This is a genomic window from Streptodolium elevatio (genome assembly GCF_053592165.1).
Map to the genome: position 1 here is coordinate 668,358 of NZ_JBSFVE010000002.1, position 57,133 is coordinate 725,490.

The following is a 57,133-nucleotide window of genomic DNA, read 5'->3' on the forward strand; positions in this document are numbered from 1 at the left end:
ACCGCCTCGCGCAGGTCGACCACCTCGCGGTGCAGTTGCAGGCGTCCGGAGTCGATGCGGGAGATGTCGAGCAGCTCGGTGATCAGCCGGGTGACGCGGTCCGCGTCGGCGTCGACGGTCTCCAGCATCAGGCGCTTCTGCTCGTCGGTGAAGCGCTCCCACTTGCGCAGCAGCGTGGCGGTGAAGCCCTTGACGCTGGTCAGCGGCGACCGCAGCTCGTGCGCGACGGTCGCGATCAGTTCGGCGTGGTTGCGCTCGCCGCGGCGGCGCGCGGACGTACAGCGCAACGCGACGACGACGTGTGTCACCGGGGAGTTCGCACCGTTCCTGCGCACGTAGGAGGCGGTGACGAGCACTTCGCGCCCGTTCAGCACGAGGTTGCGCTCCGGCTGGCGGGTGCGGATGCCCAGGCCTCCGTACGGGTCGGTGCAGACCCACCAGCGGCGGCCGTCGATGTCCTCCAACGGCAGCGCGTCGCCCAGGTGTTTGCCGAGCGCGTCCTCGGCCCGGATGCCGGTGATGCGCTGCGCCGCCGCGTTGAAGAGGCACACCGCGCCGGCGGCGTCGGCGATGACCAGGCCGTCGGGCAGCGCGTCCGCGCCGAGCCCCGCCAGCGCGTCCGGTCCGTACGGATCCGCGTCCACGTTCATCGGCCCCCTTCCGACCCACACGGCCGAGGAGTCGCACCATTCCGGGGCCCCCCACGGAATGGCACACCCCTATGAAGCAGATGCTCCGGGCCGGTCACACTACTCCAACGGGCCGCGAGGCTCGACAGTCACGCGGCCACATTTCCTTGCGCGCCCGTGGCGTACGCGGGCGCACGCCCGCGCTACCCGACGTGCTTCGTCCGGCAGCCCGAACTCCCGCGCTGCGCCCGCGCGGACGCATACAGGCACACGGCCGCGGCCGTCGCCAGGTTCAAACTCTCCGCGCGCCCGTGGATCGGGACGCGCACCACCGCGTCGGCGAGGGCGCGGATCTCCTCAGGGAGGCCCCATGCCTCGTTGCCGAAAATCCACGCCGTCGGCCCGTCGAGCCCGCCGGCGTCCAACTCGTCGTCCAGGTCGGCGGCGCCCGCGCCGTCGGCCGCCAGGATGCGCAGCCCGGCCGCGCGCAGCCGCGCGACGGTGTCCTCGACCCGAGCCGCCACGACGACCGGGAGGTGGAACAGGCTCCCCACCGAAGCCCGCACGGTCTTCGGGTTGTACAGGTCCACGGACGCGTCGGTCAGCACGACCGCCTCGGCACCCGCCGCGTCCGCGGCGCGCAGAACCGTTCCGGCGTTGCCGGGGTCGCGTACGTGCGCGAGCACCGCCACCAGGTCGGGCACGTGCGGCTCGGTCAGCTCGGCGAGCGGTACGTCGACGAACCGGCACAGCGCGACCATGCCCTGCGGCGTGACGGTCTGGCTGACGGCCGCGACGACCTCGGCGCTCGCCCGCAGCACGGGGACGCCGGACGCCTCCGCGGCGGCCACGATGTCGGGGTAGCGCTCGGCGGTCTCGGCGGTGGCGTACACCTCGACGGCGGTGCCCGGCCGGGCCACGGCCTCGCGTACGGCCTGCGGGCCCTCCGCGAGGAAACGCCGCTCACCGGCCCGGAACGCCCGCTTGGCGAGCCGCCGGGCCGCCACCACGCGGGGTGAGCGGGTGGAGGTCAGCTCGGGAATCGCCATGGGTGCGACCGTTCCTCCTGCGTTCTGCCAGCGGCGGGCTGTTCCGGCCCCGGATGTACCGATGGGCCTCCGCCGACGCCGCGGCACGTGGCCGCGGCGTCCGGTGCGGAGACCCACCGGGATGCCCGAGAGATCAGGCGGCTTCCTTCGGCGCGTTGACGTCCGCCGGAAGCGCCTTCTGCGCGACCTCGACCAGCGCGGCGAACGCCGTCGGGTCGTTGACCGCGAGCTCGGCCAGCATCTTGCGGTCCACCTCGATGCTGGCGGCCTTCAGACCCTGGATGAAGCGGTTGTAGGTGATGCCGTTCAGGCGGGCAGCGGCGTTGATGCGCTGGATCCACAGCTGACGGAAGTCGCCCTTGCGCTTCTTGCGGTCGTTGTAGTTGTAGACCAGGGAGTGGGTGACCTGCTCCTTGGCCTTGCGGTACAGGCGCGAGCGCTGCCCGCGGTAACCGCTCGCGCGCTCCAGGATGACGCGGCGCTTCTTCTGGGCGTTGACCGACCGCTTGACGCGTGCCACTTGATGAACTCCTTGACTTCAGACCGGGGCGTGGTGACCCCGACCCGGGGTACGACTGGGACCGGCGCCCGCCGCCTCCGCGCCGCCGTCAGGCTCGCGGGGGCAGGCGCACGTGGCTCACTTGCCGAGCAGCTTCTTGATCTTCTTGGCGTCGGCCGGGGCGGCGACGACCGTGCCCGCGAGGCGGCGGGTCAGCGTCGAGGGCTTGTGCTCGAGCAGGTGACGGCGACCGGCGCGCTGGCGGAGCACCTTGCCGGAGCCGGTGATCTTGAAGCGCTTGCTGGCACCACTGTGCGTCTTGTTCTTCGGCATGTCGCCGCTGTCTCCTCGTCGTGCCGTGCCTGCCCGGCATCCCGCCGGGCAGGCACAGATGTGTGTGGAACTTGGGGTCGCGGATCGACCGGGGGTCAGCCCTCGTCCGCGGGGGTCGCAGCAGGTGTCGCGACGGTCTCCTCGACCACGGTCTCCTCGGCCTCGGCGCCGCCCTCGGCCGGGGCCGTGCCCTGCTCGTAGCCACGGCGCGCGTCCTTGCGGGCGGCCTGGGCCTCACGAGCCTCGGCCATGGCCTCGGTCTTCTTCTTGTGCGGACCGAGAACCATGATCATGTTGCGGCCGTCCTGCTTCGGGCTGGACTCGACGAAGCCCAGCTCCTGGACGTCCTCCGAGAGGCGCTTCAGCAGTCGGAAGCCCAGCTCGGGGCGGGACTGCTCGCGACCACGGAACATGATGGTGATCTTGACCTTGTCGCCCTGCTTCAGGAACCGCTCGACGTGACCCTTCTTGGTCTCGTAGTCGTGCGGGTCGATCTTCGGCCGGAGCTTCATCTCCTTGATGACCGTGTGCGCCTGGTTCTTGCGCGCTTCACGGGCCTTCATGGCCGACTCGTACTTGAACTTGCCGTAGTCCATGAGCTTGCACACGGGCGGCCTGGCGTTGGCCGCGACCTCGACGAGGTCGAGGTCGTACTCCTGGGCAAGCTCCAGGGCCTTGGCAAGCGGAACGATCCCGACCTGCTCGCCGCTGGGACCGACGAGTCGCACCTCGGGGACGCGAATCCGGTCGTTGATGCGGGGCTCGGCGCTGATGGGGCCTCCTCGATTCCTGAAGTGGTCGGCGGTTCCGTCCCGCGGCCACGTAACTCCTCACCGTCAACCGTGCGGGTCTCCTTGCACGACGGGCCCGATTCCGAGCCCGACATGCGAAAAGCCCCGCATGGGACGCATGCGAGGCTCCATAACACCGACGACCGGCGTGCTTCTTCCCGAACGGGAAGACCACGCCTCGGACCACCGAGGTGATCCGCGCCGGACCGTGACCCGTCGACCGCCAGGTCGATCAGGTGGGAGACGGAGCCTCCGCTTGCGTGTCGAGCACATCACTTCCGTGCCCGATCGGTCGACGCACCACAATACCACCCGGCAGGGCGAACCGGACACCGGGCGGCGTGTTGCGGAGGACCACTGTACGCGACGACCGGCCCGCACTCCGAATCGGCCCGCATCGACCGGGCCGCGTCCGGCCGGGCGCCCCGCATACCCGACACTGGGTCGCATGACCGACAGCGCACATCCCGCAGACCAGACCCCCGGCACGACGGCGCCGACGGAGTCCGGTGCGGACGACCTGGACACCATGACCCGCGACATCGCCGACGTCTCGGCGATGGAGGTGATCACCACCCTCGCCGTGCACCTGATGAGCGCGTCCGCGGTCAAGCTCGGCCTCGCCGAGGACGGCGACAAGCACAAGGACCTCGACGAGGCCCGCAAGCTCATCACCGCACTGGCCGGCCTGGTCACCGCCGGCGCCCCCGAACTTGGCTCACAACACGCGGGCCCCCTGCGCGACGGCCTCCGCTCCCTGCAACTCGCTTTCCGCGAGGCATCCCTGATCCCCGACGACCCCGGCAAGGGCCCCGGCGAAAAGTTCACCGGCCCGGTCTACCGCTAGCCCCCAACAACGCCGGCCGCACCACCCGCGCAACAACGCGCCCCCAACGTTCCACCCCCGCCCCCAGCCGGCGCCCCACCCCACAGCCAACCGCCCCCCCCCCCGGGGCGGCGGTTCTCCCCGTGTGATCGACGAGCGCAGCGAGGAGAGCGGCCGGAGGCCGCCAGTCAGATTTTCCTGCGCCGGAGCGAGCGAAGCGAGTGGAGGTGCAGGAAAGTCAGCGGTCGGAGTGCACATTTTCGTGACGGAGCGAGGAACGAGCGCAGTCACGAAAATGGGTGCTTCGGCCGCACTCAAACAAAAGCGCCCACCCCCACCAAGGGCCGACCAACTCCGGACCAACGACGGAACAGCCCACCCTGCGCATGCTCAGACGTCCGCGCCCCAACCGCCCGAGTACCGGTTCGCCGACAGGGCCCCGTAACGTCCCCCGCGCATACAGCGGCATCGTCCGTGACGTAACCCGACTCCGCCAACAGAACCAGGCCCCCAGACAACGCACGCCCGCCGAACCCTGGCGTCCCTCCCCCCGCAGCCCCTCACGCCCCCCGCACGTACAACGGCGCACCCGGCGGCGTAACCGACTCCGCCAGCAGAGCCAGGTCCAGCCCCCGGGTAAGCCGTGCGCGCAGCGCCTCAGCTTCCGCCAGCCGCGTGGCGATGCGGCGGGCCGCGGCAGTGATGTCCGCCGGGGAGGCGTTCGACGCGAGCGTCAGCAGGAGATCGGACGTCGCGCCCTCGGTGAGGTACGCGGCGCTGACGGCCGGTTCCTCCGCAGCCGCGGCGCGGACCGCTTCGCGGACCGTGTCGTCGCGGTGCGGCGGCAGGAGTTCGCGGCCCTCGGCGAGCGCACGGAGGGCCGGCCCGGTGATCTCGTACGGGACAGGCCCGGCCAGGTCCAGCAGCAGGGTGTCGGCACCCTCCGCGTACGTGGCCAGCGCCGCGCGACGGGCGTCGACGGGGACCGGGCGCGCGTCCGGGCGCCAGCGGGCGAGGGCGTCCGTCGAGGTGAACGCGGGGAGCGCCTTGCGGCCGGAAGGTCCCGCAATCGTGGGGACCGCCATGTCGCTGGACTTCTCGCGCTTGAGCTCGCCCGGCGCGGTGTCCTCCAGTTCGCCGAGGATCGCGACCACCGGGACCAGCAGGCGGGCTCCCGCGAGGGCGGCGAGGACGTCCTCGGGCCGCGGCGAGGTGTCGGCAAGGGCCGCCGTCAGTGCGGCATCGGCGGTGCCGTCGTCGCCGGAGAAGCCGGGGTCGGGGATGCTCTTGCCGGTGAAGTCCACACCTCGACCCTAGACCGTGCGGAGCGGGCGCCCCGTCCGCAGGGATTCCACAAAGGGGACCGCACAGGGGCACCACACACAGAAGCCACTCAGAGACGCCATTTCACGACGCCCCACCACACCTCAACGCCACGACGCACACCACGACCCCACAACGCCACACGGGGATGCCGCGCGGGGCTTGACCACTGGGCCACGCGCGGCATCCCGTCCGGGGCGGCGGCCTGCGGGGCGGACGACTGGTGCGATCAAGTGTCGTCGGCCGCCTTCGCGGCGCGGGCCGGGCGTGTGGAGCCCGGTCCCCGAACGTGAATCAGGCTAGGCAGCTTGAGAGTTGCCGTGTGCCGATCGGCGGCAACTCACTCGTACGAGTGAGCGCCCGGCACGTACCCGTCCGGCAGGCCGAGCATCCGGTACCGGTCCAGGCGGCGGGCGATCCGCGCGGCGGGGTCCACCCCGCGCAGCGCGGTGAGTTCGTCCTCCAGCGCGGCCGCGACGCGTTGCACGAACGCCTCGGGTTCGGCCGCGGCGTCCGGGAGTTCGGGGACGACCCGGTCGACGATGCCGTTCGCGAGCAGGTCGGCGGAGCGGATGCCCTGCCGGTCGGCGATCTCGGCGGCGCGGTCGGTGGTACGGAACAGCAGCGCGGACGCCCCTTCGGGCGGCAGCGGCGACAGCCAGCCGTGCCGCGCGCACAGCACCCGGTCCGCGGGCAGCAGCGCGAGTGCTCCGCCGCCGGCCCCCTGCCCGAGCAGCAGGCACACCGTCGGTGCGGACAGCATCACGAGTTCCGTGAGGCAGCGGGCGATCTCCCCGGCAAGGCCCCCTTGTTCGGCATCCGCGGACAACGCCGCGCCCGCCGTGTCGATCACGGTCACCAGCGGCAGGCCGAGTTCCGCGGCCAGCCGCATGCCGCGCCGGGCCTGGCGCAGTCCGGCGGGTCCGAAGGGGCCGTACTCGCTCTGCCGCGTACGGTCCTGGCCGAGGACGACGCACGGCGCTCCCGGCGACCCCTGCGCACCGAACCGGGCGAGCGCAAGGCGCAGCGACGGCTCGCTCTCGCCCTCGCCGGTACCCCGCAGCGGCGTGACGCTCCGGGCACCGTGTCGCAGGAGCGTACGCAGCCCCGGGCGCTCCGGGTCGCGGGAGCGGCGCACGCTCTCCCATGCGGAGCTGTCCGGCTGGCCGACCTCGGCCTCAACCTCGACACCGACACCGACACCGACCGCAACAGCAGTACCAGCACCAGCACCAGCACCAGCGCTGACACCGGCACCGGCCTCAGGCACAGCCGCACCGTCGACCGGCCGAGTGTCGAGGACTTCGAGAACGCGTGCGGCCACGTCGCGCAGTTGCTCCGGAGGCACGACGGCGTCGATCAGGCCGTGTTCGTACAGGTTCTCCGACACCTGCACGCCGGACGGGAAGGGCTCGCCGTTCAGCGCCTCGAACACCCGCGGGCCGAGGAACCCGATCAGCGCGCCGGGCTGCGCTGCGGTGACGTGTCCAAGAGACCCCCAGGACGCGAAGACCCCTCCGGTAGTCGGGTGGCGCAGGTAGACGAGGTACGGCAGCCCCGCCGCCTTGTGTGCCGCGACCGCCGCCGAGATCTTCACCATCTGCAGGAAGGCCACGGTGCCCTCCTGCATGCGCGTGCCGCCGGAGGTGGGCGAGGCCACGAGCGGCAGGCGTTCGGCGCTCGCGCGTTCGACGGCGCGGACCAGGCGTTCGGCCGCCGCGACGCCGATCGATCCGGCGAGGAACGCGAACTCGCACGCGACGACGGCGACGCGCCGCCCGTGGATGCGGCCCTCTCCGGTCACCAGGGCCTCGTCCAATCCGGTGCGGTCCCGGGCGGCGCGGAGTTCGTCGGCGTACCCCGCCTCGATGCCGTCCGGCTCGGGCAGTTTCCCGGTCCAGGCCGTGAAGCTGCCCGCGTCCAGGACGCGGTCGATCAGGTCGAGGGCTCGCACGTGCATGGGTCCGCCTTCCGGGCCGGGCCTTGGTTCGCCTCGGGTTGGATGCGGGGCACGGACCCGAGGGCGTCGACCGTCTGTCGATCATGAGCACCCTGTCACGGGCGGGCGACGGCCGCCGCCATGTGCAGGAATCCGGCACTCCGCTTGCGGGCGGCCTTCCCGGCGCCGCGCAGCGCAGCGCGGCCACACTCACTCCCACTCCAACGCCGCAACTTCTTCGCTCCCCCAACCGCTCCGATCACCCTCATCTCTTCTGAGGGGTGCCTGCAAAACCCTGGTCGGACCGCCCTGGTGCCGCAGCTCGGCCTGGGTCGAGCTGCGGCAGGGCCGTCAAGGCCCAAAACGGCAAGCGGCCGCACCCAAGCGGCCGTAAGACAGCGGCCTGGGAGGGCCGTCAAGGCCCAGACCACGCGACCGCCCCGCGGGGCCGGCAGGAGCTCGGAGACGAGACCTCGCGCCCGCACCGTTCTACCGCCCGGTAACCGAATCTGGCAGGCTGCGGGGCATGGCCAGTCTCACCGCCGCGCGCGCCGCCCACCACCCGTCCGACGACCGGGCGCGCTACGACCGCGCCACCGCGGACCTCGACGCGCCCTTCGCGATCGTCGACCTCGACGCGTTCCGGGCGAACGCCGCGGACCTCGTGCGGCGCGCGGGCGGTACGCCGATCCGCGTCGCCAGCAAGTCCGTGCGCTGCCTCCCCCTCCTGCGCGAGGTGCTGGCGGCCGACGGCTTCGCGGGCGTCATGGCCTTCACCCTGCCGGAGGCCCTGTGGCTGGCCGCGGAAGGCGTCGAGGACGTGCTCGTGGCGTACCCGTCGACGGACCGGGAGGCGTACGCGCGCCTCGCCGCCGACCCGGTGGCCGCCGCGCGCGTCACGGTGATGGTCGACGACGTCGCGCAGTTGGACTACATCGACCGCGTGCGCGGCGACGGCACCGAGCGCATCCGCGTGTGTGTCGACATCGACTGCTCGTGGCAGGTGTTCGGCGGGCGCATCCGCGTGGGCGCGCACCGCTCGCCGCTGCACACCCCGGAGCAGGTGGCCGACGTCGCCGAACAGGTCGCCAAGCGCCCGCAGTTCCACCTCGTCGGGCTGATGGCCTACGAGGCCCAGATCGCCGGTGTCGGCGACGCTCCCCACGGCCGTGCGCTGTACGGTCGGGCCATCCGGTTCATGCAGGCCCGCGCCGGGGCCGAACTGGCCGCGCGCCGCGCGGACATCGTGCGGGCCGTACGCGCGGTGGCCGACCTGGAGTTCGTCAACGGCGGCGGCACCGGGAGCGTGGAGCGCACCGCCGCAGAGGCGTGCATCACCGAGGTCGCCGCGGGGTCGGGGCTGTTCCAGCCGCGGCTGTTCGACGACTACACCAGCTTCCGGGGCCGCCCCGCGGCGCTGTTCGCGCTGCCGGTGGTCCGGCGGCCGGGGGTCGGCTGGGTGTCCGTGCTGGGCGGCGGCTACCCCGCCTCGGGCGCCGCGGGGCGGGACCGGCTGCCGCAGCCGTACCTGCCGCCGGGGCTGGCGTACGACCCGCAGGAGGGCGCGGGCGAGGTGCAGACGCCGCTGCGCGGGAGTGCCGCCGACGACCTGCTGATCGGGGACCGCGTGTGGTTCCGGCACGCGAAGGCCGGCGAGTTGTGCGAACGGTTCGACGCGCTGCACCTGGTGGAGGGTGACCGGGTCGTCGGGACGGTGCCGACGTACCGGGGCGAGGGGCACACGTTCCTGTAGCGCCGCACGCACGCCGGGGCGCAGCGCCGGTGCGTTCACGGGCGTACGCACACCCACACACATTCACCCTTTCGGGTGACTGCCGGTAAAGCGATCATCGACTGATCACCCGTCAGCGCGGTTGGTATGCCCGGTTTTTCGGAAACCGATCAGCGTTGAAACCGGCTTTATCCGGCCAAGCCGCCCGCGATCCACCCGGTCCCGCGCAAGACGCGCGCCCGAAAGGGTGCCACGGACGCTCCGGATGCCCCAGAATGCATTCGGCGCCGTGAGGTTCCAATCCCGTCCCGACCACGGAAAGGTCGAGGCCATGGTCGCGCGGCTCGGCATGCTCGGTCAGGAACACCCCGTCACCGGGGTCACAATCTGGCGCGGGTGCGCGGTTGTCCATCTGCACGGCGAGCTCGATCTCCACAACGCTCCGCTGCTGCACCGCACGCTGATCGATCTGATCGACGGCGGGTGCCGCCGCGTGGTCGTCGACGCCACGGCGCTGACGTTTTGTGACTCGGTCGGACTCGGCGTGCTGATCGACGCCTTCAAGGCAATGCACGCGTGCGGGGGCGGACTCCGCCTCGCCGCACCCGACCGGCATGTGCGGGCAACACTGCGCATGACCGGCCTCATCGACATCCTCGGCGTGCGCGACACGTTGCAGGAGGTCTTGGACGAGTTCGCGGTCTGACGCCGCGTCCGGTCCACGGAACGGGTTCGTACGGGGGCGAATTCGTTCGTCGGCATGCCCGCGCGTAAGCCAGAATCAGACATGATCACGGACCACTGGCCGCTGTTCGGACTGCGCGTGACCACCCCGCGCCTGGAGTTGCGGCTCCCCCGCCTCGAGGACTTCGACGCCCTGTTCGCGGCGGTCGCGCGGGGCGTCCACGACCCGGAGTACATGCCCTTCGCCATGCCGTGGTCCACCGTCCCGGAGCCGGACCGCTCGCGCTCGGCGCTGCAACACCACTGGCGGCAGTGGGCGAGTTGGACGCCCGAGGACTGGACGCTCGACCTGGTGGTGTTCCACGAGGGCCTGCCGGTCGGCGCGCAGGATCTGAGCGGCGAACAGTTCGTCACACGGCGCGAGGTCTCGTCGGGTTCGTGGATCGAGCGGGGCCGGCAGGGCCGGGGGTTGGGCGCGGAGATGCGCGCGGCGGTGCTGCACCTGGCGTTCGAGGGCCTCGGCGCGGAGTGGGCGGTGTCGTCGGCGTTCACCGACAACCCGGCGTCGCTGGGGGTGTCGCGCAAGCTGGGGTACGCGGACGACGGCCTCGAGGTCCACGCGGCGGCGGACGGGCGCGCGCGGATGCTGCGGCGCGTACGCATCGACCGCGACGCCTGGGAAGCGCATCGCACGGTACCCGTGGAGGTCCACGGACTCGACGCATGCCTCGGCATGTTCGGCCTGGGCGTGTCCGGCCTCGGCGCAGCCGACGACACCCCCTGATCAGGCGGCCGATCTCCGTGCCGTGACACCGGCGTACGGCACGATGGGGCTCGTGCCTGGACAACTGATGCTTCTCGATACCGCGTCGCTCTACTTCCGCGCCTACTTCGGTGTGCCCGATTCGGTGAAGGCGCCGGACGGCACCCCGGTCAACGCGGTGCGCGGCCTGCTGGACTTCATCTCGCGCCTCGTCTCCGACCACGGCCCCGACGCGCTCGTGGCGTGCTGGGACGACGACTGGCGCCCGCAGTTCCGGGTCGACGCGATCCCCTCCTACAAGGCGCACCGCGTCGCGGAGGTCGTCGAGGGCGACGCGCCCGACGAGGAGGAGGTGCCCGACACCCTGTCCCCGCAGGTGCCCGTCATCGAGGACGTGCTCGCCGCGTTCGGCATCACGCGCGTCGGGTCGCCGGGCTTCGAGGCGGACGACGTGATCGGCACGCTGGCGACCGCGGCGGCGACACCCGTGCAGATCGTCACCGGCGACCGGGACCTCTTCCAGTTGGTCGACGACAAGCGCGCGGTGAGCGTGCTCTACCCCGTCAAAGGGGTGGGCGTCGTGGACGTGATCGACGAGGCGGCGGTGTTGGCGCGGTACGGCGTGCCGGCGTCCAGGTACGCCGACTTCGCCACCCTGCGCGGCGACGCGAGCGACGGGCTGCCCGGCGTGAAGGGCATCGGCGAGAAGACCGCCGCCCAGCTGATCGGCGAGTTCGGCGACCTGGCGGGCGTACGGCGGGCCGCCGAGGACCCCGCCTCGTCGCTCACCCCCGCGCGCCGCCGCAACCTGGTCGCCGCCGCCGACTACCTGGACGTCGCCCCCGGGGTCGTGCAGGTAGTCCGCGATGTTCCGCTTCCGGACGATCTGCCCGTCGCGCTCCCCCGCGCGCCCCGGGACCCCGACGCGCTGCGCGCGCTCGCCGACCGCTGGGGCCTCGGCGGCTCGGTGCAGCGCCTTGTGGCGGTGCTGGCGGAGCGCCGCTGAGGGCGGTCACGGCAAGGTAAAAGCGCTACCCGAAAGGGTCACCTGGCTGCGCGCCCGGCGCGCGGCCCGTATGTGATCCAGGTCACACCAAATATTACTCGGAAGTCGCGTCACTTCTCCGAGGGACCCCGGTCTCCCTTGGCATGGGTACCGAGTGTGACATCGCATCGACCGCCGACCCCGACTGGCTGCGGGGCGAGTGGCACCGTGTGACGCGAAGGGCCGGCTGGCCCTCCCGCGTCGAATGGCACAGCGCCGCAGTGGAGCTGTGCATCGAGTCGTTCGTGACGACCGGACATGTGCGTTCGGCCTGCATCGCGCTGGGCCGCGACCGGGCCGCCGCCGAGATCCCGCTGGACGTGGCGCTCGCCGAGCTGGACGCGCTGTTCCTGTGCGCGCTGGCGTACCCGGCGCCCGCGCCGGTGGTGCAGGCGTACGTCGGCGCCCGCGCGCGATCCACCGCGCCCGGGACGCTGCCGCCCGGCACCGATCCGCTCACCGAACTCCCGTCCGCCGCGCTCCTGCAGCGGCGACTCCAGGACCGCATCGGCGCCGGTGAGCACACGCGCCTCGTCGTCGTGCAGCTGGAAGTCGCCGAATCCCGGTTCTGGTCGCACCTGCGGCACCTCCTGCTGACCGCGCGCCACATGGAGCGGGCGCTGCAGGAAGACGTGCACGCCGTCCCCGCGGGCCGCCTGATGGCCCTGGTCGACGGCGACGAACCCGCGCTCGAGGACCGCCTCGACCGGCTCTGCCGCGCCCCCGTCGACCCTCTGTCCGGGGTGCACGGCGCCCCTGGAACCGTCCCGGCAGTCCCACGCCCGCACGTCCGGCTCGCCGTCGAGCCCGGTACGCCCCAGGGGAGTTGAACGTGTTCAGCACGACCCGCACCACCTGTTCCGCCTGCACTGCCCGTGCCACCCGTGCCACCCGCACCGACCGCAAGGCCCTCTCCCCCATGCGCACCTCCCCCTCTGCCGCCTTCCGCTCCCCCTCCCCCGCCCTCCCCTCCTCCCGCGCCGCCCGCATCGCTCCCACCGGTTCGGCTCCCTCCCGTTCGCCCCGCCCGACCACCACAGTTCCCCCGTCGCCGGGCCGCCCCCGCACCCGCCGCCCCGCGCGCCCCATGGGGTCTGCGACGCACCCCATGACGCAGCGTCACGGCCTTGGTGCCGCCAAAACCGGGGCGGGCGCGGGTGATTCGTCCCCGCGCCCCCTCTGCACCACGCGCGCCGGAGTGCACCACCCCCACTGCGTACGCCCCCTGACGATCTGGACAGATGCCGCCGAGATCGCCACGATGCTGACGACAGAGGCGAAGAGCACCGCTCAAGGGGGTCACGGGTGTCACGCGAGGACGACCCTTCGGCCTCCGGTCCCGACCGGCAGCCATCGGACCCGCCGACCGACCCCGCACCAGTGGACCCCGCCGCGGCCGCACCCGGCGGCGACGGCCCGTGGGTCCCGGGACAGGGCCGCAACGCCGGACCGCCGCAGGGCCCCGTCCTCCCCGGACAACGCACCGCGCTGCACCGCCGAGGCCCGTTCCCGGCTCCGCGGGGGCACGAGCCGCCCCGAGCCGGCGCGCCCGGTGCCGGGACGCCCGACGCCGCAGCGTCCGGTCCCGTCCCGGCCGCCGTCGGGCCGACTGGCCCGCCGAACCCCGCAGGCTCCCCCGGCACGCCCGCACCCCGCGGCCCCCTGGGCGCGCCGCTGGCCGGCCCCGAGCCGACCGGCCCGGCGCGCCCCGGCCCCGGCGACGGCGGCGCGGGAGGCGACCACCAGGGCGCGGACGGACGCGGCGACGACGGCCCGTCCGACGCCTACCTGGCCGACCGCGTACGCGAGGGCGACGACGCCGCGTACGAAGTCCTCTACCAGCGCCACGTGGACGCGGTACGCAGGCTCGCCCGGCTGTGCACCCGCACCCGAGAGAACGCCGAGGACCTCGTCGGCGAGACCTTCACCCGCACGCTGCACGCCCTGCGCTCCGGCCACGGACCGCGCGAGGCATGCCGCCCCTACCTCCTCACGACCGTGAGGCGCGTGGCGGGCGACTGGGCCCGCAACGAGAGGCGCGTCCTGCTCACCGACGACGTGGCGGCCTACGAAGCCGGCCCCAGCGGCGAGCCCGAAGACCCCGCGGTCGCCGCGACCGACCGCAACCTGGCCGCCAAGGCGTTCCAGGAACTCCCGGAACGCTGGCAGGCGGTGCTCTGGTACACCGAGGTCGAGCGGGAGCCGCGCGACCGCGTGGCCCCGCTGCTCGGCGTCAGCCCGAACGCGCTCTCCAAGCTGAAGGAGCGGGCGCGGGACGGTCTGCGCGAGGCGTACCTCAAGGTGTACGTCGAGAACGGACTCCCCAAGGAGTGCCGCCCGTTCGCGAAGAACTACGGCGCGTACGTCCGCAACAGCCTCGGCGACCGCGCCGAGAACAACGTGCGCGCACACCTCGACGAGTGCGACCGCTGCCGCGCGGCGTGCCTCGAACTCGCCAGTGTCAGTACGTGCATGCGCGTCGCCGCCGAGGGCCTGTTGGGTGCCGCGGCGCTGGCGTACCTCGCGACGGCCGCCGCCGCGGCGGCGGCCGTGGGCGCGGCCGTCGCGGGCGGCACCGTCGCCGCCGGCGGCGCGGCAGCCGGCAGCGGCTCGGTCGGCGAGGCCGCGGGAGCGGGAGCTGCCGGCAGCGGGGGTTCGTCGGGCGGCGCCGGCGCGGGAGCGGGCGAGGGCAGCAAGACCATGGTCAAGGCCTCGCTGATCGCCGGTGCGGCGGTCGCCGCGGCCGCGGCGCTGGCCTGGGCCCTCACCCACCAGCCGGAGGCCGGCAAGAAGCCGGTCGCCGCGCCCGCCGTCCCCGCCCCGGCGGCGGCGACCCTGGCGCCGCCGAAGCCTGTGCCCCCGCCGCCACCACCGCCACCGCCCGTACAGCCGACGCCGGTTCCGCCGACGCCCCCTCCGCCGCCGAAGCCGCAGCCTCCCAAGGCCCCGCCGCCCAAGCCCACGCCGACGCCTCCGCAGCCGAGCCCGACGCCGCCTCCTCCCGCGGCACCGGCGCCGCCCCCCAAGGCGACTCCGCCGCCGAAGCCGCCCAAGCCCACGCCGCCGAAGACGCCGCGGCCGAGGCCGACGATCATCGTCGAGCCGACGCGCATCGTGGTGGACAACGGCGTCGTGCGCGTCGAGTGCTCCGGGCAGCCGGCCGGACGCGTCGGGGTCCCCCGCTGCGAGAACGTGACGCTCACCCTGCCGTCGCGGCCGCCGGCGCCCAACCGCCCGACCCCCGCGCCGACTTGCCGACAGTTCGGCCCGACCGGAGCCCCGAACCTCACCATCTGCCGCAAATAGCAGGTGGCCCGCGCCCCCGCCGCGGGGCGTGCCGGGGTCCGGGGCCGGCAGATCCCCCTGATCATTTTTCGTCGACCTGTCACGTCCGCCTGCCCGCCTGCGTCAGTGCTTCGAGAACACACCGAACACCACGCGAGGAGAGCACCATGGAAGCCCGCATCAACTACTACGGAAACCCCGTCGCCTCGAAGTTCGCTCGGTACATCAACTCGGCGGGCAAGGTCCTCTCCGACTCCACGCTGCCGATGGCCACGCAGGAACTGGTGAAGCTCCGGGCCAGCCAGATCAACGGCTGCGGCATGTGCACCGACATGCACGCCAAGGACGCCGCGCACGCCGGCGAGTCCTGGCCGCGCCTGAACCTCGTGGCCGCCTGGCGCGAGGCCACGGTCTTCACCGACGCGGAGCGGGCCGCACTGGAGCTGACCGAGCAGGGCACCCGCACCGCGGACGCCGCGGGCGGCGTCACCGACGAGGCCTGGGGGAACGCCGCCAAGCACTACGACGAGGACCAACTCGCCGCCCTGGTCTCGCTGATCGCGCTGATCAACGCCTACAACCGCATGAACCTGATCACCCGTCAGCCTGCGGGGGCCTACCAGCCCGGCCAGTGGTAGGGAGCCGCCGGTGCCGGAGTCGATCCCTCCCGAGGACGCGCGGGCGGTGCGGTGGATCGTCGGTGTCCCGGCGGCGCTGCTGCAACTGTTCGCAGCAGCCTGCCTGTACACGGCATTCGCCGTCCGCCCGGCCGGTCCCTGGGACGACGGCGCGTACGCGGGCATCGGCGCGGCCTGCGTGTGCACGATCGCGGCGAGCGCCCTGTCGGCGGTCATCGTGGCGTGGCCCGGCCACCGCAGGTTGCCGACCGCATGGTGGCTGGTCCCGCCGCTCGCCATGAGCGTCACCGCAGCCGTCCTGGCGGCAGCCTCCGGCTAGCGGACGGTGGCCCCGGCTGCCGGCAACGTCACCCGACCCGGAACCCGTCGGCAGGAGCCAAGAATTGCCGCACCACGCGATCGACCGTAACTAGGTTCGACGCATGGCGGATGACGCAGCAGACGGGCGGGTCGCACCCTTCGCGGGGCGGGTTGTCGCGGTCGAAGCGGGGTGGGACGGCGACACTGTCCACGACTGGTTCGTCGTCCTGCTCGCCGTCCTCGACGACCCGTCCGAGGAGCGCGGCTTGGCGATCGTTTACCAGCGCCGGGACGTGCCCTCGCCCGCCGGCCCCGCCGCCGAGGCCGGCCGGGCGCCGGCCGACCATCTGGGTGTGCCCTTCCACTTCGCGTCCCCGGGGGTCCCCGACGACCACGCCCCGCGGTGGCGTGACGTCGGCGCTGCGGTGGCGCCTCGGCTGTCGCGCTGGGGGCGTCAGTTCACGGACGAGTAGGCGACGACGCCGCGGCGTACCGCTTCGACTGCCTTGCGGGCGGTGGTGCGGACGCCGCTGTTCTCGGGTGCGGCATCCGCGATCTGGCCCAGGACATCGACAAGTTGCTTCATCCACCGTACGAAGTCGCCCGCCGGCATGTCGGATTCGCCGAGTACCGCGTCCAGCCGCCGCCCCGAGGCCCAGTTGTAAGCGGTCCAGGCGAAGCCGAGGTCCGGCTCGCGCAGGAAGTCGAGGTGGTGGCGCTCCTCCAGGGCGTCGAGGTGTCCCCACAGCCGCACCATTTCGGCCAGCGCCGACTTCGCCGCACCGCCCGGCAGTTTCGGCGCCAACGCGTCGTCCGGCATACGTGCCTCGAAGACCAGGGCCGAGGCGCACGCCGCCAGTTCGGCGGGCGTGAGGTCGTTCCACAGGCCCTCGCGCAGGCATTCCGCGGTGAGCAGGTCGAGTTCGGCGTAGATGCGGGCGAGCCTGCGGCCGTCGTCGGTCACCGTGTCACCGGACAGGTAGCCGAGGTCGGTCAGCATCGCGCAGACCCGGTCGAAGGTACGCGCGATCGTGTGGGTGCGGCCCTTCATGCGCCGCTCCAGCTGCTCGGTGTCGCGCAGCAGCCGGTAGTAGCGCTCCGCCCAGCGCGCGTGGTCCTCGCGGTCGTCGCAGCCGTGGCACGGGTGCTGCCGGATCGCCGCCCGCAGCCGGGTGATCTCCGGGTCGTCGGCGGCCGCCGCGCGCCCCCGCCGCGGCCGCGACGGCTCGATGTGCCCGGCCTTGGTGCGCAGCGCCGACGCCAGGTCACGGCGCGACTGCGGGTTGCGGGCGTTGAACGAGCGCGGGATGCGCATGCGCTCCACCGGCGAGACCGGCGTCGGGAAGTCGATCGACGCGAGGCGCCGCGCCTGCCGGTCCGCGGTCAGCACGAACGGTCGCGGCCCGTCGTGCCCTTCGTCGAGGCCGGGGTCGAGGACCACGGCGAGGCCCGCGTACTTCCCGGTCGGGACCACGATCACGTCGCCGGGCCGCAGCTTCTCCAGCGACGCCGCCGCGGCGGCCCGCCGCTGCTGCGCGCCCTCGCGGGCCAAGTGCGTCTCGCGGTCCTTCAGCGCCCGGCGTAGCGCGCCGTACTCCTCGAAGTCGCCGAGGTGGCACGTCATCGCCTCGCGGTAGCCCGCAAGGCCCTCCTCGTTGCGGTGCACCTGCTTGGCGATGCCGACGACCGAGCGGTCCGCCTGGAACTGCGCGAACGACGTCTCCAGCAGCTCGCGCGACCGGTGCCGCCCGACCTGCCCCACCAGGTTGACCGCCATGTTGTACGACGGCCGGAACGACGACCGCAGCGGATACGTCCGCGTCCCCGCCAGCCCCGCAAGGTGCTTGGGGTCAAAGCCCTGGTGCCACAGCACCACCGCGTGGCCCTCGACGTCGATGCCGCGCCGCCCCGCGCGCCCGGTCAGCTGGGTGTACTCCCCCGCCGTCAGGTCCGCGTGCGTCTCGCCGTTCCACTTGACCAGCTTCTCCAGCACCACGGACCGGGCCGGCATGTTGATGCCCAGGGCCAGTGTCTCGGTGGCGAACACCGCCTTCACCAGGCCGCGTACGAACAGCTCCTCGACGACCTCCTTGAAGGTCGGCAGCATGCCCGCGTGGTGCGCCGCGATGCCGCGCTGCAGCGCCTCCAGCCACTCGAAGTAGCCCAGCACCTGGAGGTCTTCGTCCGGAATGTGCCCGGTGCGCGACTCCACGATCGACTTGACCTGCTGCCGCTCGGCCTGCGTGTTGAGCCGCAGCCCCGCGTGCAGGCACTGCTGCACGGCCGCCGCGCAGCCCGCCCGGCTGAAGATGAACGTGATCGCGGGCAGCAGCCCCTGCGCGTCGAGCTTCTCGATCACGTCGACACGGCTCGGCGTCCACACGCGGCGCGCCCGGGTGTTGTCGTCGCGGCCGCGCGACTTGCGGTAGCGGTCGTACGGCCGCCCGCTGCGCTCGTTCGTCTCCCGCGCGAGCCGCGTCAGGTCCGGGTTCACCTCGTGGTGGTTCTCGTCCGTGAACAGGTCGTAGACCCGGTTCCCGGCCATCACGTGCTGCCACAGCGGCACGGGCCGGTGCTCGGACACCACGACCTCGGTGTCGCCGCGCACGGTGCCGAGCCAGTCGCCGAACTCCTCGGCGTTGGACACCGTCGCGGACAACGACACCAGCGTGACCGACTGCGGCAGGTGGATGATCACTTCCTCCCACACCGCGCCGCGGAAGCGGTCGGACAGGTAGTGCACCTCGTCCATGACCACGTAGCCGAGGCCGTCGAGGGTGCGCGAGGAGGCGTACAGCATGTTGCGCAGCACCTCGGTCGTCATCACGACGACCGGCGCGTCGCCGTTGACCGAGTTGTCGCCGGTCAGCAGACCGACCTTGTCGGCGCCGTAGCGCTTGACCAGGTCGGCGTACTTCTGGTTCGACAGCGCCTTGATGGGCGTCGTGTAGAAGCACTTGCGGCCCCGCTCCAGGGCCAGGTGCACGGCGAACTCGCCGACCACCGTCTTGCCGGAGCCGGTCGGGGCGGCCACCAGGACGCCGCGCCCGGCCTCCAGCGCGCGGCACGCCTCCTCCTGGAACGGGTCGAGCCCGAACTCGTACTCGCCGCGGAAGGCGTGGAGGCTGGTGCGCTCCTCGGCCTGGCGCACGCGGGCGGCCGCGAAGCGCTCGGCCGGCGACGGCTCGGGGGTCTGGTCGGTCATTCGGACCACCCGCTTTTCGGTCGCGCGCTGTTCAGGACTCGGGGATCGCGGCGGTCGCCGCGGGAAGGATCGAGAGGCATCTCATCGAGCAGGTTACCGGGCGGCGTCCTCGGATGTGATCACGTTTATCGCGGCGCGCGGCCACCGCCCGGACACGTCACGCGGCCCGTCGCGCGGCGCGTCACCGCGGCACCTCACGCAGCGCGTCACCGCAGCGCGTCACCGCGGCACGTCGCCGGCGCCGTCCCGCGGGACCAGCAGCCGCAGCGCGCCGGGCACGGTACGCGCGGTCACCGGCAGCGCCGAGATCCGCTCGCCGTCCGCCCACGCGCTCACCCGGGGTGCGGCCAGCGACACGACGGAGGCCTCGTACGTCGTCACCTTCGGGTGCCGCACGTGCCCGCCGCTGTACGCCCGCGGCAGCACCCGCAGCAACTCCAGCCGCCCGCACTCCTCGACCACCGTCACCTGGAACCGGCCGTCGGTCATGTCGGCGCCGGGGCAGATCTTCATCCCGCCGCCGTAGGAGGTGCCGTTGCCCACCGCGACGAGCATCGCCTCGACCTCGAGGGTCTTGCCGTCCAGCTCGATCTCGTACGGAATCGCCCGCAGCGTCGGCAGTTCCGCGACCACCGCCCGGTTGTAGCGCATGCGCCCGCGCGGCCAGCGCATCGCGTTCGCCCGCTCGTTGACGCGCGAGTCGAACCCCGACGCGATCACCGTCCCGAACCAGCGCTCGCCCGCCTTGCCCAGGTCCAGATCCCGGGTGTGCCCGCCGAGGACCACCGCCAGCGCGGCGTCGACATCGCCCACCGGGAGTCCCACCGACCGCGCGAAGTCGTTGCCCGAGCCGATCGCGACGACGCCGAGCGGCACACCGGTGCCGGCGACCGCCTGGAGCGCGAGCGAGAACGTCCCGTCACCGCCCAGCGCCACCACCGCGCCGACGCCGCGCCGCACCTCGGCCCGCAGCCGCTCCAGCGCGTCGGCGGGCGCCGGTACGCGGATCTCCCGAACGGTACGGCCCGCGGCGCGCAGGCGGGCGGCGACCGGAGCGGCGGCGCGCTCGGCACGGCCCAGGCCTGCGGCGGGATTGACGAAGAGTGCGATCTCACGGGACACGCCGGGCACAGTAGTGCAGGGCGTGTCATCCGGGCAGGTCAGGGGCCGGGAGAGCGCGGACCGGTCACGTTATGTCGTCGGCGTGGACCACGGGCTGCTCGCTGCCGTCGCCGTTGCGCGGCGCGGGCGGGGCCTGCTCGATCCGCGACGGCGTCAGGTCCAGCGCGGACGCCTCGTCGTCGTCCACGTCGCCGCCCAGCGTCTCCTTGCGGCTGCGTCCGCGGCGTTTGTCGTTGATCCACGCGAACAGCACCGCGAGCACGTACAACACCGTGATCGGCACCGCCAGCAGACACATCGTCAGCGGGTCGGTGGTCGGCGTCGCCACCGCACCGAAGACGAAGATGCCCATGACGACCCAGCGCCACCACCCGACCAATTGCCGCGCGCTGACCAGCCCGGCGACGTTCATCAGGATGAGTATCAGCGGCAGTTCGCACGCCAGACCGAAGACGATGACCATGCGCAGGACGAAGTCCAGGTACTCGTCCAACTGGATCTGGTTGTTCGCGTCGCTGATCGTGAAGCCCAGCAGCGCGTCGAGCGCGTGCGGCAGGATCGTGTACGAGAACCAGGCGCCCGCCGCGAACAGCGGAGCGCCGATCGCCACGAACGAGATCGCGTAGCGCTTCTCGTGCTTGTGCAGGCCCGGCGCGAGGAACGCCCAAAGCTGGTACAGCCAGACGGGCGCGGCCACGACCACGCCGGTGGTGAGCGACACCTTCAGCATGATCGAGAACGGGCTGAGCACACCCGACTGCACGAGCACGCCTTCGCCGCACTGCTGGTTGTTGCCGACACCGCTGACGTTGTCCAGGTCACAGACCGGATCCACGAGGAACTTGGCGACGTCCTTGTAGTAGAACGCCGCCACGATGGTGACCAGCATGACGGCCAGCAGCGCCTTGACCAGCCTGTTGCGCAGTTCGCGCAGGTGGTCCATGAGGGGCATACGCCCCTCGTCGTTCTTGGGTGGGCGGGCAGGCTTGCGCCAGAGCCCTCTGCGTTCGCTCACCTTGAGGGGCCGACTCCGGGGGGCAGGGGGTCAGCGACGGTTCGCGTCGGGCTCGCCCACGGGGCGGGACTGCGACACGTCGCCGGGAGCGGCCTGGATGGTGCGCGGCGCCTCGGGGGCGTTCGACTTCGCGGCGGCCTCCGCCTCGGCGTCGTCGGTCTTCATGGCCTTGGTCTCGCTCTTGAGGATGCGCATCGAGCGGCCGAGCGCCCGAGCGGTGTCCGGCAGCTTCTTGGCACCGAACAGGAGCACGACGATGACCAGGATCAGGATGATCTCGGTGGGTCCAAGCCTGCCGAACATAGTTGCTACCTCATAACCGGGGGGTTGATGGGTCCGATCGTACGCCGATCAGTGTTACGGCCGTGCAACGCAATCGTGGCGAACGTCGGGCGCTTTAGGAACCCGCAATTCGCCAAGCGTTCAAGGAACGACCGTGCAAGCTGTCGACCCGACCTGTCAATGCAACGTCGCCCGGGCCTCCTCCAGCTCGGCCGCGGCACGGCCGATGCGGTCCGACGCGTCGCCGACCGCGCGTCCGAAGTGACGCACGTCACCTGCCAACCGGAAAGCCAGTCGGCCCAAAACGGCCAGTCCTCCGACCACGAGCAGGAACGCGGCGACGAGCAGCACCCACAACAGCATGCGCCGACCCTACCGGTCCGCCGCATATGGCCGGCGTATGCCGCGACCCCGGGTGAACGCTCCACCGCGGCAGCCGCGCACGGCCCGGCCGCGCGAACGGCGCGCGCCCGCCGCGCATATCCGGCCGCTCACCGGGCCACCTGCATCGACGCGACTCCGCCGTCGGACAGCAGCTCCACGATCTTCTCGCCGGCCGGGCGACGCACCGAGTCGTCGCAGCCCGGGCAGCGGAACACGTAGAAGGACTTGCCCGGACGCACCACGAGCCGCAGCTGATCGGCGGTCAGCTCGACCCTGCCGCACACCGGGCAGCGCGCCGTGAACGTGGCCATCGGCCGCTCCTCACGTCTTCCGCACGCCCCGCACGGAGGCGTACCTGGTCGGACCTTGGGTTCACACCTTGGGTTGACACACGTGCAGGACGGGCGGCCCGCAACGGGGCCGCTCCGCGTCAGGCGTCCGCGTACGCGGCGAGCGCGGCGGACGCGGTCCTGCGGACCTCGTCGGCCAGCTCGGCGGGGGCGACCACGCGGCCGTGCCCGCCGAGGCGCAGCGCGAGCCGCCGCACCACCGACGTGTCGGGGGTACGGAGCGTCAACCGCAGGCCGCCGTCCGGGAGTTCCGCCATGGCGTCGTACGGGTAGTACTCGCGCACCCAGCGCCCGCCCGGCCCCAGTTCGAGCACCACCTCGACGTCGTCCGGCGTCGGCTGCACGAGGCCCTCGTCCGGATCGAACGGCGCCACCGTCGGCGGGTCCGACGCCTCGTCCAGCAGCTCGGCCGCCACCACCCGGTCCAGGCGGAACAGCCGCCGGTCCTCCGCGGTACGGCACCACGCCAGCAGGTACGGGCGGCCCTCCACCAGCAGCAGCCGCACCGGGTCGACGACCCGCTCGGTGACCTGGTCGCGACGCGGCACGTAGTAGCTCAGCCGCAGCACCCGCTTCTCGGCGATCGCCCGGTCCATCGTCGCGAACGACGACTCCTCGGCCTCGAACTCCACACTCACGTGCGCCGCCACCTGCGCGGCCTCTCCGGCCGCGTCCTCCAGCTTCGCCGTGACGCGGCCCAGCGCCTCGCGGTCGCGGTCGCGCAGCCCGGACAGGCCGGCCAGCGCGCGCAGCGCCACCAGGAGGCTCAGCGCCTCGTGCGGGGCCAGCCGTACCGGCCGCACCGGAGCGTCGGCGTTGTCGAGCCACACGCGGCCGTCGGAGTCGACGTGCGGCTCCAGCAGGTCGTCGGCCATGAAGCTGGTGCCGCACATGTGCAGCGTGCCGAGGTCCGCCTCGATCGCCTCGATGTCGTGGCCGAAGGCGCGCGCCACGTCCTCAAGACGCGTGCCGGGACGCTCGCGCAGGTACGCGACGAGCGAGAGAAGCCGACGCGTGTCGTCCAGTGCGTTGCTCATACCGCCCCCTCATTGACCGCATCGGCGCCCGCCGGCAGCCCGGCCGCCGCCCGCAACTGCCGTATGACGGCGGCACGCAGGTCCGGCGGGTCCACCACGACGACCTCCGCGCCGAACTCGGCGAGCCAGTTGTGCAGGCCGTGGCCGTACGGCAACTCCAGCTCGTCCCAAGCCTCGTCGACCGGCTTCACGGCCGTCGCCCGGGCCCGCAGCGGGAACCCCGCACCCGACCGCAGCCGGATCCGCGCGGTGCCCTCGCCGCCCTCGCCCGCGAACCGCGCCACCTGCGCGCGAATGTCCACGTTCTCCGGTACGGGAGCGCGCAGTTGCTCGCGCAGGATGCGCGGCTTCGGCTTGTCGAGAACCCGCTCCAGGCGGAACACCCGCTGCTCTTCACGGTCGCGCGCCCACCCGACCAGATACCACCGACCCCGCCAGCAGCTCATCCCCCACGGCTCGACGACGCGCACCCGCGGCTCCGCGGCACCCGACGCCCGGTAGGAGAACTGCACAGGCCGCCGCGTGCGCAGCGCCTCCAGCAGCGGCCCGAACGCGGACTCCCGTGCGGCCACCCGCGGTTCGACCGACGTGAGCGGCGCGGTGTCGATCTCGACCCCCGCCGCCTTCAGCTTGTACAGCGCACCGGTCGCGGCGCCCGACAGCGACGACTGCTGCCATGCCCCGGCCGCCAGCGCGAGGGCCGCGGCCTCCTCGGGGTCGAGGTCGACCGGCGGCAGCGTGTTGTGCTCGGGGCGGATGCGGTACCCGTCCGCGGACTCCACCAGCGGGTCGTTCGCACCGGTCTCGATCGTGAAGCCGAGCTCGCGCACATCGTCCTTGTCGCGCTCGAACATCCGGTCGAACGCCTCGTCGGAGGTGCACAGGCGGTACGACTCGATCGAGGTACGCAGCTCCTCCTTCGTGACGTACCGGCGCGCGGCGAGCAGGCACATGACCAGGCTCACCAACCGCTCCTGCTTGGGGATCGCCATCCGTTCCCGCCCCTTGGCTCACTGACCCGAATCCGACGCCCGCGCACACTCCCTCGGGGAGGCGCGGCGCGTTGTGCCCCGACCGTACCGCGTCCGCGCGTGCGGCGTCCGCCCGGTCGCGGCGACCACCGCGACTCGCCGCCGGGGCGGCCGGTCCGTTAGCCTCACCCACCGTGATCACGTGGCGGCGGGGCGAGGTTCTGGCGGTACGGCGCGAGTGGCGCGGAGCCGTCGAGTTGACGGTGCGCCAGGTCGACGGTGACACCGACGGCGAGGCGGGCGGGGCAAGCGGCGTGCCGGAGTTCCGCGCCCTGGCGTACCCCGAGCTTGTCGGACGCCCCGAGGTCGGCGACACCGTCCTGCTCAACACGACCGCGCAGACAATGGGCCTCGGCACCGGCGGATACGCCCTGGTCACCGCCATCCCCGACCGGCTGCCCGCGGACCCGGAGCGCGGCCCCGGACACCTCGTCAAGGGCCGCTACACCCCCCTCCAGGCCGTCGTGCTGGGCGTCGACGAGCAGGACTCGCCCCACCACGCCGTCCTGCGCGACGCCGACGACCTCGACGCGATGCCCGTCGTCATCGCCGACCTGCACTCCGCGCTGCCCGCCGTGTGCGCGGGCGTGCGCGCCGTGCGCCCCGAAGCGCGCATCGCGTACGTCATGACCGACGGCGGCGCGCTCCCCGCGTGGTTCTCCATGACCGTCTCCGCCCTGCGCGACGCGGACTGGATCGTCGGCACCGTGACAACCGGCCAGGCGATGGGCGGTGACCTGGAGGCCGTCACCGTGCACACCGGCCTGCTCGCCGCCCGCCACGTGCTGCGCGCCGACATCGCCGTCGTCACCCAGGGGCCCGGCAACCTCGGCACGGACACGCGCTGGGGCTTCTCCGGCGTCGCGGCCGGCGAGGCCGTCAACGCCGCGGCTGCCCTCGGCGGACGGGCCGTCGCCGCCCTGCGCATCTCCGACGCCGACCCCCGCGAACGCCACCAGGGCGTCTCGCACCACAGCCTGACCGCGTACGGCCGCGTCGCCCTCGCCGCCGCCGACGTCGTCGTTCCCGACCTCGACGAACCGCTCGCCTCGCAACTCGCCGCGGACGTCGCCACCTTGCGCGCCCGGCACCGCGTCGTCACGGTGCCCGTCGACGGCCTCGACGAGGCGCTGCGCACCACACCCGTCAAGCTGTCGACCATGGGCCGCGGCCTCGACGAGGACCACGCGCATTTCGTCGCCTCGGCCGCCGCCGGACGGCACGCCGCCGCGCTGCTGCCCCCGCCCGCGAGCGGCTGAAGCCCGGCGGAGCGCCGGCACGCGGCCGCGCGGGCCGCATCGGGGCACCGACGACCGAGGGCGGCGCCCCGTTCTCGGAGGCACCGCCCTCGACTCACGCAGTCGGCGTCAGCGCACGCCGCGCAGGTCCACGACGAAGATCAGCGTCTCGCCCGGCTTGATCAGCGGGCTCGGGCTCTGCTGCCCGTACGCCAGGTGCGGCGGGATGACCAGCTTGCGCCGGCCGCCCACCCGCATGCCCTCGATCCCCTGGTCCCAGCCCTTGATGACCCGGCCCGCGCCCAGCGGGAACTCCAGCGGCTGACCGCGGTTCCAGCTCGCGTCGAACTCCTCGCCGGTGGAAAACGCGACACCGACGTAGTCGGCCTGCACGGTGTGGCCGGCCTTGGCCTCCTCACCGTCGCCGACCAGGATGTCCGTGATCTCCAGCTCGGCCGGCGGCTCGCCGCCCGGGAAGTCGATCTCGGGCTTCTCGTTGTTGCTCATCGCGGTCCCGCTCCTCGGTACATGGTGTGACGGACATGATGTGGCATGTCCCGTGCGACGCACTCGGGTGACGTACGCCGTCGGCTGTCCGGTCCGGTCGCCGGTACTGCGCCTCGCCGACCGCCGCCGGACACTCTTCCAGCCCCGGCACCGCCGTTCGGCTCGCCCCGCCGCAAACGGCCCGGAAAACCCGGGCCGCGCGCGGCGGACGGACGTCAGGAGGTCGCGGGCGCCGGACCGGACTTCACGATGTCCAGCACGAGCACCAGCGTCGAGCCCGCCGGGATGCCCTTCTCCGGGGCACCCGCCGCACCCACGCCCTTGTCCGGCGGCAGTACCAGCATCACTCGGCTGCCCACCTTCTTGCCGACCACACCCTCTTGCAGCGACGTCATCAGCTGCGTCTGGTCCTGCCCGCCGAGCTGGAGCGGCTGCGGGCCGCTACCCGCCCACGACGAGCCGTACGCCGCGGGCGCGCCCCACAGCCACTGCACGATCTGCATCTCCACCTGGTCGGTCGCGGCGACCGGCGCGCCGGTGCCCTCGATCAGGTTCTGGTTCACCACGGCGGCCGGCGCGGCCTTGCCCGCCGGGAACGTCAGGTTGGTGACCTTGTTGCCGTCCGTCGTCACCGTCGGCAGGTCGGGGTTCGGCGCCACCGGCGCGCCGGTCGCGAAGCCCGGGCGCGTGCCCACGATGTCGACGACGAACACCAGCGTCTCGTTGGACTTGATGTCCTCGCCGCCGCCCGCGGCGCCGTAGCCCAGGTCGCCCGGGATGGTCAGCAGAACGCGGCTGCCGACCTTCTTGCCGGTCAGGCCCTGCGTCCAGCCCTTGATGACCGCTTCGAGGTAGAACTCGGTCGGCTCACCGCGCTCGAAGGAGCTGTCGAAGACTTTCTTGGTGCTCCACGCCACGCCCTCGTAGTTGGCGTTGACCATGTCCTGCCCGGTCACCACCGGGCCCGTGCCGTCGGTCAGCACCTGGGACTGCAGCCCCACGGGCGCCGGCCCGTCCGGGACCTTGATGTCGGGTGCCTGGCCGTACGCCGGATTGCCCGTTGCGGCCCCGGTGGTGCTCAGGCCCGCGAAACGGGCCTCCTTGGTCGACGACGGGCTGGGGCTGGAACTGGAGTTCTTGTCACCCGAGTCGTCGCCGCACGCCGCGGCACCGAGCATCAGGGCGGGGACAAGAAGCAGCGCGGCGAAACGGCGCACGGTAATCCTCTGCAAGAGCCGACAGGACCCGGACACTCTACGGGCAACCCAGGTCGGAATCGCGTGAAGACCGGAGCCTGTTGCCGATCCGTACCCGTCCGTAACCTCCCGCCCGACCGGATCGTGACGGAGGCGCGTACCACCGTGCGGTACGCGCCTCCGACCGGCCGTCACATGCTGGCGATCAGCTTCTCCACCCGGTCGTCGACCGCCCGGAACGGGTCCTTGCACAACACCGTGCGCTGCGCCTGGTCGTTCAGCTTCAGGTGCACCCAGTCGACCGTGAAGTCGCGCCGCTGCTCCTGCGCCTTCTTGATGAACTCGCCGCGCAGCCGCGCCCGGGTCGTCTGCGGCGGCACCGACTTGGCCTCGAAGATCTTGACGTCCTGCCCGATCCGCTCGACCTGCCCGCGCCGCTCCATCAGGTAGTACAGCCCGCGCCGCCGGTGGATGTCGTGGTACGCGAGGTCGATCTGCGCGACCCGTGGCGACGCCATCGGCAGGTTGTGCTTCGCCCGGTACCGCTCGATCAGCTGGTACTTGATGACCCAGTCGATCTCCCGGCCGACCAGGTCCAGGTTCCCGGTCTGCACCGCGGTCAGCGTGCGCTCCCACAGATCCAGCACCTGCTGCACGGTGCCCGTGCGGATGCCCCGGCGGTCGGCGAAGTCCATCGCCTTCGTCAGGTACTCCAGCTGGATCTCCAGCGCGGACGCCTCGCGCCCGTTGGCCAGGCGCACCTTGCGCTGGCCCGTCATGTCGTGGCTGACCTCGCGGATCGCCCGGATCGGGTTCTCCAGCGTCAGGTCACGCATGACCATGCCCGCTTCGATCATCCGCAGCACCAGGTCGGTCGCGCCGACCTTCAGCATCGTCGTCGGCTCGGCCATGTTCGAGTCGCCGACGATCACGTGCAGGCGCCGGTACCGCTCGGCGTCCGCGTGCGGCTCGTCGCGGGTGTTGATTATCGGGCGGGACCGGGTGGTCGCCGAACTGACGCCCTCCCAGATGTGCTCGGCCCGCTGACTCACGCAGTACACGGCACCGCGCGGCGTCTGGAGCACCTTGCCCGCGCCGCACAGCATCTGACGGGTCACCAGGAACGGGATGAGGATGTCCGCCAGCCGGGAGAACTCGCCGTGCCGCGCCACCAGGTAGTTCTCGTGGCAGCCGTACGAGTTCCCCGCGGAGTCGGTGTTGTTCTTGAACAGGTAGACGTCACCGGCGATGCCCTCCTCGTGCAGACGCCGCTCGGCGTCGACGAGGAGCCCCTCGAGGATGCGCTCACCCGCTTTGTCGTGCACGACCAGTTCGGGCACGGAGTCGCACTCCGGCGTTGCGTACTCGGGATGACTGCCCACATCCAGGTACAGCCTTGCCCCATTGCGTAGGAAGACGTTGCTGCTTCGGCCCCACGAGACGACTCTGCGAAACAGGTACCGCGCCACCTCGTCCGGAGACAGCCTGCGCTGTCCGCGGAACGTGCAGGTGACGCCGTACTCGTTCTCAAGCCCGAAGATTCGGCGGTCCATGAACCAACATTACGCCGCTGATGTGCCGTTCCGGGACAACTCGCGGGCGGTGATTCCCGCGAAGTCGATCTCGCGGGGGCGCAGCGTCGCCCGTCCCGCGACCAACAGCGCCAGCCCGAGCGCGGCGCCGACGCCCGCGACCGCGAACGCACCGCGGACGCCGCCGACTTCACCGGCGAATCCGGCGGCCGCGGTACCGATCGCCGCGCCCGTCCCCATGGCCGCCACCACCCACGCGAAAGCCTCGGTCAGGGTGCCCGGCGGCGCCAGTTCGTCGACCAGCGTGAACGTGCACGCGATCACCGGCGCCAGGAACACACCCGAGATCACCGACAGCACGATCATCAGCCACGGCTGCGGCGCCCACACGAGCGGCAGGTAACCCACCGTCAGACACGCCATGAGCCACGGCAGTCGCTCCCGCGCGGGACGCGCCCACTGCCGAGCGCCGTGCACCACACCGCCCACGAACGCGCCGGTGGACATGGCCGCCATCAGGACGCCCGCCCACACCCCGGAGTCGCGGTCGTCGGCGTACGCCACCGCCGCCACGCTCAGCACGCCCAGCGCCGTCCCGGTCAGCGTCAGCGAGAGGAACAGCACACGCAGACCGGACGAACGCAGCGGCCCCGCCCAATGGCGCGCGTGCGACTCCGGTCGCCACGCGCGCGACGGCGGACACGTCGCGACCACGAGGGTACCGAGGATGCCGAGCAGGCCCGTCGCCATCACGGCCGCGGCCTCCGACATCGTCTCCGCGATCAGCACGACCAGCAGCGGGCCGGCGGTGAAGAGGATCTCCTGCGCGGCGGCGTCCAGCGCGTACGCGGCGTGCACCTGGTCGGGGCGCAGCACCGCGGGCCACAGCGCCCGCAGGCCCGACTCCAGCGGCGGCGTCGCGAACCCGGCGACCAGGACCGCCAGGATGGCCAGCGGCAGCGGATCCACCCCGACGACGGCAAAGGCCGCGAAGCCCGCGGCCGACACGAAGGCGCCGCCGACCAGAACGCGCGTCTGGCCGCGCCGGTCCATCCAACGGCCTAGTGCCGGCTGCCCGAGGGCCGTCGCGAGGCCGGAGAGCGCGGAGAGGGTGCCCGCCACGCCGTACCCGGCCCCGTCCTCGCGCGCCAGCAGCAGGATCGCGAGGGCGCCCATGCCGTTGGGCAGGCGGCCCAGCAGGGTGCCGCCGAGCAGCCGGGCCGCGTACCGGGCGCGGAAGAGGTCCGCGTATATGCGCATGGGCAGGGCCGCCGTTTCCTGGGCTTCGTCGCGGACGCGGGCTGTTGCCGTGGTCCGGTGCCGCCAGTCGGGTCGTCGAGTCGTCGGATCGTCGGGTGAGCGGGGTTCGAACGGGTGTTGTCCGGGTGTCGGCGTGCCGTCCGTTCGGGTGTGGGGGGCGACTCCGCCGGGTCATACGTATGACTTCAGCAGTCAGTCTGACCCGCGGCACCGCAATCAGGCAAGCCGTATCCGCCGAGTCCTGCCGGATACGCCCGCGCCCAACGCCTAAAGTTGGCTCCCCGGAGTCGGCGCGCCGCCACCCGGCACACCGCCACCCGGGCCGGCTCCGACCGCCGACACCGACCGAAGTCCGCCGACTCCCGCCGACGACCACCGACGCCCCACCGGGCCTCGCTCGCACGAAGGGAACGCCGTCACCGTGCCCCCCACCGGCCCGCCGGCGGAACCGCCTGCCACGGACCGCCCCGCCGCCCGCCCCACCAGCAAGGACGTCGCCAAACTCGCCGGCGTCTCGCAGTCCACCGTGTCACTGGTGCACGCCGGGAAATGGCACGGCCGCGTCTCCGAGCGCACCGTACAAGCCGTCCACGAAGCCAGCGGCACCCTCGGCTACCGCCCCAACCAGGCGGCCCGCCACCTCCGCCTCGGCACCACCCGCACAGTCCTCCTCGTCGTCCCGGCGCTCACCAACCCCTTCTTCGGCGCCGTGCACACCGGAGCCTCCGAAGCGGCCGCCCGCCGCGACTTCTCCGTCGTCGTCTACCCCTCCCCCATCCGCGCCGGCACCGAACTGGCGCCCTTCGCCAGCCCGTTCGCCGCCGCACACACCGCACTCGACGGCGTACTGGCCTCATCCATGGCCCTCGAAAGCCTCTCCGAACTCCTCGGCGGCACCGGCCCCGGACCGGGCCTCCCCCTCGTCATGCTCGACAGCGCACCCGAAGCCGGCCCGCCCACCGTCAACGTGGAAGTCGCGGCCGGCATGCACGCGCTCGTCACCCACCTGCTCGCCCTCGGCCACCGGCGCTTCGCCCGCCTCGTCCCCGACATCGACGGGTGGACCTTCACCGCGCGCGAGAACGCCTACCGCGCCGCGCTGCGGGACAGCGGAGCCGTCCACGTCGCGCACGCCCGCACCGAGTTCAGCGTCCACGAGGCCGCCGAGGCCGCGCTCACACTGCTCGACACCCCCGAACCGCCCACCGCACTCGTCTGCGACGACGACGTCCTCGCCGCGGGCGCCTACAAGGCCGCCCGCCGGCAGGGCCTGCGCATCCCCGAGGACATCTCCATCACGGGCTTCGACGACCTCATCATCGCCACCGTCCTCGAACCCGAACTCACGACCGTGCGCCTGCCCGCGCACCGACTCGGCGAGACCGGCATGACCGCGCTCCTCGACCTCCTCGACGGCCGACGGCCCGAAAGCACCTCCCTCGCCGCCGAACTCACCGTGCGCGGCTCCACCGCACCCCCGGCCCGGCGCTGAGAACGCGGACGGGCGCGCTCCCCGAAGGGAGCGCGCCCGTGGCGTCCACGCTGCCGCCCCGGCTTGCGCCGGGCGGCACCGCCCTACTCGATCGCCCTGCTCGATTGCCGGCTCGGCCGCCCGGCTTCGTTGCCCAGCCGGTTGCGCAGCCCAGCTGCCCAGCCCGTCGGCTACTCGTCGGCCGACGAGCCGTTCGACGCCGAACCACCCGACCCCGAGCCGCCGTTCCCGCCGCCCGAGCCCGTCGAACCACCGGTCTCGGTGGCGTCCGTCGCGTCGGTCGAATCCGCCGCGTCCGTCGCCTCGGCCTCGTCCGCCCCCGACTCACCCGAACCCGCGGCCGGAGCCGCCTCGCCGAGCAGCCGGGCCAACTGCGAGCCCGCCACACGCTTGAACTTCCGCTGCTGCGAACGCGTGCGGTCGAGCACCGCGACCTCTAGCTGCGCCGCGGTCACCTGCCGCTTCTCACCGCTCCCGTCGCGCGCCAGCACGTCGACCGCGACCCGCAGCGCCTCGTCGAGCGGCAACCCCTCGCGGTGCGCGCGCTTCAACTGCTCGGTGATCTGGTCGGCGTTGCCGCCCATCGCCACATAGTGCCGCTCGTCCGCGATCGAACCGTCGTACGTCAGACGGTAGATCTGGTCGTCCGCGGGCGTGCTGCCCACCTCCGCGACGATCAGCTCCACCTCGTACGGCTTCTCGCCGCCGCTGGAGAAGATCGTGCCGAGCGTCTGCGCGTACACGTTCGCCAGGCCGCGCGCGGTCACGTCGTGGCGGGCGTACGAGTACCCGCGGATGTCCGCGTATCGCACACCGCCGATCCGCAGGTTCTCGAACTCGTTGTACTTGCCGACCGCCGCGAACGCGATGCGGTCGTAGATCTCACTCATCTTGTGCAGGGCGCGCGACGGGTTCTCCGCCACGAACAAAATGCCGTCCGCGTACGTCAGCACGACCACGCTGCGACCCCGGGCGATGCCCTTGCGGGCGTAGTCGGCCCGGTCCGCCATGGCTTGCTGCGGCGACACATAGAAAGGCGTCGTCACCGTGGAGTCCTTTGCCGGTAGAGGATCAAGAAGTCACCGACCACCCGATGGGCCGTCAAAACCATTAGTTCAAAGGTGCGTTCGGACCGTTGGGGCGGATCAGCCGCTCCCCGACGATCGTCTGCACCACAGCCCCGACCTGCTCGTCGGTCCACCGCGTCAGGCCCTCGTCGGTCACCACCGTCACGATCGGGTAGATCTTGCGGGACAGGTCCGGCCCACCGGTCGCCGAGTCGTCGTCCGCCGCGTCGTACAGCGCCTGCACGCAGACCGTGACCGCGTCGTCGGCGGACAGGTCGTCGCGGTAGAGCTTCTTCAGCGCGCCGCGCGCGAACAGCGAACCGGAGCCCACCGAGGTGAAGCCCTGCTCGTCGCTGCGACCACCGGTGATGTCGTAGCTGTAAATGCGTCCGGTGCCCGCGTCGAGGTCGTAGCCGGCGTACACCGGCACCACCGCAAGCCCCTGCATGGCCATGCCGAGGTTGCCGCGGATCATCTGCGACAGTCGATTCGCCTTGCCCTCGAGGGACATCGTGGCGCCCTCGATCTTCTCGTAGTGCTCCAGCTCGACCTGGAACAGCCGAACCATCTCGACCGCGATCCCGGCCGTTCCCGCGATCCCCACACAGCTGTACTCGTCGGCGGGGAACACCTTCTCGATGTCCCGCTGCGCGATGAGGTTCCCCATCGTGGCGCGGCGGTCGCCGGCCATCACGACACCGCCCGGGAACGTCGCCGCCACGATGGTCGTGCCGTGCGGCGCCTCCACCGTCACCGGCGACGTCGGCACGGATCGCCGCGACGGCAGCAACTCGGGCTGGTACGCGTCCAGGAACTCGGTGAACGAGGACGACCCGGGGGTCAGGAAGGCAGCCGGTAGACGCCCGGTGCCACGCGTGTTGGCTTCCACACGATCCCTTCCAAGTAGGCGGCGGCCCGGCGCAGCAGATCCGGGCGATCTTTGAACTGACCAAGGCCACTATTGCAGTTGAAGCACAGAACGCCACGCACTTCACCACTGTCGTGGTCATGATCGACGTGCTCCGGGCGCGGCTTCAGGCAGATCCGGCACACACCGAACTGCGCCTTGATCATCTCGTCCACCTCGGCGGCGCCGAGCCCGTACCTACGTTTGAGGTGGTAGTGCCGCGAACCGCCGTGCAGGCGCTGCCGCGACTCCGCGGTTCGGGCGTTGCCGCCCGGCTTGCAGTACGAGTTGTAGCCGCTTGAGGCGGCACGGTTCCGGGAGAACTCCTCAAGCGCCAGCACCTGCTTGCATTCGGCACATCGCCGCACGCCGGAGGGCAGGCGCTCCCGCTGCCGTACCATCAGCCCGACGGCAGCCTTCTTCGCCTCGTACTTGGCTTTTGCGCGCGCGGCCACGCACGCTTTGCAGTAATAGGCCAGACCATCGGCCCTTTTAGTGTTTCGGTGATACATGGAATGCGGCTTGGATTCACCGCAAGCGGGGCACTTTCGAATCCAGCTTTGCGACTCCATTGCTTTCTATTGGCCCCCCTTTTGCACGAAGCCACGCACGAAGTCCTCGGCATTCTCCTCGAGCACCTCGTCGATTTCGTCGAGCACCGCGTCGACGTCATCAGTCAGTTTTTCCTGGCGTTCCTGCAGGTCAGAAGCCTCGTTGGTTTCGACCGAATTCTCTTCGACCTCTTCCGAGCGCTTATTAGCGCGAGCCTGTCCGCCGGTGTCCTTGGTAGCCATTTGACTCACCCCACCTTTTCATCCTGATCCCGTGCGGGATACCGCTGCCCACCCGTCGATCCGGTCAACCGGCCCCGGAAGGCCAGGTGATCAGACACTACAAGCGTAGGCCCACGGTTGTTCCCGATCACCGGAATTCTTTTTGTCACACTGCCTGCCAGGCCGGGACGCGCGGGTGGTCCCGTGGCGTAGAAGGAACGGCCGGCTGCCGTGAGGAGCGGAGGACCACCGTCCGCGTCTTCGAAGACACGTTCGGTGGTCCGGCGCCTCCACACGCTTCTTCCCCCACACGGGTCAGGTTCACCCATCCGCAGACGCGTTCACCTCACCGCGAACACGGGTTTTCACCCCGTCGGATGATCTTGACCGCGCGGCGCCCGCGGCGATCAGCCGCCGGTCAGTGCGGCGACCAGTTCCTCGGCGGTGCGGCAGCGGTCCAGAAGGTCCTTGACGTGCGCCTTCGTGCCCCGGAGGGGCTCCAGCGTGGGGACGCGCTGCAGCGAGTCGTGGCCCGGCACGTCGAAGATCACCGAGTCCCAGGAGGCCGCCGCGACCTCGTCCGCGTACTGTTCCAGGCAGCGGCCCCGGAAGTACGCCCGGGTGTCCTCGGGAGGCAGATGCGCGGCCCGCTGGACCTCCGGCTCGGTGGCGATGCGCTCGAACCGGTTTTCGAGCCGGTTGTAGAGGCCCTTGTCGGGGCGTACGTCGGCGTACTGGAGGTCGACGAGGTGCAGGCGCGGCGCGTCCCAGTCGAGGCCGTCACGCTGCCGGTAGCCCTCGAGGATCTGGAGTTTGGCCACCCAGTCCAATTCGCGGGAGAGCGACATGGGGTCGGTCTCCAGGCGCGAAAGGACGGATTCCCACCGGGCGAGGACGTCGGCGGTGGTGTCGTCGACGTCGGTGCCGAAGCGGTCCTCGACGTATTTGCGGGCCAGTTCCAGGTATTCCATCTGGAGCTGCACGGCGGTGAGCTTGCGTCCGGCGCGCAGGGTGATGAGTTGCTTGAGGGTCGGGTCGTGCGAGACCTGGTGCAGCGTGCGCACCGGCTGATCCACCGTCAGGTCGTGGGTGATGAACCGGTCCTCGATCATCGACAGGACGAGCGCCGTGGTGCCGAGCTTGAGGTACGTGGAGACCTCGGAGAGGTTCGCGTCGCCGATGATGACGTGCAGTCGGCGGTACTTCTCGGCGTCGGCGTGGGGTTCGTCCCGGGTGTTGATGATGGGGCGCTTGAGGGTGGTCTCCAGGCCCACCTCGACCTCGAAGTAGTCGGCGCGCTGGCTGATCTGGAAGCCGTGCGACGAGCCGTCCTGGCCGATGCCGACGCGGCCGGCGCCGCAGACGACCTGGCGGGAGACGAAGAACGGGGTCAGGTGGCGGACGATGTCCGCGAAGGGCGTGGCGCGCTGCATGAGGTAGTTCTCGTGGCAGCCGTAGCTCGCGCCCTTGTTGTCGGTGTTGTTCTTGTAGAGCAGGATGTTCTGCCCGCCGGGGACCTCGCCGGCCCGGCGCGCGGCCTCGGCCATGATGCGTTCGCCGGCCTTGTCCCAGACGACGGCGTCGCGCGGGTTGGTGGTCTCGGGGGCGGAGTACTCGGGGTGCGCGTGGTCGACGTAGAGGCGTGCGCCGTTGGTGAGGATGACGTTGGCGAGGCCGACGTCTTCGTCGGTGAGCTGGCTGGCGTCGGCGAGTTCACGGGCGAGGTCGAAGCCGCGGGCGTCGCGCAGCGGGTTCTCCTCCTCGAAGTCCCAGCGTGCGCGGCGGGCGCGCTGCATGGCAGCGGCGTACGCGTTCACGACCTGAGACGACGTCAGCATCGCATTGGCGCCGGGGTGTCCCGGCACGGAGATCCCGTATTCGGTCTCGATGCCCATCACGCGCTGGACGGTCATGCGACCCCCTCATCACTTACCCGGCCGGCTACGCCCAGTTGTCGGGGCGTCGGGGCTTCGTGGGCCGACATGTAGCCGGTCGGGTACTCCCTGGTCATGTAACGAGCCTATTGCGGTTGGTGGGTGCTGTGGATACGACCGCGCGATTGATCTCGGCGGTCTTGGGCGGTGTGCGGTCGGTTTCGGGGTCGCGCAGACACGCCGCCGCGGCCCACAGCGAGCTGTGGGCCGCGGCGGCTGGTGTCACAGGTACTGTCCGGTGTTGGCGACGGTGTCGATGGAGCGGCCGGTGTCGGCACCCTGCTTGCCGGTGACGAGCGTGCGGATGTAGACGATCCGCTCGCCCTTCTTGCCGGAGATCCGCGCCCAGTCGTCGGGGTTGGTGGTGTTGGGCAGGTCCTCGTTCTCCTTGAACTCGTCGACGCAGGCGGCGAGCAGGTGGGAGACGCGGATGCCCTTGTGGCCGAGTTCGAGGAAGTCCTTGATGGCCATCTTCTTAGCGCGGCCGACGATGTTCTCGATCATGGCGCCGGAGTTGAAGTCCTTGAAGTAGAGCGTCTCCTTGTCGCCGTTGGCGTACGTCACCTCGAGGAAGCGGTTCTCCTCGCTCTCGGTGTACATGCGCTCGACGGCACGCTGGATCATGTTGACGACGGTGGTGGCGCGGTCGTCGCCGTGTTCCTTCAGGTCGTCCTCGTGGAGCGGGAGATTCGACGTCAGGTACTTGGCGAAGATGTCCTTTGCCGCCTCGGCGTCCGGACGTTCGATCTTGATCTTCACGTCCAGTCGGCCCGGGCGCAGGATGGCCGGGTCGATCATGTCCTCGCGGTTGGAGGCGCCGATGACGATGACGTTCTCCAGGCCCTCGACACCGTCGATCTCGGACAGCAGCTGCGGGACGATGGTGTTCTCCACGTCCGAGCTGACGCCCGACCCTCGGGTGCGGAAGAGCGAGTCCATCTCGTCGAAGAAGACGATGACGGGGGTTCCCTCGCTGGCCTTCTCGCGGGCCCGCTGGAAGACCAGGCGGATGTGCCGCTCGGTCTCGCCGACGTACTTGTTGAGGAGTTCGGGTCCCTTGATGTTGAGGAAGTAGCTCTTGCCGGTCTCGCCGCCCTTGGCCTCGGCCACCTTCTTGGCGAGCGAGTTGGCGACGGCCTTGGCGATGAGCGTCTTTCCGCATCCGGGCGGGCCGTACAGCAGGATGCCCTTGGGGGGTCGGAGTTCGTGCTCCTTGAACAGGTCCGGGTGGAGGTACGGCAGTTCGACCGCGTCGCGGATCATCTCGATCTGGTTGCGCAGACCGCCGATCTTTGTGTAGTCGATGTCCGGCACTTCTTCGAGGACAAGCTCCTCGACCTCGCTCTTGGGGACGCGTTCGTACACGTACCCGGAGCGCGGTTCGAGGAGCAGGGAGTCCCCTGCCCGGAGCGGGCCGTCGAGCAGCGGTTCGGCGAGGCGCACGACGCGTTCCTCGTCGGTGTGCCCGATCACCAGGGCCCGTTCGCCGTCTTCGAGAAGTTCTTTGAGCATCACGACGTCGCCGATCCGCTCGAACTCCAGGGCGTCGACCACGTTGAGGGCTTCGTTGAGCATGACCTCTTGGCCACGCTGAAGTTCCTCGAGGTCGAGGTTGGGGCTGACGTTCACGCGGAGCTTTCGGCCTCCGGTGAAGATGTCGGCCGTGCCGTCATCGTTTGCGTTGAGGAAGACACCGAATCCGGAAGGTGGCTGCGCGAGCCTGTCCACCTCCTCCTTGAGGGCCACGATTTGATCGCGGGCCTCTCGGAGCGTCGCCACCAGCCGCTCGTTCTGCGTGGTCAGACCGGCGAGGCTGGTCTGGAGCTCGACAATGCGCTCCTCCAGCATCCTCGTCTGACGCGGCGAGTCGGCGAGCTTGCGACGCAGGACGGCGACTTCCTGCTCAAGAAAGGACACCTGGCTCATGAGGTCGTCCGTACCCCGAGCCGGCCTCCCGCCACGGTTCATGTCGTCGTCGTGGGCTGCCACGGTCCTCACCTCCTCCTGGGAGCTGCGACGTCTCCGACCCTACCTGTGGCAGGAGGGGTTGAAACCCCTTGATCAAAAGACGATGTGGGCGTGTCCGATCTTCACCCTTGCGATTGCCCCCACTGTTGTGAGGTGCAGATACCCACCGGACAACATCAAGAAGCCGTCGGGGGTAGGGTCTCTTGGTCGGTTCCTGCTACGAAACGGTGAAGTGCGAGGCCGGATGTCCACCGAGAATGAACCGCTTGAGGTGTGGATCGACCAGGATCTTTGCACCGGTGACGGAATCTGCGTGCAGTTCGCCCGTGAGGTGTTCGAGCTGGACATCGACGGGCTGGCCTACGTGAAGGGCGACGACGACGAGCTGCGGACGGACGCGGGCGCGGCGGTGCCGGTGCCGGGCCCGCTGGTGGTCGAAGTGATCGACGCCACACGCAAATGCCCAGGTGAATGCATCCATGTGCGTCGCGTGTCGGACGGCGTCGAGGTGTACGGGCCGGACGCCGCCTGATCGTTGGTGGGCGGTTGGCCCGCGGTTGGCAGCCGGTTGGACGGCGGCCTGCGGCGCTCGGCGAACGCGTCGGCGCACAGCCGGGACGCCGTGCGGAGGTGCGGTGCCGCCCGCTCGGGCGGTCACGGGGTGAGGACCCGGGTCTCCTCCGTGTCGGGGCAGCAGCGGGGTACTTCTTCCGTGGACCAGCCCTGCAACGTGGCGTGAATTTTGCCGTCGCGGATGACGAATTCCTTGACGACGCGGTCCTCGCCGGCCGCGAGCAGCGTCCCGAGGAGTGCCGGAGGGCCGCCGTCGGGGGCGAGCGCGTACGTGTAGAGCCCGTCGGGCGCGGTGCCGGATCCGGCGGCGCAGCGGACCTGGACGACGTACGTGCGGGCGTCCTCGGTGAGGGGGCGGGCGTCCCGGACGTCGTAGGGGGCGCCGGGGCAGTCCTGCGGGTAGGCCACGGTGTTCCAGTCGACGGCCGCGCCGCGGGCGGCGTCGCGTCCGGTCTGGGGCTGCCCGGCCCGGGGTTCGCCCGCTGCGGGTTCGGTGGCGGGTGCGGGGGGGGCGGGCTCGGTTCCGGGCCGTTCCGTTCCGGTCTCGGCGGCTTCGGGAGCCGTTGCGGCCTCGTCCGGTTCCAGGGTCTGTGGGGGCCTGGTGCGGTCGGCGGGTTCGATGACCGGGGGTTCGCGGTGCCCGTCGGCGGGTCCGGTGATGCCGGGGCGTCCTCCGTCGAAGCTGGCGGCGGCCCAGATCGCGGCGCCGCTGATGCCGGTGAAGAACAGGATCACGACGGCGAGTGCGAGCACGACGGAGTTCTTCACGTCGGGCTTTTGCACGCGCGGTGCGGGTGCGGCGGCGCGTACGAGGTCGGCGCTGCCGGGCGGCCCGGTGGGGACGGGGGCGCCCGCGGTTTTCGCGAGGGTGGGTTCGGAGGGTTCCGGGCCGGTGTGCGCGACCCCTGACACGGTGTGTTCATCCGCCACGGACGGCAACGTTAGTGGGCTGGTGGTGTGCCGTGAAGAGGCGTGGGGAAGAGAGCGGGGGCGGTTCCGCCGGGTTGGGCGGAACCGCCCCCTTCGTGGCGGGCGAGGAGGCCCGGGGACGGGCCTTCTCGGGTGAGGCGGGGTCAGACCTCGGGGGCCTCGTAGTCCTCGCCGTAGGAGCCCTTGGAGGGGCGTCGGCGGCGCATCGGGGCCTCGACCCCGTCGGCCATGCGGCGGGCGGTGACGAGGAAGCCGGTGTGGCCGATCATGCGGTGGTCGGGGCGTACGGCGAGGCCCTCGACGTGCCAGGTGCGCACCATCGACTCCCACGACTGGGGTTCGGTGAAGCAGCGCATGGCGCGCATGGTCTCGACGGTGCGGGCGAGTTGCGTCGTGGTGGCGACGTAGCAGCAGACCAGTCCGCCGGGGACGAGGGCCTTGTGCACGGCCTCCAGGCATTCCCAGGGGGCGAGCATGTCGAGGATGACGCGGTCGACGTCGGTCTCGGCCAGGTTGTCCTGGAGGTCGCCGACGGTGAGGCGCCACGCGGGGTGGGGTCCGCCGAAGTAGCGCTCGACGTTCTTCTTGGCGATGTCGGCGAAGTCCTGGCGGCGTTCGTAAGACGAAAGCTGCCCTTGGTCGCCGATGGCGCGCAGGAGGAAGGTGCTGAGCGCGCCGGAGCCGACGCCTGCCTCGACGACGCGGGCGCCGGCGAAGATGTCGGCCATGGCGATGATCTGGCCCGCGTCCTTCGGGTAGATCACCGCGGCTCCGCGGGGCATGGACAGGACGAAGTCGGGGAGCAGAGGCCGCAGCGCCAGGTAGTCGAAGTTCCCCGTGGACCGCACGACGGTGCCCTCGGGGGCGCCGATGAGTGCGTCGTGGGGGAACGATCCCTTGTGGGTGTGGAACGCCTTGCCCGCTTCGAGCGTGAAGGTGTGGTGGCGGCCCTTGGGGTCGGTCAGCTGCACTTGGTCCCCGACCTGGAAGGGCCCGCGACGGCGGGCGGCACCGGTCGGTTCGGACATGGGGATCAGCGTACCGGTCACGGGAGGCCGCTCCCGCCAGGGGATCTCCTGCTCGGTCACGCACCGCATAACATCGACAACGTGAGTGTTTCTGGCGGGCCGCAGGGCCGAAGCGGGCAGCGGGACGGGGCGGAGGCCCCGGGTGGCGGTGCCGCGCGTGGCGGAGGCCTGTTGATGGGCCGGCCCTTCGGCGTGCCGGTGTATGTGTCGTCGTCGTGGTTCGTGATCGCGCTGGTGATCACGTTGCTGTTCGCGCCGACGTTCGAGCGGCTGTTCCCGCAGTTGGACTCGTGGAAGTACGCGATCTCGTTCCTGTTCGCGGTGCTGCTGTACATCTCGGTGCTGGTGCACGAACTGGCCCACGCGGTCACGGCGCTGCGCTTCGGGCTGCCGGTGCACCGGATCACGATCCAGTTCCTGGGCGGGGTTTCGGAGATCGACAAGCCACAGACGGCGGGCCGCGAGTTCGCGGTGGCGGCGGCGGGGCCGGCGTTGTCGTTGGTGCTGGCGGGCGGCTTCTGGGGCATCGGCCTTGCGCTGGACGTGGATTCGCTCACCGGGCGGATGGTGGCGCTGCTGGCGGTGTCGAACCTGATGGTGGCGGTGTTCAACCTGCTGCCGGGGTTGCCGTTGGACGGCGGGCGGATGCTGCGTGCGGGCGTGTGGGGGGCCACGAAGCGGCCGATGGCCGGGACGGTCGCCGCGTCGTGGGCGGGCCGGGTGCTGTCCGTGGTGGTGCTGTTCGCGGCGGTGTGGTGGTCGCGGGAGGACTCGACGTGGATTCAGGTCTACACGGTGGTGTGCGGCGGGTTGATCGCCGGCTTCATGTGGACCGGGGCCATGCAGTCGTTGCGGGCCGAGCAGCTGCGCGAGCGGCTGCCGGGGCTGCAGGCGCGAGCGCTGACCCGGCGGGCGATTCCGGTGGCGGCGGACCTGCCGTTGGCGGAGGCGCTGCGGCGGGCCGATGAGGCGGGTGCGCGGGCGCTGGTGGTGGTGGACGGCAACGGCGGTCCGATCGCGCTGGTGCGTGAATCGCGGGTGACGGACACGCCGGTGCAGCGTCGGCCGTGGGTGGCCGTCGGGCCTTTGGCGCGGGACCTGTTGCCGGGTATGCGCGTGCCGGCGGATCTGGCGGGCGAGGACCTGTTGGCGGCGCTGCGGGCGACGCCGGCGAGCGAGTATCTGGTGGTGGAGGCGGACGGCAGCGTGTATGGCGTGCTGTCGCGCTCTGATGTGGAGCATGCCTTCATGCGGCTGCTGTCCCGGTCGCCGGCGAAGGCCTGAAATCGCCGGTGCGGCGGGCGGGTTGACCGCCCGCCGACACACGACGCACCGATGCACGGACGGCGGTCCGCCGGTCCCCGTCCGGGGTCAGCGCGGGGTGACGGTGACGGTGTAGGTCGTGCCCGGGCGGCCGTTCGCGGAGACCTCGACCGTCTGGCCGTGGGCGTGCCAACTCGCCTTATGGCCTTCGATCTTGACGCGGTAGCCGTTCGGATAGACGTCGCGGGGGACGGTGATCTCGGTGGGGCCGCGGGTGTCGGCGCGGGTGGTGTACGTGATCCGGTACGTGCGGGTGGCGGGGTCGTACGCGTATTGCGTGGGGTTCCCGGCGACGGCGCTCGCGTACGGCTGCACCAGCAGGTCGTGGTTCGGTTTCAGGCCGCCGTCGGCGGTGAGGGTGCAGTAGCCGCCGCCGCGGCACCATTGCCAGTTGGTCCAGCCGGTGGCGAAGCGGTCCATGGCGGCGGTCATGCGGGTGAAGAAGGTGCGCATGTTCGGGAGTGTGGGGACGGGTGGTCCCCACTCCCCCACGATGACGGGCATGCGGTGCCGGGTCGGGTAGTCGCTGATGGTGGCTTCGTACGCCTGGATGAAGGTGCCGTCGGGGTCGTAGTCGGCGCCGCCTTCCATCGCGGTGTCGTAGAAGTGCGGGGCGTACGCGGCGCGCGGGTCGTCGACGGTGCCGAGGGCGGTGGGCACGCCGAGGCCGACGATGACGGTGGGCTCGACGAAAACCCAGGACCGCCGGTCGACGAGGCGGACGGCGTCGGCGAGGCGGTTCCACAGGTCGGTGAGCTGGGTGGATTCGAAGCGGGCCGCCGCGGTGGGGAGGTCTTCGCCGTCGCGGAACTTCGCGAAGGGCTCGTTCATGAGGTCGTAGCCGAGGAGGGCCGGGTGGCGGCCGAGGGTGGCGGCGACGGTGGTCCACATGCGGGCGTGGGCTTTGCGGAGGTCGTCGTCGGTGTAGAGGTGGTCGAAGGCGGCCTGGACGGACGGTTGGAAGTACTCGGAGAACCAGTCGTCGGGGTTGGGGGCGTAGGGCAGCCCGTCGTCCCGGGTGGTCCAGGCGGGTGCGCCGCGGTGGCCGCCGAAGTGCGGGCCGTAGACGTCCTGGTGGGCGTCGAGCATGACTTTGACGCCGTAGCGGTCGGCCCAGTCCATGATGCGGCGCATCTTGCCGAGGTACGCCCGGTCGTAGCGGCCGGGAGCGGGTTCGAGGTCGTCCCAGAAGAACACCAGGCGCGCGAGGTTGAAGCCGCGCCGGGACATGTCGCGCAGGTCGCGTTCCTGGATGTCGGCGAAGGCGTCGGGGCCGCGGTGGCCCTTGTCGGCGAGGTTGAAGCCGCGCCACTGGGTGGCGCGTCCGCGGTCGTCGGCGATGTACGTGCGGTCTCTGACGGTGACGCGGTCGGGGGTACGCGCGCCGCCGGGGTGGCTTCCCGGGTGGGCGGCGGCGGGTGCGGCGGGGAGGATGCCGACGAGGAGCGCGGTGGCGGCGGCGGTCAGGGCGTACCGGAGGGAGGTGGGGCGCATGCACGGACCCTTCGACGCGACGGCTGGGCGGCGGTGCGCGAGCGGGTCGGATGTTACTGGCGGTAGCGGCAACTTCCCAGACGCGGCGGGGTGTTGCGGCGGCGTACGCGTGTTCGTTCGAACAGGTGGCCTTCACCGTTGAGGGGTGGTCCGGGCGGCGGGATGGGTGGTTGTCCCCCGGTGGCCGTACGCTGCTGGCCATGAGTACGACCGGAACCGACTCCCCCACTGCCGGCCCCGCGCCCGATTCGCGTGCGGTGTCGTTGTCGCCGTCCCGCGCGAGCGACTTCAAGCAGTGCCCGTTGCTGTACCGGTTCCGGGTGATCGACAAGCTGCCGGAGAAGCCGAGCGCCGCCGCGACGCGCGGCACGGTCGTGCACGCGGTGCTGGAGCGGTTGTTCGACATTCCGAAGGGCGAGCGCACACCGGAGGCGGCGTTGCGGCTGCTGCGTCCGGCGTGGGACGAACTGCTCGTCAAGCGCCCGGAGTTGGCAGAGCTGTTCGACGACGGCGCGGGGGCGGTGAAGGTCGAGGAGCTGGCCGACTGGCTGGCGGGTGCGGAGAAGCTCGTCCAGCGCTACTTCACGCTGGAGGATCCGAACGCGCTGGAGCCGGCGCGGCGCGAGCTGTACGTCGAGGCACCGCTGGAGGGCGTCGACGGCGGTCTGACGCTGCGCGGCTACGTGGACCGGCTCGACGTGGCGCCGAACGGCGATCTTCGGGTGGTCGACTACAAGACGGGCAAGGCGCCGTCGCAGCAGTTCGAGCGCAAGTCGCTGTTCCAGATGAAGTTCTACGCGCTGGTGCTGTGGCGTCAGCACGGCCGCATGCCGCGCCGCCTCCAACTGGTCTACCTGGGCAGCGGCGACGTCATCTGGTACGACCCGGAGGAGTCGGACCTGCTGGCCGTGGAGCGCGAGCTCCGGGCGCTGTGGGAGGCGATCCGCGAGGCGACGCGCACCGGGGACTGGCGGCCGAAGCGCACGCATCTGTGCGGCTGGTGCGACCACCAGGCGGTGTGCCCGGAGTTCGGCGGCACTCCCCCGGTGTACCCGCTGCCGATCATCCCCGCACAGCAGCAGGAGTCGGAGCAGTAACGCCGCGCGGGTACGCCCGCTTCTGACGGCGCCCCCCACAGCCCGCCGCGGCCGCCACGCAGCCGCGACGCAGGGCACCGGGCGCGGCACCGCCGGAGGGGGCCCGACCGGCCCCCACCAGCCCCGGCGCGCGGGCCTACAGCGCCCCGGGACGGACGAGCCCGCTCTCGTACGCGTACACGGCCGCCTGGACCCGGTCGCGCAGCCCGAGCTTGGTGAGCACGTGGCCGACGTGTGTCTTGACCGTGGTCTCGCTGACGAACAGTTCCGCGGCGATCTCCGCGTTGGACATGCCGCGGGCGACAAGGCGCAGCACCTCGACCTCGCGCTCGGTGAGCATGGCGAGGGTGTCGGGGGTGGGGTCCTCCGCGGCGGGCAGCCTGGCCGCGTACATGTCGAGCAGGCGGCGCGTGATGCTGGGCGCGAGCAGCGCGTCGCCGTCGGCGATGACGCGGATGGCCGCGATGAGGTCGTCGGCGGGCACGTCCTTGAGGAGGAACCCGCTGGCTCCGGCGCGCAGCGCCTCGACGACGTACTCGTCGAGGTCGAAGGTGGTCAGCACGAGGACGCGCGCTGTGCCGGCCGCGGGCGGGCCGCCCGCCTGGCCCGTGCCGGCGATGCGGCGGGTGGCCTCGACGCCGTCCATGCGCGGCATACGGATGTCCATGAGGACGACGTCGGGCTGGAGGGTGCGGACGAGTTCGACCGCCTGGAGCCCGTCGGCCGCCTCGCCGACCACGGCGATGTCGGGCTCGGCCTCGAGGATCATGCGGAACCCGGTGCGCAGCAGCGGCTGGTCGTCGACGAGGATCACACGGATCGTCATGCTGGGTTCTGCTCCAGTCGGTCGGGTCGGTCGGTCCGGTCCGTGCGGTCGCCACGGTCGGGGCGTTCGGGTCGGTCGGCGCGTTCGCCGGTCCCGGCGGTGGGACGGTCGCCGGGGGCCAGCGGGATGCGGGCGAGGACCTCGAAGCCGCCGCCGGCGCGGGGTCCGGCGTACAGGCGTCCACCGTAGAGGGCGACGCGTTCGCGCATGCCGAGCAGGCCGTGTCCGGTGCGCTCGCTGTCGCGCGAGTCCAGGCTCGCGGCGGCGCCGCGGCCGTCGTCGGCGACGCGGACGAGGATCTCCTCGGGACGGTAGCGCAGCAGCACGCGCGAGCCGGCCGGTCCGGCGTGCTTGAGGGTGTTGGTCAGGGCTTCCTGGATGATGCGGTATGCGGCGAGGTCGATGCCGGGCGGCAGTTCGGTCGGGACGCCTTCGATGGACAGCTCGACCGATACGCCCGCCTCGCGGACCTGCTGCACCAGCACCTCGAGTGCGTCCAGGCCGGGCTGCGGTGCGTTGTGGCCCTCGTTGAGCTGGACGGTGCCGCCGACCTCCTCGTCGTTGCCGCGCAGGATGCCGACGAGGCGGCGCATCTCGACGAGGGCGGCGCGGCCGGTCTGCTCGACCGCCGCCATGGCCTCGCGGGCGCGGTCGGGGTTGCGGGCGATGGTGCGCTGCGCGGCGGAGGCCTGCACGGTCATGACGGACACGTGGTGCGCGACGACGTCGTGGAGTTCGCGGGCGATGCGGCCGCGTTCCTCGGCGAGGGCGGCGCGGGTGTCGGCTTCGCGGGTGTGCAGGAGGCGGTCGGCGCGGGCCTCGAGCTCCGCGGTGTACGCGCGGCGGAACCCGACGCTGCGGGCGAACGCCCAGACGGCGAACAGCGCGGCGAGGTTGGCGAGCACGTCGACGAAGCCGATGTTGCGGCGCCCGATGGCGAGCCAGATCATCGTGGTGCCCTCGGCGAAGAACAGCGCGAAGGCGGCGGGGATGCGGGGCCGGCTGACGGCGGCGCTGTACATCGCGACGAGTTGGCCGAGGCTGGCCCCCGCCGCGCCGTAGTGGTTGCCGGCGAGGATCAAGAACGGGACCGTGACGGCGATCAGGACGCGCAGCGAGTGGCTGGAGCGCCACAGGAGCGGCAGCACGCAAAGGACGGCGAGGATGACGCCGAGCGCGTCGGGGTCGCGGCGCGCGTCGTTGCCGAGGTCGTCCATGAACAGGCCGCCGACGGCGAGGATGCCGAGGATCACGACGAGGAGGACGTCGAGGGGGGCGGGCCGGCGCAGCAGGGGGCGTTCCCCCTGGCGCAGCTCGTCGATCCAGCCGACGGCGTGGTCGCGCAGCCGGTCCGTGCGCGTCGCGGGGACGGCGGGCGGATCGGCCGGGGCGGGCGTGCCGGTGCGCGCGTCGTCGTGGGCGGGTGTCACAGGTCCACCGTAGAGGCTGTGACCAGGAGATTTCGCCCTCCGGGGGAGGTCTCGTCCGCACGGAGGACGTGGCTGGGACGGTTGTGCGACCTGCGGAGGAGCGGCGGCCTGCTCGGTGCGGAGCAGGGCGCCCGCGGACGGGGGCGGCGCGGTCGCGGCACTCCGGCGGGGACCGCGCCGACCACCCCGGTCGGGTGTCTCGGCTTCCGGCCTGGCCGGGGGTGCCGACGCGCACGGTGAACTTCGCGGTACGGATGGCTCCTTCCGCCCTGGATTTCTGTCCTGAATTTCCGTCCTGCCGGATTGGTGCCGGGTGAGGTCGAGGGATTTCCCTGACGACGGTCTACCCGCGTTGCCGACAGACTGACGGTGCACAGGGGATCCGCCGCGGCGGGAGACCTGGCACCACGGACGGCGGTTCTCCGTCGTCCACACGTCGCACAGGGTCCACGGGGGATCTTGTGCGGCGCCCGGCCGCGGGGGCGGGCGGGAGAGCACGGGGAACGGGGGCCGCGCCTCACGGGGAGCGGCGGAGCACACGGGTCCGGTCGTCGGCGATGGGGAGATCGCCGAGGACCGGGTCCGACGGCCCGTAACGGGGAGGCGGTCGCGGGGGCGGCAGCCGGGGGAACGGGCTCGGGGGACGTCAGCGGGGGTACGGCACGGGGAGCGGAACGGACGGGTCCAAGGGCCCGTCCGTTTCCGTGTGCTCCCGGCGCCCGGCGGGTGGGGTCTCAAGTCGCGGCCGGAGCCGGGGGCTCGGCGGTTGCCTCAGTGCAGTGCGCGCCGGCGTACGAGCCCGTCGAGCAGGGCCAGGTCGATGCCTTCCAGGGACGGCAGCACGGTGCGGTGCGGTCCGACCGGGATGTCGGTCATGCTCGGCACCGCGATGACGACGCAGCCCGCGGCCTCGCCGGAGGCGACCCCGGTCGGCGAGTCCTCGAGGACGACGCACTGCGCGGGGTCGGCGCCCAGGGCCGCGGCCGCGACCAGGTACGGGTCGGGGTTCGGCTTGGGCCGCTCGACCTCGTCGCCCGCGACGGTGACGCTGAAGTGGTGCGCGCCGAGCGAGGGCAGGACCGCGTCGACGATGTCCCGGTAGGACGCGGTGACCAGGGCGAGCGGTACACCGGCCGCGTCGAGCTCGGCGAGCAGGCGCTTGGCGCCGGGGCGCAGGTCGACGCCGCTGCGCAGGATCTCGACCATCCGCGCGTTGATGCGGCGCTCGAGTTCCTCGGGGGCCACGTCGACCCCGGAGATGCCGATGAGGTACGCGACGGCGGGGTCCATGGGGCTGCCGAGCAGCCGCTCGGCGTGCTCGGGTCCGAGGTGGAACCCGAGGTCGGCCATGACCGAGACCTCGGTGGCGAACCAGCTGCGCTCGGTGTCGACCAGGGTGCCGTCCATGTCGCACAGCACCGCCTGGAGGTCCGAACCGGGGTACACCCGGGCTTCGAGAGCCGTCATGGCCACCTGCCTCTCCTGTCGGCCCGGCGGTTCCCGGCCGGGCGGCGCGTCGTCGCTTCCCCTCCTTCACTCGGCTCACTCGCTGGTGATGGGCCCTCGATTGTCCGTGACCGGCGGGTGGGAGGCAAGCGCATAGCTACGCGCGTCACGGAGTGTTGGCGGAGTGTTGTCGCCCGATTTCCCGGAGCGTGTCTACCGGGGGCGGTACCGCGACAGCGTGACCTCTGCGGTGACGGCGAGCGGATCGGGCAGGGCCGCGATGCGGGTGCGCAGCTCGGCCGCGTCGGTGTGCCAAGCGGAGGGCCCCATGCCGACGACGGTGGCGATGTCGTCGTGGCCGAGGTCGAGGGTGAAGCCGACGCGGTGGGCGCGCTCGGGGGTGAAGTGCGGGGCCAGCGCGGCGTCGAGGCGGGTCTTCTTGTCGTCGTCGACGCGGAGCAGGCCGAGGGCCCCGACGAGTTCGGCGAGGTGGGCGGCGGTCGGGGTGACGACCGCGAGAGTGCCGCCGGGGTGCAGGATGCGCCGCAGTTCCGCGGGGTTGCGGGGGGCGAACACGTTCAGTACGAGGGCCGCCGCGGCGTCGCGTACCGGGAGCGGGCGCCACGCGTCGCAGACGACCGCTCCCGCGCGCGGGTGGGCCTTGGCGGCGCGGCGCAGCGCGTATTTGGAGATGTCGAGGGCGAGTCCGACCCGGTCCGGGGCGGCGTCGAGGGCGTGGGCGAGGTAGTGGCCGGTGCCCGCGCCGACGTCGACGACGGCGCCTGACGGGGCGCCGGGGGCGGCGGCCTCGGCGGCGAGCGCTTCGGCGATCGGCTTGTAGTGGCCGGCCTGGAGGAACGCGCCGCGGGCGGCGACCATGTCGGCGGTGTCGGCGGTGCCGGTGCGGGCGTCGCCGGCCAGGAGGTTGGCGTACCCCTGGCGCGCGATGTCGAAGGTGTGGCGGCCTGCTGTGCAGCGCAGTACGCGGGCGTCCGAGGCCGCGGCGAGGTCGGCGCCGCAGTGCGGGCAGCGCAGCAGGGCGACGACGTCGTGGAGCACTGCTGCGGCCTTCCTGGGGGTGCGGCGGCCCGGGTCGGGCACGGGTGCCGGGTCCTGGGGTCCTGGATCCCGGTCGATCCTGGCAGGTGCGGGTGGTACGTGCGAACGGCCGCGCCCGGGCAGGGCTGCGGCCGTCCGCGTACCGTGCCGGCTTGTCCGGCCGGCTCGCTGTCGGGCTACCGGGCGTTGAAGTACTTCGCCTCGGGGTGGTGCAGCACGATCGCGTCGGTGGACTGCTCGGGGTGCAGCTGGAACTCCTCGGACAGGTCGACGCCGATGCGCGACGGGTCGAGCAGGCTCACGATCTTGGCGCGGTCCTCCAGGTCGGGGCAGGCCCCGTAGCCCAGCGAGAAGCGTGCGCCGCGGTACTCGAGCTTGAGCATGCCGTCGATGTCGCCGGGGTCCTCGCCGGAGAAGCCCAGTTCGGCGCGGACGCGCGCGTGCCAGTACTCGGCCAGTGCCTCGGCGAGTTGCACGGACAGGCCGTGCAGTTCGAGGTAGTCGCGGTATGCGTTGTCGGCGAAGAGCTTGCCGGTGGCCTCGGACAGGCGCCCGCCCATGGTGACGACCTGGAAGCCGACGACGTCGACCTCGCCGGAGTCCTCGGGGCGGAAGTAGTCGGCGAGGCACAGGTGCCGGTCGCGGCGCTGGCGCGGGAAGGTGAAGCGAGTGCGCTCGGAGCCGTCCTCGTGCAGCACGATGAGGTCGTCGCCCTTGGACACGCACGGGAAGTAGCCGTAGACGACGGCCGCTTCGAGGAGGTTCTCGGTGACGAGCTTGTCGAGCCAGTAGCGCAGCCGGGGGCGGCCCTCGGTCTCGACGAGTTCCTCGTACGTCGGCCCGTTGCCGCCGCGGGTCGGCTTGAGGCCCCACTGCCCCATGAACGTGGCGCGTTCGTCGAGCCAGGAGGCGTAGTCGGCGAGCTGGATGCCCTTGACGACGCGGTCCCCCCAGAACGGCGGGGTGGGCACGGGGTTGGTGGTGGAGACGTCGGAGCGGGCCGGCATGTTCTCGGGCTCGGTCTCGACGAGCGAGCTCGCGGCGACCTTGCGGCGCTTGAGCGGCGGGAGGGCGGCGCCGGGGACGCCGCGCTTGACGCCCATGAGGGCGTCCATCAGGCGCAGTCCCTCGAACGCGTCGCGGGCGTAGCGGACTTCGCCGGCGTAGATGTCGTAGAGGTCCTCTTCGACGTACGCGCGCGTCAGTGCGGCGCCGCCGAGGATCACCGGGTATCCGGTGGCCAGGCCGCGCTGGTTGAGCTCCTGGAGGTTCTCCTTCATGATCACCGTCGACTTGACCAGGAGCCCGGACATGCCGATGACGTCGGCGCGGTGCTCCTCGGCGGCTTCGAGGATCGCGGAGACCGGCTGCTTGATGCCGATGTTGACGACGTTGTAGCCGTTGTTGCTGAGGATGATGTCGACGAGGTTCTTGCCGATGTCGTGGACGTCGCCCTTGACGGTGGCGAGCACGATGGTGCCCTTGCCGTCGTCGTCGCTCTTCTCCATGTGCGGTTCGAGGTACGCGACGGCGGTCTTCATGACCTCGGCGGACTGCAGCACGAACGGCAGCTGCATCTGGCCGGAGCCGAACAGCTCGCCGACGACCTTCATGCCCTCCAGCAGCGTGTCGTTGATGATCTCCAGCGCGGGGCGGGAGGCCAGCGCCTCTTCGAGGTCGGCCTCCAGGCCCTGGCGTTCGCCGTCGATGATGCGGCGCTCGAGGCGCTCGCCCAGCGGCAGGGCGGCCAGTTCCTCGGCGCGGGACGCCTTGACCGACTTGGCGTCGACGCCCTCGAACAGCTCCATGAAGCGCGTGAGGGGGTCGTAGTCGGGGCGGCGCCGGTCGTACACCATGTCGAGGGCGACCTCGCGCTGCTCCTCCGGGATCCGGGCCATGGGCAGGATCTTGGAGGCGTGCACGATGGCGGAGTCGAGGCCGGCGTCGATGCACTCGTTGAGGAACACCGAGTTGAGGACCATGCGGGCCGCGGCGTTGAGGCCGAAGGAGACGTTGGACAGGCCGAGCGTGGTCTGCACCTGCGGGTGGAGCCGCTTGATCTCGCGGATGGCCTCGATGGTCTCGATGCCGTCGCGGCGGGTCTCCTCCTGGCCGGTGCCGATCGGGAAGGTGAGGGCGTCGACGATGATGTCGCCGACGTCGAAGCCGTAGTTGTCGCGCAGGTCGCAAATGAGGCGGTCGGCGACGCGCACCTTCCACTCGGCGGTGCGTGCCTGGCCCTCCTCGTCGATGGTGAGGGCGACGAGTGCGGCGCCGTGCTCCTTGGCGAGGGCGGCGATGCGGGCGAAGCGCGAGGTGGGGCCGTCGCCGTCCTCGTAGTTGACGGAGTTGACGACGGCCCGGCCGCCGAGGTGCTCCAGGCCGGCCTGGATGACGTCGGGCTCGGTGGAGTCGAGCACGATGGGCAGCGTGGTGGCGGTGGCGAGGCGGGACGCCAGTTCGCGCATGTCCCGGGCGCCGTCGCGGCCGACGTAGTCGATGTTGAGGTCGAGCATGTGGGCGCCGTCGCGGGACTGGTCGCGCGCGATCTCCAGGCACTTCTCCCAGTCCTCGGCGAGCATGGCCTCGCGGAACGCCTTGGAGCCGTTGGCGTTGGTGCGCTCGCCGATGGCGAGGTACGAGGTGTCCTGGCGGAACGGCACCGACTGGTAGAGGGACGCGGCGCTCGCCTCGTGGCGCGGGACGCGGGGGGCGATCTCGCGGCCGCGTACGCGCTCGACGGTCTGCCGCAGGTGTTCGGGCGTGGTGCCGCAGCAGCCGCCGACCAGCGAGAGGCCGTACTCGCGGGTGAACACGTCGTGGGCGTCGGCCAGTTCCTCGGGGCTGAGGGGGTAGTGCGCGCCGTCCTTGGTCAGCACGGGCAGGCCCGCGTTGGGCATCGCGGAGATGCCGATCTGCGCGTGCCGGGCGAGGTGCCGCAGGTGCTCGCTCATCTCGGCGGGGCCGGTGGCGCAGTTGAGGCCGATGAGGTCGACGCCGAGCGGTTCCAGGGCGGTGAGCGCGGCGCCGATCTCCGAGCCGAGCAGCATGGTGCCGGTGGTCTCGACGGTGACCTGGACGAAGACGGGCAGGTCCGTTCCGGCGGCCTGGTTGGCGCGGTGGGCGCCGATGACGGAGGCCTTGGTCTGCAGGAGGTCCTGCGTGGTCTCGACGAGGAGGGCGTGGGCGCCGCCCGCGATGAGGCCGGCGGCGTTGGCCTGGTAGGCGTCGCGGAGTACGGCGTACGTGGTGTGGCCGAGGCTGGGGAGCTTGGTGCCGGGGCCGATGGAGCCGAGGACCCAGCGGGGCCGGTCGGCCGTCGAGTAGCCGTCGGCGACCTCGCGGGCGAGGCGTGCGCCGGACTCGGAGAGTTCGAAGATGCGGTCGGCGATGTCGTACTCGGCGAGGTTGGCGAAGTTGGCGCCGAAGGTGTTGGTCTCGACGCAGTCGACGCCGACGGCGAAGTACTCCTCGTGGACCGCGCGGACGATGTCGGGGCGGGAGATGTTGAGGATCTCGTTGCAGCCCTCGTGGCCCTGGAAGTCGTCGAGCGTGGGGTCCTGCGCCTGCAACATCGTGCCCATGGCCCCGTCCGCGACGACGACGCGGGTGGCGAGTGCTTCACGGAGCTGCTGGGGGGTCGCGGATGCTGCGGTCATCAGGATTCTCCCTGGGTGCGACGGCTGTCGGCTTGGTGGCCCGTGGTGGGCCTGCGGCTCGAAAATCGGGCCGGGCGAACAGCCTAACGGCGCGGCGGGCGGTTGCCGCGTTGTGTCCCACCAGATGGGCGCACGGTCACACCGTGCGGGCGGGCCCGGACGCATTCCGGCTAAGCCGTAGGCTTGACGCGACGGACCTGGGTAAGAACGACCGTACGGATCGACGATTGGACCGGCACCGCGCCGGCGAGGAGGCACCGGACTTGATCGAGCTCGACGACATCCCCGAGCTGGTCGACCCCGTGATGGTGACCGCCTTCGAGGGGTGGAACGACGCGGGCGACGCCGCGTCCGGCGCCGTCGCGCACCTCGACCAGGTCTGGGGAGGCGAGGTCTTCGCGGCGTTGGACGCGGAGGACTACTACGACTTCCAGGTCAATCGGCCGACGGTGTGGATGGAGGGCGACCAGCGGCGCATCACGTGGCCGACGACGCGCCTGTCGGTGGTGCGGGTCCCCGAGCCGCGCCGCGACATCGTGCTGGTGCACGGCATCGAGCCGAACATGCGCTGGCGGTCGTTCTGCAACGAACTGCTGGGCTTCGCGCACGAGCTGGGCGTCGAGACGGTGGTGACGCTGGGCGCGCTGCTCGGCGACACGCCGCACACGCGTCCGGTGCCGGTGACCGGCACGACGTCGGACGCGGTGGTGGCGGCCGGGCTGGGCCTGGAGCAGACCCGGTACGAGGGCCCGACCGGCATCGTGGGCGTGCTCCAGGAGGCGTGTGCGCACGCGGGCATGCCGGCGCTGACGTTCTGGGCGGCGGTTCCGCACTACGTGTCGCAGGCCCCCTCCCCCAAGGCGACGCTCGCGCTGCTGCGCAAGCTGGAGGACTTCCTCGACCTGTCCATCCCGATGGGCGACCTGACCGAGGACGCCCGCGCATGGCAGCTCGGAGTGGACCAGTTGGCGTCCGAGGACACCGAAGTGGCCGAGTACGTGCAGGCGCTGGAGGCGGCGCGGGACGCCGAGGATCTCCCGGAGGCCTCGGGTGAGGCGATCGCCCTGGAGTTCGAGCGGTATCTGCGTCGCAAGGGCGGCGAGCCGGGCCCGGGGCAGTAACCCGGAGTCCCGGCGGCGGATCTCGGCGGCCCGGATGGTGCCGGACCGGAAATGACCGTCGGCATTTGGCCGACAGCAATGCGGGCCGACCACCGATTCCTCGGCGGTCGGCCCCTTTTGCTGGTATTGCTACCGGCTCTTGATGACCAGTGTGCCGCAGATCTTGTCGGCGAAAGTCTGCTTCTTCGTGCCCTAGAGCGGCCACGGGAACCCAAGGAAAAGCGTCAGGGCGTCGAGAATGTGCGCGAGGCCGCGGACGGCCGCCATTCCGACCCCCGGTGACCTGTCCGTCGCTCTCCCGGACCACCCGGATACCCATCTGCTTTTTTGCCGATCGTGGCACCGGTGGTGCCCTGCAGATACGCGATCTCGAAGGGCAGCGTGAACAGCAGGCTGATCAGCCCGTCGATGAAAGTCGCGCTGACGCGGGTGCCCCAGGGCGCATACCAGTTCGCGATGTCGGCCGGGGGCCCGTATCCGGGGGTGCCGGCCTGCCCGCATCCGGGATGGGATTGCGGGGCGGGGCCGGGAGGCGGGGAAAAGGACATGGGTGTTCTCCGTCGCATGGTCGTAGCCCCCGAGATTCACCCGGGGGGCCTGCGGGAAGGAGAACACAGCGTCGCGCGTCGTCGAATGCGTAGCGGTTTTGCCCGGCAATCCGAAAAATCCATTCGGCGATCCCCACCCGGCACCGCGGAATTGTCCGCCTTCGGCGCCTTTCCCGGGATCTGTTCCCGCCTTGCGCCACCACCGCTAACCGATTCCGGCGGCCTCGGCGAAGGCGCGGAGTTCGCGGTTCTTGTCCGGGCCGACCGGCTGGTACGCGATCTCGGTGACCCCGTTGGCGGCCATTTCCTCGATCCGCTCCCGGACCTGGTCGCGCGTGCCGGTCAGGGTCAGCTGGGGCGCGAGCTCGCGCGACTGCTCCCAGATGAGCCGGTCGTGGCGGTTGAGGGCGACGAGGTGGCCGTCGTGCACGGACAGGTGGCGGGCGTCCTCGGGGGCGAGTTCGACCGACTCGCGCCAGACCTGGCCGCCGGGGAAGCCGTCCACGCCGGCCCCGGCGCGCTCGTAGACGGCGTGGTAGATGACGGCGACGGCGGGCCCGGCGGCCTCGCGCACGCGGTCGGACGTGGGGTGCTCGCCGTCCTCGAGGACGGTGCCGAACTGGAGGGTGGCCCGCCAGGCGAACGCGCCCGCCTTCTGGACCGAGCCGACGGAGAAGACGCCGTCGGCGAGGCGTTCGGCGGCGGCAAGTCCCTTGGGGCCTTCGGCGCCGAGGAGGATGGGCACGTCGGACAGCGGGCGCGGCGCGCCGTACCCGGGCAGTTGCAGCATGCGCAGCGTCTTGCCCTCCCACAGGATTTCGTCGCCGCGCAGCAGCGCGCGCAGGGCCGCGACGTACGGTTCGACCTGCGACCAGGGCATGGGCCGCTGGCCGAGCATCATGCGTCCGGTGAACCCGGCACCCAGGGTGACCGCGACACGCCCGGGCGCGAGTTCGGCGAGATGGGCGATGGCGGCGGCGTTGGCCATCGGATGGCGCAGGCTGGGGACCAGGACCGCGGGGCCGAGCCCGATGGTGCTGGTGCGTTCGGCGGCGAGGGCGAGGGTCATCCATACGTCGCCGTACAGGACGGGCGAGTCGTAGCACCAGGCCCGTGTGTAGCCCAGGCGTTCGGCCTCGGCGATGAGGGCGGGGGCTTCGGCCGACGGGGGCAGGGCGCACGAGATCTCCATGGCCGGGACCCTAGTGATCCGCACGGGGAAAGAGAACAGGTTCTTGTTGTGACGGTTCCCGCCGCGGCACGCGCGCAACGAATGCGACGAATGGGGGCCGCGGGGCCACCGGTGCGGCCGCCACCCGGACGGCGTACGCCCGGCGCGTCGCGAACCACTTCGACGTTCGCGACATCTTGCTCGTCAGCGGGCGTCTCGGCGCTTTCCGGGCTGTGACGCAGGGCACGTATCCAGGTAGTGCGAGGCGCCCGTCGATATGGTCGTCGCGGCCCCTGCGGCGATCACATTCAGGGCTGGTCACCCCGTCAGGGACCCGGTCGGCGCGGGCTCCGGCACGGGCTCGCAGTCGGCCGTCCACGCACGCCCTTAGCGAGGGGAGCACGCGTGTCCCAGCCCGTTCAGCCCGTTCAGCCCGTCGAGTCCGCCGACGGCGCATCCGCCGCGACGTCGGCCGAGGCGGACCTGCTGATCATCGGTGCCGGCCCCACCGGCCTGTACGCCGCCTACTACGCCGGGTTCCGCGGCCTCAAGGTCGCGGTTCTCGACTCGCTCCCCGAGATCGGGGGGCAGATCACGGCGATGTACCCGGAAAAGATGATCTACGACGTGGCGGGGTTCCCGGCGGTCAAGGGCCAGGACCTCGTCGACGCGCTCGGCGCCCAGGCCGGGCAGTTCGATCCGCAATACCTGCTCGGCCACCGTGCCGAACACCTCGAACACGGCGAGGACTTTGTCACCGTCACGTGCGACACCGGCCTGGTCGTCACCGCGAAGGTGGTGCTCATCAGCGGCGGCATCGGCACGTTCAGCCCGCGTCCGCTGCCGGCCGCCGACGCGTTCACCGGCGAGGGCGTCGTGTTCTTCGTCCCGCGCCTCGCCGAACTGGCGGACCTGGACGTGCTGATCGTCGGCGGCGGCGACTCCGCGTTCGACTGGGCGATGAGCCTGGAGCCGCTGGCGAAGTCGGTGACGCTGGTGCACCGGCGCGACAAGTTCCGCGCGCACGAGCACACCGTCCAGCGGGTGCTGGCGTCGAGCGTCGAGGTCATCACGTCCTCGGAGGTCGCGGCGCTGCACGGCAACGGCCGCGTCGAGTCGGCGGACATCGTGGCGAAGCTCGACGGCGCCACGCGCACGGTCCCCGCGCAGGCGGTGGTCGCGGCCCTGGGGTTCATCGCGGACCTGGGGCCGATGAGCCGCTGGGGGCTGGAGCAGCGAAAGCGGCACATCCTCGTCGACTCGACGATGCGTACGAATTACGCGCGCGTCTT

The 57,133-nt window shown here is 71.7% G+C and carries 52 protein-coding genes (2 of these 52 only partly in view); 17 read left to right on the plus strand and 35 right to left on the minus strand.

Features of this window, described 5'->3' with window-relative positions; genetic code table 11:
• From ACWD12_RS07085 to infC, 5 genes are all read right to left on the minus strand, one after another.
• Nucleotides 1-650: the 5' portion of a sensor histidine kinase gene (locus ACWD12_RS07085; RefSeq protein ID WP_358362140.1), read on the minus strand. The gene continues 526 nt to the left of window position 1, outside the view; the window shows 650 of its 1,176 coding nt (coding positions 1-650); its start codon is at nt 648-650; the stop codon falls past the left edge of the window.
• 182 nt (nt 651-832) lie between these two features.
• A complete protein-coding gene (locus ACWD12_RS07090) occupies nt 833-1,678 on the minus strand; it encodes a TrmH family RNA methyltransferase (protein WP_450098679.1) in 846 nt (281 codons plus the stop codon).
• A gap of 133 nt (nt 1,679-1,811) precedes the next feature.
• A complete protein-coding gene (gene rplT, locus ACWD12_RS07095) occupies nt 1,812-2,198 on the minus strand; it encodes a 50S ribosomal protein L20 (protein WP_358362137.1) in 387 nt (128 codons plus the stop codon).
• A gap of 117 nt (nt 2,199-2,315) precedes the next feature.
• Nucleotides 2,316-2,510 (minus strand): 50S ribosomal protein L35, encoded by a 195-nt coding sequence (gene rpmI / locus ACWD12_RS07100; protein ID WP_358362135.1) that lies wholly within the window; start codon nt 2,508-2,510, stop codon nt 2,316-2,318.
• A 95-nt stretch (nt 2,511-2,605) separates the two neighbouring features.
• Entirely contained in the window at nt 2,606-3,238 is a 633-nt protein-coding gene (gene infC / locus ACWD12_RS07105; protein WP_435839172.1) for a translation initiation factor IF-3, read from the minus strand.
• A gap of 511 nt (nt 3,239-3,749) precedes the next feature.
• Between infC and ACWD12_RS07110 the strand changes: the two genes are divergently transcribed.
• Nucleotides 3,750-4,148 (plus strand): DUF1844 domain-containing protein, encoded by a 399-nt coding sequence (locus ACWD12_RS07110; RefSeq protein WP_450098680.1) that lies wholly within the window; start codon nt 3,750-3,752, stop codon nt 4,146-4,148.
• A 539-nt stretch (nt 4,149-4,687) separates the two neighbouring features.
• Here ACWD12_RS07110 and ACWD12_RS07115 read toward each other — a convergent pair.
• Complete coding sequence (locus tag ACWD12_RS07115) at nt 4,688-5,431, minus strand: SseB family protein (protein WP_450098681.1); 744 nt, start codon at nt 5,429-5,431, stop codon at nt 4,688-4,690.
• Between the two features lie 359 nt (nt 5,432-5,790).
• The gene (locus tag ACWD12_RS07120) at nt 5,791-7,410 is read right to left on the minus strand and encodes a carboxyl transferase domain-containing protein (RefSeq protein ID WP_450098682.1); all 1,620 of its coding nucleotides are present in this window, start codon (nt 7,408-7,410) and stop codon (nt 5,791-5,793) included.
• Nucleotides 7,411-7,915: 505 nt separating this feature from the next.
• On the opposite strand from ACWD12_RS07120, the gene ACWD12_RS07125 reads away from it, so the two are divergent.
• The 9 genes from ACWD12_RS07125 to ACWD12_RS07165 all read left to right on the plus strand — a co-directional run bounded on the left by ACWD12_RS07125 (nt 7,916) and on the right by ACWD12_RS07165 (nt 16,309).
• Nucleotides 7,916-9,142: an amino acid deaminase/aldolase gene (locus tag ACWD12_RS07125; RefSeq protein WP_450098683.1), complete on the plus strand. Its 1,227-nt coding sequence runs from the start codon at nt 7,916-7,918 to the stop codon at nt 9,140-9,142.
• A 268-nt stretch (nt 9,143-9,410) separates the two neighbouring features.
• Complete coding sequence (locus ACWD12_RS07130) at nt 9,411-9,827, plus strand: STAS domain-containing protein (protein ID WP_358364571.1); 417 nt, start codon at nt 9,411-9,413, stop codon at nt 9,825-9,827.
• 81 nt (nt 9,828-9,908) lie between these two features.
• Nucleotides 9,909-10,589: a GNAT family N-acetyltransferase gene (locus tag ACWD12_RS07135; RefSeq protein ID WP_358364574.1), complete on the plus strand. Its 681-nt coding sequence runs from the start codon at nt 9,909-9,911 to the stop codon at nt 10,587-10,589.
• A gap of 67 nt (nt 10,590-10,656) precedes the next feature.
• Nucleotides 10,657-11,574, plus strand: coding sequence for a 5'-3' exonuclease (locus ACWD12_RS07140; RefSeq protein ID WP_358364576.1), 918 nt, complete (start codon nt 10,657-10,659; stop codon nt 11,572-11,574).
• A 143-nt stretch (nt 11,575-11,717) separates the two neighbouring features.
• A complete protein-coding gene (locus ACWD12_RS07145; RefSeq protein ID WP_358364579.1) occupies nt 11,718-12,443 on the plus strand; it encodes a hypothetical protein in 726 nt (241 codons plus the stop codon).
• A gap of 475 nt (nt 12,444-12,918) precedes the next feature.
• Nucleotides 12,919-14,919, plus strand: a complete 2,001-nt coding sequence (locus ACWD12_RS07150; protein WP_450098684.1) for a sigma-70 family RNA polymerase sigma factor — start codon at nt 12,919-12,921, stop codon at nt 14,917-14,919.
• A 146-nt stretch (nt 14,920-15,065) separates the two neighbouring features.
• Complete coding sequence (locus ACWD12_RS07155) at nt 15,066-15,536, plus strand: carboxymuconolactone decarboxylase family protein (protein ID WP_450098685.1); 471 nt, start codon at nt 15,066-15,068, stop codon at nt 15,534-15,536.
• Between the two features lie 10 nt (nt 15,537-15,546).
• Nucleotides 15,547-15,855, plus strand: coding sequence for a hypothetical protein (locus tag ACWD12_RS07160; RefSeq protein ID WP_450098686.1), 309 nt, complete (start codon nt 15,547-15,549; stop codon nt 15,853-15,855).
• Nucleotides 15,856-15,958: 103 nt separating this feature from the next.
• Nucleotides 15,959-16,309 carry a hypothetical protein gene (locus ACWD12_RS07165; RefSeq protein ID WP_450098687.1) on the plus strand — a complete coding sequence of 117 codons (351 nt, stop codon included), beginning with the start codon at nt 15,959-15,961 and terminating at the stop codon, nt 16,307-16,309.
• Here the strand turns inward: ACWD12_RS07165 and ACWD12_RS07170 are convergent.
• From ACWD12_RS07170 to ACWD12_RS07205, 8 genes are all read right to left on the minus strand, one after another.
• Nucleotides 16,291-19,041 (minus strand): DEAD/DEAH box helicase, encoded by a 2,751-nt coding sequence (locus tag ACWD12_RS07170; RefSeq protein ID WP_358362822.1) that lies wholly within the window; start codon nt 19,039-19,041, stop codon nt 16,291-16,293. The genes ACWD12_RS07165 and ACWD12_RS07170 overlap by 19 nt on opposite strands.
• 219 nt (nt 19,042-19,260) lie before the next feature.
• On the minus strand, nt 19,261-20,163 hold the full coding sequence (locus ACWD12_RS07175) for a diacylglycerol kinase (protein ID WP_450098688.1): 903 nt from the start codon (nt 20,161-20,163) through the stop codon (nt 19,261-19,263).
• Between the two features lie 64 nt (nt 20,164-20,227).
• Nucleotides 20,228-21,115 carry a twin-arginine translocase subunit TatC gene (tatC, locus tag ACWD12_RS07180; RefSeq protein WP_358362819.1) on the minus strand — a complete coding sequence of 296 codons (888 nt, stop codon included), beginning with the start codon at nt 21,113-21,115 and terminating at the stop codon, nt 20,228-20,230.
• Nucleotides 21,116-21,208: 93 nt separating this feature from the next.
• On the minus strand, nt 21,209-21,481 hold the full coding sequence (tatA, locus tag ACWD12_RS07185) for a Sec-independent protein translocase subunit TatA (RefSeq protein ID WP_358362817.1): 273 nt from the start codon (nt 21,479-21,481) through the stop codon (nt 21,209-21,211).
• 156 nt (nt 21,482-21,637) lie between these two features.
• The gene (locus tag ACWD12_RS07190; RefSeq protein WP_450098689.1) at nt 21,638-21,823 is read right to left on the minus strand and encodes a hypothetical protein; all 186 of its coding nucleotides are present in this window, start codon (nt 21,821-21,823) and stop codon (nt 21,638-21,640) included.
• 128 nt (nt 21,824-21,951) lie between these two features.
• Entirely contained in the window at nt 21,952-22,155 is a 204-nt protein-coding gene (locus ACWD12_RS07195; protein ID WP_358362814.1) for a hypothetical protein, read from the minus strand.
• Between the two features lie 119 nt (nt 22,156-22,274).
• Nucleotides 22,275-23,231, minus strand: a complete 957-nt coding sequence (locus ACWD12_RS07200; RefSeq protein WP_450098690.1) for a helix-turn-helix transcriptional regulator — start codon at nt 23,229-23,231, stop codon at nt 22,275-22,277.
• Nucleotides 23,228-24,223: a helix-turn-helix transcriptional regulator gene (locus ACWD12_RS07205; protein ID WP_450098691.1), complete on the minus strand. Its 996-nt coding sequence runs from the start codon at nt 24,221-24,223 to the stop codon at nt 23,228-23,230. The genes ACWD12_RS07200 and ACWD12_RS07205 overlap by 4 nt, the downstream gene beginning before the upstream one ends.
• Before the next feature lie 173 nt (nt 24,224-24,396).
• Between ACWD12_RS07205 and ACWD12_RS07210 the strand changes: the two genes are divergently transcribed.
• A complete protein-coding gene (locus ACWD12_RS07210; protein WP_450098692.1) occupies nt 24,397-25,521 on the plus strand; it encodes a DUF3866 family protein in 1,125 nt (374 codons plus the stop codon).
• A gap of 108 nt (nt 25,522-25,629) precedes the next feature.
• Here ACWD12_RS07210 and ACWD12_RS07215 read toward each other — a convergent pair whose 3' ends face one another.
• The 4 genes from ACWD12_RS07215 to ACWD12_RS07230 all read right to left on the minus strand — a co-directional run bounded on the left by ACWD12_RS07215 (nt 25,630) and on the right by ACWD12_RS07230 (nt 29,995).
• The gene (locus ACWD12_RS07215; protein ID WP_450098693.1) at nt 25,630-26,007 is read right to left on the minus strand and encodes an FKBP-type peptidyl-prolyl cis-trans isomerase; all 378 of its coding nucleotides are present in this window, start codon (nt 26,005-26,007) and stop codon (nt 25,630-25,632) included.
• A 215-nt stretch (nt 26,008-26,222) separates the two neighbouring features.
• On the minus strand, nt 26,223-27,224 hold the full coding sequence (locus ACWD12_RS07220; RefSeq protein WP_450098694.1) for an FKBP-type peptidyl-prolyl cis-trans isomerase: 1,002 nt from the start codon (nt 27,222-27,224) through the stop codon (nt 26,223-26,225).
• A gap of 170 nt (nt 27,225-27,394) precedes the next feature.
• Nucleotides 27,395-28,756, minus strand: a complete 1,362-nt coding sequence (pafA, locus tag ACWD12_RS07225) for a Pup--protein ligase (protein WP_281468557.1) — start codon at nt 28,754-28,756, stop codon at nt 27,395-27,397.
• Nucleotides 28,757-28,765: 9 nt separating this feature from the next.
• Entirely contained in the window at nt 28,766-29,995 is a 1,230-nt protein-coding gene (locus tag ACWD12_RS07230) for an MFS transporter (RefSeq protein ID WP_358362805.1), read from the minus strand.
• A gap of 421 nt (nt 29,996-30,416) precedes the next feature.
• Here ACWD12_RS07230 and ACWD12_RS07235 point away from each other — a divergent pair, with 421 nt between their 5' ends.
• Entirely contained in the window at nt 30,417-31,487 is a 1,071-nt protein-coding gene (locus tag ACWD12_RS07235) for a LacI family DNA-binding transcriptional regulator (RefSeq protein WP_450098695.1), read from the plus strand.
• Between the two features lie 170 nt (nt 31,488-31,657).
• Here ACWD12_RS07235 and prcA read toward each other — a convergent pair whose 3' ends face one another.
• The 6 genes from prcA to arc all read right to left on the minus strand — a co-directional run bounded on the left by prcA (nt 31,658) and on the right by arc (nt 38,157).
• Entirely contained in the window at nt 31,658-32,533 is an 876-nt protein-coding gene (gene prcA / locus ACWD12_RS07240; protein ID WP_450098696.1) for a proteasome subunit alpha, read from the minus strand.
• A gap of 64 nt (nt 32,534-32,597) precedes the next feature.
• A complete protein-coding gene (prcB, locus tag ACWD12_RS07245; protein ID WP_358362800.1) occupies nt 32,598-33,443 on the minus strand; it encodes a proteasome subunit beta in 846 nt (281 codons plus the stop codon).
• A complete protein-coding gene (locus ACWD12_RS07250; RefSeq protein ID WP_450098697.1) occupies nt 33,395-33,916 on the minus strand; it encodes an endonuclease VII domain-containing protein in 522 nt (173 codons plus the stop codon). The genes prcB and ACWD12_RS07250 overlap by 49 nt, the downstream gene beginning before the upstream one ends.
• A 123-nt stretch (nt 33,917-34,039) precedes the next feature.
• Nucleotides 34,040-34,255 (minus strand): ubiquitin-like protein Pup, encoded by a 216-nt coding sequence (locus ACWD12_RS07255; protein WP_450098698.1) that lies wholly within the window; start codon nt 34,253-34,255, stop codon nt 34,040-34,042.
• A gap of 386 nt (nt 34,256-34,641) precedes the next feature.
• Nucleotides 34,642-36,147 carry a depupylase/deamidase Dop gene (dop, locus tag ACWD12_RS07260; protein ID WP_450098699.1) on the minus strand — a complete coding sequence of 502 codons (1,506 nt, stop codon included), beginning with the start codon at nt 36,145-36,147 and terminating at the stop codon, nt 34,642-34,644.
• A 243-nt stretch (nt 36,148-36,390) separates the two neighbouring features.
• On the minus strand, nt 36,391-38,157 hold the full coding sequence (gene arc, locus ACWD12_RS07265; protein WP_358355630.1) for a proteasome ATPase: 1,767 nt from the start codon (nt 38,155-38,157) through the stop codon (nt 36,391-36,393).
• 223 nt (nt 38,158-38,380) lie between these two features.
• Here arc and ACWD12_RS07270 point away from each other — a divergent pair, with 223 nt between their 5' ends.
• Nucleotides 38,381-38,668, plus strand: coding sequence for a ferredoxin (locus tag ACWD12_RS07270; protein WP_450098765.1), 288 nt, complete (start codon nt 38,381-38,383; stop codon nt 38,666-38,668).
• A 122-nt stretch (nt 38,669-38,790) separates the two neighbouring features.
• Here the strand turns inward: ACWD12_RS07270 and ACWD12_RS07275 are convergent, their stop codons facing one another.
• Together ACWD12_RS07275 and ACWD12_RS07280 are read right to left on the minus strand one after the other, a co-directional pair.
• Nucleotides 38,791-39,639 (minus strand): hypothetical protein, encoded by an 849-nt coding sequence (locus ACWD12_RS07275; RefSeq protein WP_450098700.1) that lies wholly within the window; start codon nt 39,637-39,639, stop codon nt 38,791-38,793.
• Between the two features lie 143 nt (nt 39,640-39,782).
• Entirely contained in the window at nt 39,783-40,667 is an 885-nt protein-coding gene (locus tag ACWD12_RS07280; protein ID WP_358355633.1) for a tRNA (adenine-N1)-methyltransferase, read from the minus strand.
• Nucleotides 40,668-40,748: 81 nt separating this feature from the next.
• On the opposite strand from ACWD12_RS07280, the gene ACWD12_RS07285 reads away from it, so the two are divergent.
• Nucleotides 40,749-41,951, plus strand: a complete 1,203-nt coding sequence (locus ACWD12_RS07285; RefSeq protein WP_450098701.1) for a site-2 protease family protein — start codon at nt 40,749-40,751, stop codon at nt 41,949-41,951.
• 87 nt (nt 41,952-42,038) lie between these two features.
• Here ACWD12_RS07285 and ACWD12_RS07290 read toward each other — a convergent pair whose 3' ends face one another.
• Complete coding sequence (locus ACWD12_RS07290) at nt 42,039-43,484, minus strand: cellulase family glycosylhydrolase (protein ID WP_450098702.1); 1,446 nt, start codon at nt 43,482-43,484, stop codon at nt 42,039-42,041.
• A gap of 200 nt (nt 43,485-43,684) precedes the next feature.
• Between ACWD12_RS07290 and ACWD12_RS07295 the strand changes: the two genes are divergently transcribed.
• Complete coding sequence (locus tag ACWD12_RS07295; RefSeq protein ID WP_358355639.1) at nt 43,685-44,581, plus strand: RecB family exonuclease; 897 nt, start codon at nt 43,685-43,687, stop codon at nt 44,579-44,581.
• Between the two features lie 136 nt (nt 44,582-44,717).
• On the opposite strand, the gene ACWD12_RS07300 is transcribed toward ACWD12_RS07295, so the two are convergent.
• The 5 genes from ACWD12_RS07300 to metH all read right to left on the minus strand — a co-directional run bounded on the left by ACWD12_RS07300 (nt 44,718) and on the right by metH (nt 53,001).
• Nucleotides 44,718-45,407, minus strand: a complete 690-nt coding sequence (locus tag ACWD12_RS07300; protein ID WP_358355641.1) for a response regulator transcription factor — start codon at nt 45,405-45,407, stop codon at nt 44,718-44,720.
• Entirely contained in the window at nt 45,404-46,837 is a 1,434-nt protein-coding gene (locus ACWD12_RS07305; RefSeq protein WP_450098703.1) for a histidine kinase, read from the minus strand. Before ACWD12_RS07305 ends, ACWD12_RS07300 begins: the two co-directional genes overlap by 4 nt.
• Before the next feature lie 771 nt (nt 46,838-47,608).
• Complete coding sequence (locus tag ACWD12_RS07310) at nt 47,609-48,304, minus strand: HAD family hydrolase (RefSeq protein WP_450098704.1); 696 nt, start codon at nt 48,302-48,304, stop codon at nt 47,609-47,611.
• Nucleotides 48,305-48,496: 192 nt separating this feature from the next.
• On the minus strand, nt 48,497-49,342 hold the full coding sequence (locus tag ACWD12_RS07315) for a methyltransferase domain-containing protein (protein WP_450098766.1): 846 nt from the start codon (nt 49,340-49,342) through the stop codon (nt 48,497-48,499).
• A gap of 176 nt (nt 49,343-49,518) precedes the next feature.
• Complete coding sequence (metH, locus tag ACWD12_RS07320) at nt 49,519-53,001, minus strand: methionine synthase (protein WP_450098705.1); 3,483 nt, start codon at nt 52,999-53,001, stop codon at nt 49,519-49,521.
• A gap of 263 nt (nt 53,002-53,264) precedes the next feature.
• Here metH and ACWD12_RS07325 point away from each other — a divergent pair, with 263 nt between their 5' ends.
• Nucleotides 53,265-54,122 carry a PAC2 family protein gene (locus ACWD12_RS07325; protein ID WP_450098706.1) on the plus strand — a complete coding sequence of 286 codons (858 nt, stop codon included), beginning with the start codon at nt 53,265-53,267 and terminating at the stop codon, nt 54,120-54,122.
• Nucleotides 54,123-54,346: 224 nt separating this feature from the next.
• On the opposite strand, the gene ACWD12_RS07330 is transcribed toward ACWD12_RS07325, so the two are convergent.
• Both ACWD12_RS07330 and ACWD12_RS07335 read right to left on the minus strand, forming a co-directional pair.
• Entirely contained in the window at nt 54,347-54,670 is a 324-nt protein-coding gene (locus ACWD12_RS07330; RefSeq protein WP_450098707.1) for a hypothetical protein, read from the minus strand.
• Between the two features lie 205 nt (nt 54,671-54,875).
• Nucleotides 54,876-55,862 carry an LLM class flavin-dependent oxidoreductase gene (locus tag ACWD12_RS07335; RefSeq protein ID WP_358355651.1) on the minus strand — a complete coding sequence of 329 codons (987 nt, stop codon included), beginning with the start codon at nt 55,860-55,862 and terminating at the stop codon, nt 54,876-54,878.
• Between the two features lie 384 nt (nt 55,863-56,246).
• Here ACWD12_RS07335 and ACWD12_RS07340 point away from each other — a divergent pair, with 384 nt between their 5' ends.
• A protein-coding gene (locus ACWD12_RS07340; protein WP_450098708.1) for an NAD(P)/FAD-dependent oxidoreductase crosses the window boundary here: on the plus strand, nt 56,247-57,133 show its 5' portion. 148 nt of this gene lie beyond the right edge of the window; only the first 887 of its 1,035 coding nucleotides appear in the window; its start codon is at nt 56,247-56,249; the stop codon falls past the right edge of the window.

Excerpts from the sequence above, each read along its gene's own strand:
- ACWD12_RS07200 (WP_450098690.1), bottom strand. The coding sequence starts at position 23,231 with ATGAGCAACGCACTGGACGACACGCGTCGGCTTCTCTCGCTCGTCGCG.
- ACWD12_RS07330 (WP_450098707.1), bottom strand. The coding sequence starts at position 54,670 with ATGTCCTTTTCCCCGCCTCCCGGCCCCGCCCCGCAATCCCATCCCGGA.
- ACWD12_RS07120 (WP_450098682.1), bottom strand. The coding sequence starts at position 7,410 with ATGCACGTGCGAGCCCTCGACCTGATCGACCGCGTCCTGGACGCGGGC.
- rpmI (WP_358362135.1), bottom strand. The coding sequence starts at position 2,510 with ATGCCGAAGAACAAGACGCACAGTGGTGCCAGCAAGCGCTTCAAGATC.
- ACWD12_RS07170 (WP_358362822.1), bottom strand. The coding sequence starts at position 19,041 with ATGACCGACCAGACCCCCGAGCCGTCGCCGGCCGAGCGCTTCGCGGCC.
- ACWD12_RS07280 (WP_358355633.1), bottom strand. The coding sequence starts at position 40,667 with ATGTCCGAACCGACCGGTGCCGCCCGCCGTCGCGGGCCCTTCCAGGTC.
- ACWD12_RS07310 (WP_450098704.1), bottom strand. The coding sequence starts at position 48,304 with ATGACGGCTCTCGAAGCCCGGGTGTACCCCGGTTCGGACCTCCAGGCG.
- ACWD12_RS07335 (WP_358355651.1), bottom strand. The coding sequence starts at position 55,862 with ATGGAGATCTCGTGCGCCCTGCCCCCGTCGGCCGAAGCCCCCGCCCTC.
- ACWD12_RS07205 (WP_450098691.1), bottom strand. The coding sequence starts at position 24,223 with ATGGCGATCCCCAAGCAGGAGCGGTTGGTGAGCCTGGTCATGTGCCTG.
- dop (WP_450098699.1), bottom strand. The coding sequence starts at position 36,147 with ATGACCGTCCAGCGCGTGATGGGCATCGAGACCGAATACGGGATCTCC.
- ACWD12_RS07290 (WP_450098702.1), bottom strand. The coding sequence starts at position 43,484 with ATGCGCCCCACCTCCCTCCGGTACGCCCTGACCGCCGCCGCCACCGCG.
- ACWD12_RS07215 (WP_450098693.1), bottom strand. The coding sequence starts at position 26,007 with ATGAGCAACAACGAGAAGCCCGAGATCGACTTCCCGGGCGGCGAGCCG.
- ACWD12_RS07295 (WP_358355639.1), top strand. The coding sequence starts at position 43,685 with ATGAGTACGACCGGAACCGACTCCCCCACTGCCGGCCCCGCGCCCGAT.
- ACWD12_RS07190 (WP_450098689.1), bottom strand. The coding sequence starts at position 21,823 with ATGCTGTTGTGGGTGCTGCTCGTCGCCGCGTTCCTGCTCGTGGTCGGA.
- ACWD12_RS07270 (WP_450098765.1), top strand. The coding sequence starts at position 38,381 with ATGTCCACCGAGAATGAACCGCTTGAGGTGTGGATCGACCAGGATCTT.
- ACWD12_RS07090 (WP_450098679.1), bottom strand. The coding sequence starts at position 1,678 with ATGGCGATTCCCGAGCTGACCTCCACCCGCTCACCCCGCGTGGTGGCG.
- pafA (WP_281468557.1), bottom strand. The coding sequence starts at position 28,756 with ATGGACCGCCGAATCTTCGGGCTTGAGAACGAGTACGGCGTCACCTGC.
- ACWD12_RS07125 (WP_450098683.1), top strand. The coding sequence starts at position 7,916 with ATGGCCAGTCTCACCGCCGCGCGCGCCGCCCACCACCCGTCCGACGAC.
- ACWD12_RS07140 (WP_358364576.1), top strand. The coding sequence starts at position 10,657 with ATGCTTCTCGATACCGCGTCGCTCTACTTCCGCGCCTACTTCGGTGTG.
- ACWD12_RS07230 (WP_358362805.1), bottom strand. The coding sequence starts at position 29,995 with ATGCGCATATACGCGGACCTCTTCCGCGCCCGGTACGCGGCCCGGCTG.
- ACWD12_RS07145 (WP_358364579.1), top strand. The coding sequence starts at position 11,718 with ATGGGTACCGAGTGTGACATCGCATCGACCGCCGACCCCGACTGGCTG.
- ACWD12_RS07255 (WP_450098698.1), bottom strand. The coding sequence starts at position 34,255 with ATGGCTACCAAGGACACCGGCGGACAGGCTCGCGCTAATAAGCGCTCG.
- ACWD12_RS07155 (WP_450098685.1), top strand. The coding sequence starts at position 15,066 with ATGGAAGCCCGCATCAACTACTACGGAAACCCCGTCGCCTCGAAGTTC.
- tatA (WP_358362817.1), bottom strand. The coding sequence starts at position 21,481 with ATGTTCGGCAGGCTTGGACCCACCGAGATCATCCTGATCCTGGTCATC.
- metH (WP_450098705.1), bottom strand. The coding sequence starts at position 53,001 with ATGACCGCAGCATCCGCGACCCCCCAGCAGCTCCGTGAAGCACTCGCC.
- ACWD12_RS07300 (WP_358355641.1), bottom strand. The coding sequence starts at position 45,407 with ATGACGATCCGTGTGATCCTCGTCGACGACCAGCCGCTGCTGCGCACC.
- ACWD12_RS07165 (WP_450098687.1), top strand. The coding sequence starts at position 15,959 with ATGGCGGATGACGCAGCAGACGGGCGGGTCGCACCCTTCGCGGGGCGG.
- ACWD12_RS07195 (WP_358362814.1), bottom strand. The coding sequence starts at position 22,155 with ATGGCCACGTTCACGGCGCGCTGCCCGGTGTGCGGCAGGGTCGAGCTG.
- ACWD12_RS07135 (WP_358364574.1), top strand. The coding sequence starts at position 9,909 with ATGATCACGGACCACTGGCCGCTGTTCGGACTGCGCGTGACCACCCCG.
- ACWD12_RS07110 (WP_450098680.1), top strand. The coding sequence starts at position 3,750 with ATGACCGACAGCGCACATCCCGCAGACCAGACCCCCGGCACGACGGCG.
- tatC (WP_358362819.1), bottom strand. The coding sequence starts at position 21,115 with ATGCCCCTCATGGACCACCTGCGCGAACTGCGCAACAGGCTGGTCAAG.